This is a genomic window from Kitasatospora sp. NPDC059462, from assembly GCF_042749955.1.
Lineage (GTDB): Bacteria > Actinomycetota > Actinomycetes > Streptomycetales > Streptomycetaceae > Kitasatospora.
The window spans coordinates 10,078-67,748 of record NZ_JBHYUU010000017.1 but is presented as its reverse complement, the minus strand read 5'-3'; the positions used below and the strand labels follow the sequence as shown (position 1 = coordinate 67,748).

The 57,671-nt window shown below is 74.5% G+C and carries 45 protein-coding genes (1 of these 45 running past the window's edge); 10 read left to right on the top strand and 35 right to left on the bottom strand.

Annotated features, from left to right (window positions below):
• From ACFXAM_RS07645 to nrdR, 6 genes are all read right to left on the bottom strand, one after another.
• Positions 1-247: the 5' portion of a roadblock/LC7 domain-containing protein gene (locus ACFXAM_RS07645; RefSeq protein ID WP_380288444.1), read on the bottom strand. The gene continues 200 nt to the left of window position 1, outside the view; the window shows 247 of its 447 coding nt (coding positions 1-247); it begins with the start codon at positions 245-247; its stop codon lies beyond the left edge, outside the window.
• Complete coding sequence (locus ACFXAM_RS07640) at positions 247-1,908, bottom strand: sensor histidine kinase (RefSeq protein WP_380288442.1); 1,662 nt, start codon at positions 1,906-1,908, stop codon at positions 247-249. The genes ACFXAM_RS07645 and ACFXAM_RS07640 overlap by 1 nt, the downstream gene beginning before the upstream one ends.
• Before the next feature lie 188 nt (positions 1,909-2,096).
• Positions 2,097-2,660 (bottom strand): Clp protease N-terminal domain-containing protein, encoded by a 564-nt coding sequence (locus tag ACFXAM_RS07635; protein WP_380288440.1) that lies wholly within the window; start codon positions 2,658-2,660, stop codon positions 2,097-2,099.
• Positions 2,661-2,663: 3 nt separating this feature from the next.
• The gene (locus ACFXAM_RS07630; RefSeq protein ID WP_380288438.1) at positions 2,664-2,903 is read right to left on the bottom strand and encodes a helix-turn-helix domain-containing protein; all 240 of its coding nucleotides are present in this window, start codon (positions 2,901-2,903) and stop codon (positions 2,664-2,666) included.
• A 132-nt stretch (positions 2,904-3,035) separates the two neighbouring features.
• Positions 3,036-5,918 carry a vitamin B12-dependent ribonucleotide reductase gene (locus ACFXAM_RS07625; protein ID WP_380288436.1) on the bottom strand — a complete coding sequence of 961 codons (2,883 nt, stop codon included), beginning with the start codon at positions 5,916-5,918 and terminating at the stop codon, positions 3,036-3,038.
• A 216-nt stretch (positions 5,919-6,134) separates the two neighbouring features.
• A complete protein-coding gene (nrdR, locus tag ACFXAM_RS07620) occupies positions 6,135-6,632 on the bottom strand; it encodes a transcriptional regulator NrdR (protein WP_380288434.1) in 498 nt (165 codons plus the stop codon).
• Between the two features lie 344 nt (positions 6,633-6,976).
• Here nrdR and lexA point away from each other — a divergent pair, with 344 nt between their 5' ends.
• Complete coding sequence (gene lexA / locus ACFXAM_RS07615) at positions 6,977-7,858, top strand: transcriptional repressor LexA (protein ID WP_380288432.1); 882 nt, start codon at positions 6,977-6,979, stop codon at positions 7,856-7,858.
• A gap of 78 nt (positions 7,859-7,936) precedes the next feature.
• On the opposite strand, the gene ACFXAM_RS07610 is transcribed toward lexA, so the two are convergent.
• Genes ACFXAM_RS07610 through ACFXAM_RS07590 form a run of 5 tightly spaced genes read right to left on the bottom strand, consistent with a single transcriptional unit; the run spans position 7,937 to position 15,723 of the window.
• Positions 7,937-10,069: an ATP-dependent DNA helicase gene (locus tag ACFXAM_RS07610; protein WP_380288430.1), complete on the bottom strand. Its 2,133-nt coding sequence runs from the start codon at positions 10,067-10,069 to the stop codon at positions 7,937-7,939.
• Between the two features lie 12 nt (positions 10,070-10,081).
• Positions 10,082-11,905, bottom strand: coding sequence for an IucA/IucC family protein (locus ACFXAM_RS07605; protein WP_380288428.1), 1,824 nt, complete (start codon positions 11,903-11,905; stop codon positions 10,082-10,084).
• Positions 11,883-13,271, bottom strand: a complete 1,389-nt coding sequence (locus ACFXAM_RS07600; RefSeq protein WP_380288426.1) for a lysine N(6)-hydroxylase/L-ornithine N(5)-oxygenase family protein — start codon at positions 13,269-13,271, stop codon at positions 11,883-11,885. Before ACFXAM_RS07600 ends, ACFXAM_RS07605 begins: the two co-directional genes overlap by 23 nt.
• A gap of 14 nt (positions 13,272-13,285) precedes the next feature.
• Positions 13,286-13,987: a GNAT family N-acetyltransferase gene (locus tag ACFXAM_RS07595; protein ID WP_380288464.1), complete on the bottom strand. Its 702-nt coding sequence runs from the start codon at positions 13,985-13,987 to the stop codon at positions 13,286-13,288.
• Positions 13,879-15,723 (bottom strand): IucA/IucC family protein, encoded by a 1,845-nt coding sequence (locus tag ACFXAM_RS07590; protein WP_380288424.1) that lies wholly within the window; start codon positions 15,721-15,723, stop codon positions 13,879-13,881. The genes ACFXAM_RS07595 and ACFXAM_RS07590 overlap by 109 nt, the downstream gene beginning before the upstream one ends.
• 328 nt (positions 15,724-16,051) lie before the next feature.
• Here ACFXAM_RS07590 and ACFXAM_RS07585 point away from each other — a divergent pair, with 328 nt between their 5' ends.
• Positions 16,052-17,242: a trypsin-like serine peptidase gene (locus ACFXAM_RS07585; protein ID WP_380288422.1), complete on the top strand. Its 1,191-nt coding sequence runs from the start codon at positions 16,052-16,054 to the stop codon at positions 17,240-17,242.
• Positions 17,243-17,320: 78 nt separating this feature from the next.
• Here ACFXAM_RS07585 and hflX read toward each other — a convergent pair whose 3' ends face one another.
• From hflX to miaA, 5 genes are all read right to left on the bottom strand, one after another.
• Positions 17,321-18,829 carry a GTPase HflX gene (hflX, locus tag ACFXAM_RS07580; RefSeq protein WP_380288420.1) on the bottom strand — a complete coding sequence of 503 codons (1,509 nt, stop codon included), beginning with the start codon at positions 18,827-18,829 and terminating at the stop codon, positions 17,321-17,323.
• 152 nt (positions 18,830-18,981) lie between these two features.
• Positions 18,982-21,282, bottom strand: a complete 2,301-nt coding sequence (locus ACFXAM_RS07575) for a RelA/SpoT family protein (protein ID WP_380288418.1) — start codon at positions 21,280-21,282, stop codon at positions 18,982-18,984.
• A 253-nt stretch (positions 21,283-21,535) separates the two neighbouring features.
• Positions 21,536-22,447, bottom strand: coding sequence for a diaminopimelate epimerase (gene dapF / locus ACFXAM_RS07570; RefSeq protein ID WP_380288416.1), 912 nt, complete (start codon positions 22,445-22,447; stop codon positions 21,536-21,538).
• 71 nt (positions 22,448-22,518) lie between these two features.
• Positions 22,519-23,004 carry a hypothetical protein gene (locus tag ACFXAM_RS07565; protein ID WP_380288414.1) on the bottom strand — a complete coding sequence of 162 codons (486 nt, stop codon included), beginning with the start codon at positions 23,002-23,004 and terminating at the stop codon, positions 22,519-22,521.
• 230 nt (positions 23,005-23,234) lie between these two features.
• Complete coding sequence (gene miaA, locus ACFXAM_RS07560; protein WP_380288412.1) at positions 23,235-24,194, bottom strand: tRNA (adenosine(37)-N6)-dimethylallyltransferase MiaA; 960 nt, start codon at positions 24,192-24,194, stop codon at positions 23,235-23,237.
• A gap of 136 nt (positions 24,195-24,330) precedes the next feature.
• Between miaA and ACFXAM_RS07555 the strand changes: the two genes are divergently transcribed.
• Positions 24,331-24,588: an antitoxin gene (locus ACFXAM_RS07555; protein ID WP_380288410.1), complete on the top strand. Its 258-nt coding sequence runs from the start codon at positions 24,331-24,333 to the stop codon at positions 24,586-24,588.
• 52 nt (positions 24,589-24,640) lie between these two features.
• Here ACFXAM_RS07555 and ACFXAM_RS07550 read toward each other — a convergent pair whose 3' ends face one another.
• Both ACFXAM_RS07550 and miaB read right to left on the bottom strand, forming a co-directional pair.
• Positions 24,641-25,339 carry a class III extradiol dioxygenase subunit B-like domain-containing protein gene (locus tag ACFXAM_RS07550; RefSeq protein WP_380288408.1) on the bottom strand — a complete coding sequence of 233 codons (699 nt, stop codon included), beginning with the start codon at positions 25,337-25,339 and terminating at the stop codon, positions 24,641-24,643.
• A 95-nt stretch (positions 25,340-25,434) separates the two neighbouring features.
• Positions 25,435-26,937 carry a tRNA (N6-isopentenyl adenosine(37)-C2)-methylthiotransferase MiaB gene (gene miaB, locus ACFXAM_RS07545; RefSeq protein ID WP_380288406.1) on the bottom strand — a complete coding sequence of 501 codons (1,503 nt, stop codon included), beginning with the start codon at positions 26,935-26,937 and terminating at the stop codon, positions 25,435-25,437.
• Between the two features lie 74 nt (positions 26,938-27,011).
• Between miaB and ACFXAM_RS07540 the strand changes: the two genes are divergently transcribed.
• Complete coding sequence (locus ACFXAM_RS07540) at positions 27,012-28,019, top strand: TAXI family TRAP transporter solute-binding subunit (protein ID WP_380288404.1); 1,008 nt, start codon at positions 27,012-27,014, stop codon at positions 28,017-28,019.
• Between the two features lie 58 nt (positions 28,020-28,077).
• On the opposite strand, the gene ACFXAM_RS07535 is transcribed toward ACFXAM_RS07540, so the two are convergent.
• Together ACFXAM_RS07535 and ACFXAM_RS07530 are read right to left on the bottom strand one after the other, a co-directional pair.
• Entirely contained in the window at positions 28,078-29,490 is a 1,413-nt protein-coding gene (locus tag ACFXAM_RS07535; protein ID WP_380288402.1) for a sensor histidine kinase, read from the bottom strand.
• 6 nt (positions 29,491-29,496) lie between these two features.
• Complete coding sequence (locus ACFXAM_RS07530) at positions 29,497-30,252, bottom strand: response regulator transcription factor (RefSeq protein WP_380288400.1); 756 nt, start codon at positions 30,250-30,252, stop codon at positions 29,497-29,499.
• A gap of 440 nt (positions 30,253-30,692) precedes the next feature.
• Between ACFXAM_RS07530 and ACFXAM_RS07525 the strand changes: the two genes are divergently transcribed.
• From ACFXAM_RS07525 to ACFXAM_RS07505, 5 genes are all read left to right on the top strand, one after another.
• Positions 30,693-31,466: an amino acid ABC transporter ATP-binding protein gene (locus ACFXAM_RS07525; RefSeq protein WP_380288398.1), complete on the top strand. Its 774-nt coding sequence runs from the start codon at positions 30,693-30,695 to the stop codon at positions 31,464-31,466.
• Positions 31,467-31,595: 129 nt separating this feature from the next.
• The gene (locus tag ACFXAM_RS07520; protein ID WP_380288396.1) at positions 31,596-32,507 is read left to right on the top strand and encodes a glutamate ABC transporter substrate-binding protein; all 912 of its coding nucleotides are present in this window, start codon (positions 31,596-31,598) and stop codon (positions 32,505-32,507) included.
• Positions 32,508-32,566: 59 nt separating this feature from the next.
• Entirely contained in the window at positions 32,567-33,217 is a 651-nt protein-coding gene (locus tag ACFXAM_RS07515; RefSeq protein ID WP_380288394.1) for an amino acid ABC transporter permease, read from the top strand.
• Positions 33,214-34,065 carry an amino acid ABC transporter permease gene (locus ACFXAM_RS07510; protein WP_380288392.1) on the top strand — a complete coding sequence of 284 codons (852 nt, stop codon included), beginning with the start codon at positions 33,214-33,216 and terminating at the stop codon, positions 34,063-34,065. The genes ACFXAM_RS07515 and ACFXAM_RS07510 overlap by 4 nt, the downstream gene beginning before the upstream one ends.
• A 134-nt stretch (positions 34,066-34,199) precedes the next feature.
• Entirely contained in the window at positions 34,200-35,924 is a 1,725-nt protein-coding gene (locus tag ACFXAM_RS07505; RefSeq protein WP_380288390.1) for an FAD-dependent monooxygenase, read from the top strand.
• Between the two features lie 54 nt (positions 35,925-35,978).
• Here ACFXAM_RS07505 and rny read toward each other — a convergent pair whose 3' ends face one another.
• From rny to ACFXAM_RS07470, 7 genes are all read right to left on the bottom strand, one after another.
• A complete protein-coding gene (rny, locus tag ACFXAM_RS07500; RefSeq protein WP_380288388.1) occupies positions 35,979-37,418 on the bottom strand; it encodes a ribonuclease Y in 1,440 nt (479 codons plus the stop codon).
• Between the two features lie 232 nt (positions 37,419-37,650).
• Positions 37,651-38,721: a regulatory protein RecX gene (locus ACFXAM_RS07495; protein ID WP_380288386.1), complete on the bottom strand. Its 1,071-nt coding sequence runs from the start codon at positions 38,719-38,721 to the stop codon at positions 37,651-37,653.
• Between the two features lie 4 nt (positions 38,722-38,725).
• Positions 38,726-39,838, bottom strand: coding sequence for a recombinase RecA (gene recA / locus ACFXAM_RS07490; protein WP_380288384.1), 1,113 nt, complete (start codon positions 39,836-39,838; stop codon positions 38,726-38,728).
• A 200-nt stretch (positions 39,839-40,038) separates the two neighbouring features.
• A complete protein-coding gene (locus ACFXAM_RS07485; RefSeq protein ID WP_380288382.1) occupies positions 40,039-41,316 on the bottom strand; it encodes an AI-2E family transporter in 1,278 nt (425 codons plus the stop codon).
• Between the two features lie 79 nt (positions 41,317-41,395).
• Positions 41,396-41,590, bottom strand: coding sequence for a DUF3046 domain-containing protein (locus tag ACFXAM_RS07480; protein ID WP_380288380.1), 195 nt, complete (start codon positions 41,588-41,590; stop codon positions 41,396-41,398).
• A gap of 43 nt (positions 41,591-41,633) precedes the next feature.
• A complete protein-coding gene (locus tag ACFXAM_RS07475; protein ID WP_380288378.1) occupies positions 41,634-42,185 on the bottom strand; it encodes a GNAT family N-acetyltransferase in 552 nt (183 codons plus the stop codon).
• A gap of 54 nt (positions 42,186-42,239) precedes the next feature.
• Positions 42,240-43,820: a S8 family serine peptidase gene (locus tag ACFXAM_RS07470; protein WP_380288376.1), complete on the bottom strand. Its 1,581-nt coding sequence runs from the start codon at positions 43,818-43,820 to the stop codon at positions 42,240-42,242.
• A 243-nt stretch (positions 43,821-44,063) separates the two neighbouring features.
• Between ACFXAM_RS07470 and ACFXAM_RS07465 the strand changes: the two genes are divergently transcribed.
• Complete coding sequence (locus tag ACFXAM_RS07465) at positions 44,064-48,749, top strand: ATP-dependent helicase (RefSeq protein WP_380288374.1); 4,686 nt, start codon at positions 44,064-44,066, stop codon at positions 48,747-48,749.
• Positions 48,750-48,812: 63 nt separating this feature from the next.
• On the opposite strand, the gene ACFXAM_RS07460 is transcribed toward ACFXAM_RS07465, so the two are convergent.
• The 8 genes from ACFXAM_RS07460 to ACFXAM_RS07425 form a co-directional block, all read right to left on the bottom strand.
• Positions 48,813-49,049 (bottom strand): hypothetical protein, encoded by a 237-nt coding sequence (locus ACFXAM_RS07460; protein WP_380288372.1) that lies wholly within the window; start codon positions 49,047-49,049, stop codon positions 48,813-48,815.
• Between the two features lie 100 nt (positions 49,050-49,149).
• A complete protein-coding gene (locus tag ACFXAM_RS07455) occupies positions 49,150-49,518 on the bottom strand; it encodes a helix-turn-helix transcriptional regulator (protein ID WP_350551437.1) in 369 nt (122 codons plus the stop codon).
• Positions 49,519-49,900: 382 nt separating this feature from the next.
• Positions 49,901-50,440 carry a CinA family protein gene (locus ACFXAM_RS07450; RefSeq protein WP_380288370.1) on the bottom strand — a complete coding sequence of 180 codons (540 nt, stop codon included), beginning with the start codon at positions 50,438-50,440 and terminating at the stop codon, positions 49,901-49,903.
• A gap of 94 nt (positions 50,441-50,534) precedes the next feature.
• Entirely contained in the window at positions 50,535-51,173 is a 639-nt protein-coding gene (gene pgsA, locus ACFXAM_RS07445; protein ID WP_380288368.1) for a CDP-diacylglycerol--glycerol-3-phosphate 3-phosphatidyltransferase, read from the bottom strand.
• Complete coding sequence (gene rimO / locus ACFXAM_RS07440; protein WP_380288366.1) at positions 51,170-52,642, bottom strand: 30S ribosomal protein S12 methylthiotransferase RimO; 1,473 nt, start codon at positions 52,640-52,642, stop codon at positions 51,170-51,172. Before rimO ends, pgsA begins: the two co-directional genes overlap by 4 nt.
• 96 nt (positions 52,643-52,738) lie before the next feature.
• Positions 52,739-53,611: a helix-turn-helix domain-containing protein gene (locus ACFXAM_RS07435; protein ID WP_380288364.1), complete on the bottom strand. Its 873-nt coding sequence runs from the start codon at positions 53,609-53,611 to the stop codon at positions 52,739-52,741.
• Positions 53,612-53,897: 286 nt separating this feature from the next.
• The gene (locus ACFXAM_RS07430; protein ID WP_380288362.1) at positions 53,898-56,585 is read right to left on the bottom strand and encodes a DNA translocase FtsK; all 2,688 of its coding nucleotides are present in this window, start codon (positions 56,583-56,585) and stop codon (positions 53,898-53,900) included.
• A gap of 122 nt (positions 56,586-56,707) precedes the next feature.
• Positions 56,708-57,346, bottom strand: a complete 639-nt coding sequence (locus ACFXAM_RS07425) for a response regulator (protein WP_380288360.1) — start codon at positions 57,344-57,346, stop codon at positions 56,708-56,710.
• Positions 57,347-57,671 lie beyond the last annotated feature (325 nt).

The window sequence follows — 57,671 nt, the reverse complement described above, 5'->3', positions numbered from 1 at the left end:
GGAACTCGGTCATCGACTGCCGGACCCCGCCGGTGCCGTCGCCGAACTCGATGGACGCGCCGTGCGCCAGGCTCTGCAGGCCGGAGGCGATGGCGGCGAGCTGGTCGGCCCGGTCGTCGCCGAGGCCGGAGGTGTGGCAGAGCTTGAGGCCGTCGGCGGAGAGCACCAGGGCGTGCCGGGTGCCGGGGGTGTTGGTCAGCAGGTTTTCCAACAGCCAGTCGAGGTCGCGGTCGGTGACACTGCTCATCAGGAGTCCTTCTCGGTGACGGGGGGAACGTCGGACGCGGGGTCGGCGGCGGACCGGGTGCCCGGGGTCTCCGCGGCCGGCGCGGCGTCCACGGCCGGTGCGGTGTCCACGGCCGGCCGGGCTGCCCGGCGGAACGCGCCGAACCGGGCGGCGGCATCCGCCGCGCCGGGGCGGGCGGTCCGCTCGGCCGGGGCGGCCGCGGGGGCGGCTGCGAGCGTCTGGCCGCGGCGGCGCTGCGGCAGGCCGCTGTCGGTGACCCTCGGCGCGGGGGCCGGAGCGGGAGCGGGGGGCGCGGCGGGGGTGAGCGCGGGGCGCGCGGCCCGTTCGGCGGACGCGGGTGCGGGTGCGGACGCGGGTGCGGCGAGCGGCGCCGGCGCCGTCGCGGGCTGGGTGACCAGCTGCTGCGGGATCAGCATCACCACGCCGGTGCCGCCGCGCGCGGACGGCCGGAACGAGATCTGCAGCCCGTGCTTGCGGGCCAGCACCCCGACCACCGCGAGGCCGATCCGGGTGCCCGCCGACAGCGTGGTGAGGTCCAGCGGCTCCGCCGAGACGGCCCGCTCGGCACGGCGCAGCCAGCTGTCGCTCAGGCCCAGGCCGCTGTCCTCGACGGTGATCGCCAGACCGGCCGGCACCTCCTCGACGTAGACGTGCACCTCGGCCGGCGGGGCGGAGAAGGTGGTCGCGTTGTCCAGCAGTTCGGCCAGCGCGTGCATCACGCCCTCGGCGGCGAACCCGGCCACCGCGGCCGTGCTCGCGTTGTGCAGCCGCACCCGCCGGTAGGCGCCGATCCGGCCGAGCGCGCCGCGCAGCACCGACTCCACCGGGATCGGCCTGCCCCAGCGCCGGCCGGAGCGGGCGCCGGTGAGCACCGCGATGCTGTCGGCCATCCGGCCCGCCTGGGCGGTCGCGTGGTCCAGGCTCAGCAGGTCCCCGAGGACCTCCTCGTCGTGCCGGTGCTGCATCTCGCGCAGCTCCGCGTGCATGCTCGTGGCGAGCGCCTGGACCCGGCCGGCGGCGGTCGCGCAGACCGCCAGCGCGGCGGCCCGCTGCCGCTCGCCGCGGCCGATCTCCTCGGCGACGGCGCGCAGCAGCGCGCGCTGGGGGTGCTCACGGTGAGCGGCCAGCGCGCCGTCCACGGTCGCGCCGGTGCGCAGCCGCTTCACCACCTCGGGCAGCACCTCGTCGGCCAGCCGGTCCAGGACGGCCCGCTCGGCGCGCTCCGCCGCGGCCTCCGCGCGGGCCCGGGCCGCGTCCGCGCGGGCGGCCGTGACCTCCTCCTCGGCCCGCCCGAGCGCGGTCCGCGCCTCGTCCCGCTCGGCCTCCGCGGCGGCGGCCCGCGTCCGGGCGGAGGCCTCGCCCTGCCGGGCGGCCCCGGCGACGACCAGCGCCGCCATGGCCTCGTCGTCCTTCCCGGCCAGTTCCGCCTCCAGCCGCCGGGCCCGCTCGGTGGCGCTGCCGGCCTGCCGGACGGCGATCAGCCAGAGCACGGCCGCCGCCGCCACGGCGACCGCGGTCAGCGGCTGCCCGGCGTCGACCGCCCGCATCATCCCGACCGGCCCGACCACCGCCGCCAGCAGGGCGGCCGCCGCCGTCAGGGCCTTGGTGCGCGCGTCGGGTCGACGGAGCGGCCCGCCGTCGGGGTGGGAGGGTTCTGTCATCGGTGCGGTGTCCTCGGCAGAAGTCGGGCGAATGCGCGACCGCCCGGCCGACGTCGTGGAACGTCTCCGGGCGGCAATTCGGTTCACGCAGTCGGCCGATCATATCCATTCAGACGATGCACTCAACCGATAAGTTGACGGTCAGTCTCCTCTCGCAACGCTCCGTATACCGCGCCGCCCCTCCCGCCTCACCGCATCGCCGCCTCCACCGCGCGCCGCACGGCGGCGAAGTCCAGGCCGTGCGCGGCGATCACCCGCGCCCCCAGTCCCTCGCCCTCGCGGAGCAGACCGAGCAGCAGGTGACCCACCGCGATGTGACCGGACTTCAGCCGCAGCGACTCGCGCAACGACAGCTCCAGCACCTTGCGCCCCCGCGAGGTGAACGGACTGCGGCCCGCCCGGCCCTCGGACCGGAACCACCCGCGCCGCCTCGGCTCCTGCTCCGGCGGCGCGTCCAGGGCCCCGGCCCCGAAGACGGACTCCACCGCCTCGCGCACGGCGTCCAGGTCCACCCCGATCGTGGCGAGCACCCGCGCGTCGTCGCCCTCCCCCAGCAGCCTCCGGACGGCGTGCCGGGCCGCGGCGCGGTCGAGCCCCGCCTCGATCAGCACCCGCGCCGCCGGGTCCGCCGGCTCGGCCAGGACCGCCAGCAGCAGGTGCTCGGTGCCGACGTGGCCGTGCCGCAGCTCCGCCGACTCCTGGCCGGCCCGGACGACCACCCGCCGGGCCTCCTCGGTGAATCGCTCGAACATCGTTCAGTCCCCGCCCTTCCCGCTTCCGTCGAGCCCGCGCTTCGCGTACTTCTTGTGCACCGCCTGCCGGGTCACCCCCAGGCAGGTCGCGATCTCCTGCCACGACCAGCCCTGCCCCCGCGCGCTCGTGACCTGCAGCGCCTCCAGCCGGTCCGCCAGGTCCCGCAGGGCCCGGACGGCCCGGAGCCCCACCGCCGGATCCCGGCTGCCGGCCGCGGCCGCCAGCTCTCCGCTCTCGCTCATGATGTCAACCTAGGTTGACAGTGGGTCGGCGTCAACCCTGGTTGACACAAACGACTGAAGGCGGGGCGAGGACGTCATGTCCTCGCCCCGCCTTCAGCGGTGGCTCACCTCACCGGGAGGTGCGGGCCGTGCTCAGCTGCAGCCGCTGGTGGAGCCGCAGCCCTCGCAGAGGTAGCAGCTGCCGGCGCGGCGCATCTTGGTGCCGCAGGAGAAGCAGAGCGGCGCGTCGGCGTTTAGGCCCAGCTGGATCTCGATCAGCTCGGTCGAGTTGTGGGCCTGGGCCGGGGTGGCCTTCGGGGCCGGGGCCGGGGCGGCGGCCGGCTTGACGGCGGGGGCGACCGGGGCGGACTGGGCGAGCGTCTCGGTGTCCAGCTCCTCCTCGGCCTCCAGCGGCTCGTAGGACCCGGTCTCCAGGTGACGCTGGCGCTCCTCGACGGAGTGGATGCCGAGCGCCGAGCGGGTCTCGAACGGCAGGAAGTCCAGCGCCAGGCGGCGGAAGATGTAGTCGACGATCGACTGCGCCATCCGCACGTCCGGGTCGTCGGTCAGACCGGCCGGCTCGAAGCGCATGTTGGTGAACTTCGAGACGTAGGTCTCCAGCGGCACGCCGTACTGCAGGCCGACCGAGACGGCGATGGAGAAGGCGTCCATCATGCCCGCGAGGGTCGAACCCTGCTTGGACATCTTCAGGAAGACCTCGCCGAGGCCGTCGTCCGGGTAGGAGTTGGCGGTCATGTAGCCCTCGGCGCCACCGACCGTGAAGGAGGTGGTGATGCCCGGGCGGCCCTTGGGCAGGCGCTTGCGGACCGGGCGGTACTCGACGACCTTCTCGACCGCGGCGGCCGGGGCCTCCTCGGCCTTCTCGTCCTTCTTCTTGGCCGAGAGCGGCTGGCCGACCTTCGAGTTCTCGCGGTAGATGGCGAGCGCCTTGACGCCCATCTTCCAGGCCTCGAAGTAGATCTCCTCGACGTCCTCGACGGTCGCGGAGGCCGGCATGTTCACCGTCTTGGAGATGGCGCCGGAGATCCACGGCTGGATCGCGGCCATCATCCGGACGTGGCCCATCGGGGAGATGGAGCGCTCGCCCATGGCGCAGTCGAAGACCTCGTAGTGCTCGGTCTTCAGGCCCGGCGCGTCGACCACGTTGCCGTGCTCGGCGATGTGCGCGACGACCGCCTCGATCTGCTCGCCCTGGTAGCCGAGGCGCTTCAGGGCGCGCGGGACGGTGCCGTTGACGATCTGCATCGAGCCGCCGCCGACCAGCTTCTTGAACTTGACCAGCGCGAGGTCCGGCTCCACGCCGGTGGTGTCGCAGTCCATCATCAGGCCGATGGTGCCGGTCGGGGCGAGCACCGACGCCTGGGCGTTGCGGAAACCGTTCTGCGCGCCGATCCGGAGCACGTCGTTCCAGGCCTCGGTGGCCGCGGCCCAGACCGGGGCGTCCAGGTCGTCGAAGGAGACGGCGGCCTTCGAGGCGTCCGCGTGCTGCTTCATGACCCGCTGGTGCGGGGCGGCGTTGCGGGCGTAGCCGTCGTACGGGCCGACCACACCGGCGAGTTCGGCACCGCGGCGGTAGGCGGTACCGGTCATCAGCGAAGTGATGGAGCCGGCCAGGGCGCGGCCGCCCGCGCTGTCGTAGGCGTGGCCGGTGGCCATCAGCAGGGCGCCGAGGTTGGCGTAGCCGATGCCCAGCTGGCGGTAGGCGCGGGTGGTCTCGCCGATCTTCTCCGTCGGGAAGTCCGCGAAGCAGATGGAGATGTCCATCGCGGTGATGACCAGCTCGACGACCTTGGCGAAGGTCGCGGCGTCGAACGAGTCGTCGTCGCGGAGGAACTTCATGAGGTTGAGCGAGGCGAGGTTGCAGCTGGAGTTGTCCAGGTGCATGTACTCGGAGCAGGGGTTGGACGCGTTGATCCGGCCCGACTCCGGGCAGGTGTGCCAGTGGTTGATGACGGAGTCGTACTGGATGCCGGGGTCGGCGCAGGCCCAGGCGGCCTCGGCCATCTTGCGGAAGAGCTTCTTCGCGTCGACGGTCTCGATGACCTCGCCGGTCATCCGGGCGCGCAGGCCGAATTCGGTGCCGTTCTCGACGGCGGTCATGAATTCGTCGCTGACGCGGACCGAGTTGTTGGCGTTCTGGTACTGGACGGAGGTGATGTCGTCCCCGCCGAGGTCCATGTCGAAGCCCGCGTCGCGCAGGGCGCGGATCTTCTCCTCCTCCTTCACCTTGGTCTCGATGAAGGCCTCGACGTCCGGGTGGTCGACGTCCAGGACGACCATCTTGGCCGCGCGGCGGGTGGCGCCGCCGGACTTGATGGTGCCGGCGGAGGCGTCGGCGCCGCGCATGAAGGAGACCGGGCCGGAGGCGTTGCCGCCGGAGGAGAGCAGCTCCTTGCTGGAGCGGATCCGGGAGAGGTTCAGACCGGCGCCGGAGCCGCCCTTGAAGATCATGCCCTCTTCCTTGTACCAGTCGAGGATCGACTCCATGGAGTCGTCGACGGACAGGATGAAGCAGGCGGAGACCTGCTGGGGCTGCTTGGTGCCGACGTTGAACCAGACCGGCGAGTTGAAGCTGAACACCTGGTGGAGGAGGGCGTGGGTCAGCTCGTGCTCGAACACCTCGGCGTCGTCCGGGGTGGCGAAGTAGCCGTTCTTCTCCCCGGCGGCGCGGTAGGTGAGCACCACGCGGTCGATGATCTGCTTGAGGCTCCACTCGCGCTGCGGGGTGCCCACGGCGCCGCGGAAGTACTTGGACGTGACGATGTTGACCGCGTTCACCGACCAGAAGTCGGGGAACTCGACGCCGCGCTGCTCGAAGTTGATCGAGCCGTCGCGCCAGTTGGTCATCACGACGTCGCGCCGCTCCCAGCGGACCTCGTCGTACGGGTGCACGCCAGGAGTGGTGTAGATGCGCCCGATCTTCAGCCCGCCCTTGGGGGCCTTGCCGGCGCCGGCCTTGGCCGCCGTCTTGTCGGACTTCGACCCGCGTGCGGAACCGCTCGTGGTGTCTGTCACTTCTGTTCCTCCTCCTGGTTGGGCAAACGCCCGGAGTGCCCCGAAAAGTCCGGGCACGGCTGGTTCGCTCTTCCGGTGTGCGGGCAGGCGGGAGTCCTCGCCGGCCGCGCACGGTTTGTCATGGTCTGTGCGCCGTTTTCGGGCACACGTCGGCCCTTGCGGGGGCCGGGGGGTGCTGCCGACCCCGGGAAGGGGCCGGTGAAGGGGCCGGGCCTGCTAGGGCGCGGCGGCGGCGACGGACACCGGAGTGCCGTCCGCCGCGGGGGCGGGCCGCTCGGCGCGGAGTTCCGCGATGGCGGCCTCGAAGTCTTCCAGTCCGTCGTACGCCTGGTAGACGCTGGCGAAGCGCAGGTAGGCGACGACGTCGAGTTCCTTCAGCGGGCCGAGTATGGCCAGCCCGACGTCATGGGTGGTGAGCTCGGCGTTGCCGGTGGCCCGCACGCACTCCTCGACCCGCTGGCCGAGCTGGGCGAGGGCGTCCTCGGTGACCGGGCGGCCCTGGCAGGCCTTGCGGACGCCGGAGATGACCTTCTCCCGGGAGAACGGCTCGGTGACGCCGCTGCGCTTGATGACCATCAGGGCGGCCGTCTCCACCGTGGTGAAGCGGCGGCCGCAGTCCGGGCACTGCCGACGACGGCGGATGCAGCTGCCGTCCTCGGTGGTCCGGCTGTCGACGACGCGGCTGTCGGAGTGCCGGCAGAAGGGGCAGTGCACCTGAGGATCCCTCCCTGGCAGGACGTGCGGACTGGTCGAGTCTATGCGATCCGGGGGCGCTGGTAGCAACCCGATCTTGAGGCCTCGACCACAAGTACTGGGCCACGGAGAGGACTGTAGCCACTACATCTAGGTCTGTGGCGGAAGTCGGCCCACGGGCGTGTCGGCGCGGACTAAGATTCCGGGGACGCCTTCGGATCGAACATTTAATCGATGTACAACAAAGCCTTGATCGAGTCAGCCAACTCCCGAATAATTCACTCGAACGTGTGTTTGGCGCAACCTTTCGATACGAGGTGCGTTGGGCTGGAAAAAGGAGAGGACAGCCGTCGAGAGGGGCCGCCGTGAACACCGTCGAAAGCAACACCATCCCGGTGCAGGAACACTCCCAGCTCAAGGTGGGGCAGCGCACCACGAATCAGCAGAGTGTGGACATCACCATGGACCGTAGCGAAGACCACCGCCTCCCGGGCCCGGGCCTCGCCGGCGTCGGCCGCGTTCCGGACCAGCCCATCGAACACTCCCCCGCGCTGGACGACGCCCACCCCGCCCCCGCCCGTTCGGCGCCCGGCCGCCCGCCCGGCATCCGCACCGACGAGGCCGGCCTCACCGAGCGCCAGCGCCGGGTGATCGAGGTCATCCGGGATTCCGTCCAGCGGCGCGGCTACCCGCCGTCCATGCGCGAGATCGGCCAGGCCGTCGGCCTGTCCAGCACCTCGTCGGTGGCCCACCAGCTGATGGCGCTGGAGCGCAAGGGCTTCCTCCGCCGGGACCCGCACCGCCCGCGCGCCTACGAGGTCCGCGGCGTCGAGGTGGCCCGGCCGAACACCGCCGAGACCGCCGGGCGCCCCTCCACCTCCTACGTGCCGCTGGTCGGCCGGATCGCCGCCGGCGGGCCGATCCTGGCCGAGCAGACGGTCGAGGACGTCTTCCCGCTGCCGCGCCAGCTGGTCGGCGAGGGCGAGCTGTTCGCGCTCACCGTGCGCGGCGACTCGATGATCGAGGCGGCCATCTGCGACGGCGACTGGGTCACCGTCCGCCGCCAGCCCGTCGCCGAGAACGGCGACATCGTGGCCGCGATGATCGACGGCGAGGCCACCGTCAAGCGCCTCAAGCGCGAGGACGGCCGGATCTGGCTGATGCCGCACAATCCGGCCTACGAGCCGATCAACGGCGACAACGCGACCATCCTGGGCAAGGTCGTGGCGGTGCTCCGCCGGCTCTGACCGCCGCCCCCGGCCCACCAGGCGCCCCCGGACGGGAAGGGGCTCCCCGCAGACCGCGCGGAGCCCCTCCGGCCCGTCTCAGCCCCGCTTCACCACCGGCCGCACCGGGGCCGCCGAGGCGTCGATCGCCGCGAGCGAGCGGCGCACCTGGTTGCGGTCCGTGGTGTACCAGAACTCCGGCATCGAGGAGCGGAAGAAGCCGCCGTACCGCTTGGTCTCCACCCGCGGATCGAGCACCGCCACCACGCCCCGGTCGTCCGCCGCGCGCACCAGCCGGCCCGCGCCCTGCGCCATCAGCAGCGCCGCGTGGGTGGCCGCGACGGCCATGAAGCCGTTCCCGCCGCGCTGTTCCACGTCCTTCTGCCGGGCGCTCATCAGCGGGTCGTCCGGACGCGGGAACGGGATCCGGTCCATCACCACCAGCTGGCACGCCGACCCGGGCACGTCCACGCCCTGCCAGAGCGACAGCGTGCCGAACAGGCAGGTGGTCGCGTCCGAGGCGAACTCACGGATCAGCTCGCCCAGGGTGTCCTCCCCCTGGAGCAGGATCCGGTGGTCCAGCCGCTCCCGCATCGCCTCGGCGGCCGTCTGGGCACCGCGCATCGAGGAGAACAGCCCGAGCGTGCGCCCGCCGGCCGCGCCGATCAGCTCGGCCAACTCGTCCAGCATGTCCGGCCGTTCGGGATCCCGCCCGGGGTCGGCCAGATGCCTGGCGACGTACAGGATGCCCTGCTTGGGGTACTTGAACGGCGAGCCGACGTCGATCCCCCGCCAGTGCGGCACCGGCTCGTCGCCGAAGCCCGCACCCGCCGCCTCCGGGTTGTCGCCCGCGGTGCGGACGTCCGGCAGCCGGGCCTCGGAGGGCAGGCCGACCGAGGCCGCCACGCCGTTGAAGTCCCCGCCGAGCTTGAGGGTGGCCGAGGTGAGCACCACCGAGCGTTCCTTGTACAGGCCCTCGCGCAGCAGCCCGGAGACGCTCAGCGGGGCGACCCGCAGCGAGGCGGTGCCCAGCCCGTAGCGGTCGCTGCGCTCGATCCAGACGACGTCGTACTCGGAGTCCTGGAGCAGCCGGTCGGCGGTCTCGTGCAGCGCCTCGGCGGAGGCCATCGCCTGCTTGCGCACGGCGTCCTCGTCGCTGAGCCCCTTGTCCCTGGTCTCGCCGAGCGAGGTGATCACCTGCCGGGCGGCGTCCCGGATCGCGGTGACGGCGTACCCGAGGTACTCGGGCAGCTCCTCGACCCGGCCGGGCTGGGCGGTCTCCATCAGGCCGTGGTAGTTCTCGGCGGCGGCCTGGAGCGCGTCCACGGCCTTCTCGTTGGCGAGCCGGGCGGCCCGCTTGACCGCGCGGTTCACCGCGCCGACGGTCAGCTCGGCGGTGGCCGCGCCGGTGACCCGGTTGACCAGCTCGTGGGCCTCGTCGATGATCAGCAGCCCGTGCTCGGGCAGCACCGGCGCGCCCTCGATCGCGTCGATCGCGAGCATCGCGTGGTTGGTGACCACCACGTCGGCGAGCTTGGCCCGCTCGCGCGCCTTCTCCGCGAAGCACTCCTGCCCGTACGCGCAGCGGGTGGCGCCCAGGCACTCCTTCGAGGTGACCGAGAGCTGGGCCCAGGCCCGGTCGGAGACGCCGGGGGTCATGTCGTCCCGGTCGCCGGTCTCGGTCTCGTCGGCCCAGTCGCGCAGCCGGAGCACCTCCTGGCCGAGCTTGCCGGCCGGCCCGCCCATCGCCTCGACCGGGTCGAACAGGCCCTCGCCCTCGTCGCTCGGGGTGCCCTCGTTGGCCCGGTGCAGGCACAGGTAGTTGGAGCGGCCCTTGAGCATCGCGAACAGCGGACGGCGCCGCAGCACCGGGTGGAGCGCCTCCACGGTGCGCGGCAAGTCCCGCTCGACGAGCTGGCGCTGGAGCGCCAGTGTGGCGGTCGCGACCACCACGCGGTCCCCGTGGGCGAGCGCCGGCACCAGGTAGGCGAGGGACTTTCCGGTGCCCGTGCCGGCCTGCACCAGCAGGTGCTCGTCGTGGTCGACGGCATCGGCGACGGCCTCGGCCATCCGGAGCTGGCCGGGGCGCTCGACGCCGCCGACGGCCGCGACCGCGGCGTGCAGCAGCTCGGGGACGCGGGCGCGGGGGACGGCCTCGACCGGGGCGTCCTCGGAACTCCCGGCCGGGTCGGCGTCCTCGGCGGGGAGCTGGGATTCGGAGTCGTTCGTCATGACCCTCCCACCCTACGGGGCGGGGGTGACAATCCGGTCCCGTTGTCCGGGCAACGGCGCCGCCCCGTCCTCGGCGAGCGGGTTGGGCACCGTGCCATGCCGGGCGGCGTGCGGGCGGTGCGGGCGGTCCCCGTAGCCGTCCAGCAGCAGCCGGTTGCGGTTCAGGCAGAGCCGGTCGATCCTCGGCCGGAACAGGTCGAACAGCGCGAACCGGTCACCGAGTTCCGGGAATCGCGCCTGGTGGCGCAGCACCTCGGCGCGCAGCAGCGCCCAGAACTCCGCCTCGGCCAGGCCGGTCCGCGCCTCCAGCAGCGGCGCCAGGTAGCGGAACACCCCGATGAAGAGCCCGGAGTGCAGGAACTGGCACAGGCCCTGCGGGTCCTCGCGCAGCAGCACCTCGTCCACCTCGGCGGGCAGGCCGCGCAGCTCCGGGAGGTCCTGGTCGCTGAGGTTGACGTCGTCGACGAAGTCCTTGACCGCCAGCCGGACCGGCACGTCCCGCTCGTCGAAGACGACGATGGCGTTCTCGCCGTGCGGGGAGAAGACCAGGCCGTACCGGTAGAGGAAGTGCAGCAGCGGCGGCAGCAGCGCGGCGAACAGCCGGGCGGTCCACGCGGCGGGGGCGAGCCCGGAGCGGGCGATCAGCTCGGCGGCGAGCGGCCGCCCGTCGCGGCCGGTCTGCAGCAGCGCCGCCAGGGTGCGGGCGCGTTCGCCGGGCGCCAGCGCGGGGCCGAGCGGCTCGCGCCAGATCGCGCCGAGCAGTTCCTTGTACTGGTACGGCGCCTCGGGCAGCTCGCGGTAGAGCGGGTGGTCGACGGTGACGGAGGCGATCTCGCCGAGCAGCACCACCCGGCACTCGTCGCGCAGGAACGGGTCGGCGTCGCGCAGCCCGTGGATCCAGGCGGTGACGGCGGGTGCGGCCCGGGTGCGCTCGGTGGGCAGGCCGCGCCAGACCAGGGTGTTGAGGATGGCGAGCGGCAGCTTGACGGTGCAGCGCTCCGGGCGGCTCTCGTTGAAGAACGAGCGGATCGACTGCTGGGGCAGCCGCAGGTCGCCGTCGGTGCCGAGCGGGACGATCTCGCCGGAGGCGATCCACGGCGCGAACAGCGGCAGCACGGTCTCGTCCCACTGCCAGGGGTGCACCGGCAGCAGCAGGTAGTCGTCGGCGGCGGCGCCGAGCGGGGCGCGCAGCGCGTCCGGGTCGTCGAGCTCGCGGCGGTACAGCGACGCGGGGTCGGCGAGGCCGGCCACGCCCCGGTACTCGGCGAGCCGGCGGTGGACGGCGATCCAGGGCAGTGGGCGCGGGGTGCGGGCCTCGGGGGCCCAGCGGGCGGCGTCCGCGGCGGAGAAGCCGATCCGGCCCTTGTTGGGGACGATCCACGGGTGGCCGCCCTGCCGGCCCTCCAGCTCGGTGTGGCCGAGGTCGGCGAGTTCGGCGGCGGTGAGCCCGGTGGCGAGCAGGTGGGCGTCGGCGGTCAGCGTGGCGGTGAGTTCGCGCAGCAGGTGGCCGGTGGTGTCGCCGCGCAGGCCGAGGGCGTGCCGGGCGTGGATGAGGAAGCGCAGCGGGTCGGGGCCGCCGGGCGCGTCGCAGCCGACGGAGCCGGGGTCGACGTGCCAGCTGTCGTAGGCGCCGCGCCGGGCGGTGAAGCGGTACTCGGCCCCGGGCAGCTTGAGCGCGTAGCCGTCGGGGCCGGTCCCGACGGGGGCGACGAGCTCCTCGTAGGCGAACTCGCCGAGCATCTTGGCCAGCAGTGCGCGGCCGGCCCGCTGCCAGGGCCCGGCGGTGAGCTGCGGCGGCAGGTACAGCGGCGGTTCAGCGGCCGGCGGTTGCGGCACGGGTCGGCTCCTGGGGTCGGGGGCGGGCGGGGACGGGAACGGGTGCGGCCGGCGGCGCGAAGCCGGTCCAGGCGGTGCGCTGCGGCAGCCGGTGGACGGTCCGCCCGGTGACGGCGTTGAGGATCACCGCGGCACGGTGCGCGCCGAGGCCCAGGTCGGGGGTGCCCACCCCGTGGGTGTGCAGCTCGCCGTTCTGGACGTACAGCCCGCCGGTGACCTCCGGCAGGGTGGCCACCCGGTGGTCCAGGCCGACCCGGTAGCGGCCCGCGGCGTCCCAGTCGACGAGGTGGGCGAGCGGTTCCAGGGCGGCCGGGCGGGCGGCCCGGTAGCCGGTGGCGAGCACCACGGCGTCGGTGCGCAGCACGTGACCGGTGCCGGAGTCGGTGTGCCGGCAGTCGAGTTCGAGCCCGCCGCAGGGCCCGGAGCGGGCGTCCGTGACGGCGGTGCCGGGGGTGATCTCGACCGGTGCCTCGCCGACCGCCCGGCCGACGGTGCGCGCGTAGAGGTGGTCGTGGATCTCGGCGAGGGTCTCGGCGGAGGCGGCCTTGTGCAGCTGCCACTGGGCCTCGACCAGGCCGTCGCGCACCGCCGCCGGCAGGCCGTGGAAGTACCGGGTGTAGTCGGGGGTGAAGTGCTCCAGGCCGAGTTTGGAGTACTCCATCGGGGCCAGCGCCCGGGTGCGGGTGAGCCAGCGCAGCCGCACGCCGTCGCCGTCGTGGCGGCGCAGCAGGTCGAGGAAGACCTCGGCGCCGGACTGCCCGCTGCCGACGACGGTGATGTCCCGGGCGCCGGCCAGGGCGGCGCGGCGGTCGAGGTAGTCGGCGGAGTGGAAGACCCGGGGGTGGCCGTCGAGGGCGGCGAAGGCGGCGGGCCGCACCGGCAGGGTGCCGACGCCGAGCACGACGTTGCGCGCCTCGACGGTGCGCACCCGCCCGCCCGCGCTCCCGCGCAGTTCGGCGTGGTACCGGTCGCCGGTCCAGTGCAGGGCGGTGACCTCGGTGCCGAAGCGGCAGTTGGCCAGCCGTTCGGCGGCCCAGCGGCAGTAGTGGTCGTACTCGTGGCGGGTGAGCTGGAACCGTTCGGTGAAGTAGAAGGGGAACAGCCGGTCCTGCTCGCGCAGGTGGTTGAGGAAGGACCACGGGCTTGTCGGGTCGACCAGGGAGACCAGGTCGGCGAGGAACGGCACCTGCATCCGGGCGCCGTCGACGAGCATCCCGGGGTGCCAGCGGAACTCCGGGCGCCGGTCGCAGAAGAGGGTGCGCAGGCCGGGGACGGGCTCGGCGAGCGCGGCGAGCGAGAGGTTGAACGGGCCGATGCCGACGCCGAGCAGGTCGTACGGCCCGGGCGGGGGTGCGGGGGTGTCCATGAGGCGGTGCAGTCCTAGGCGGGGTGCGGGGTGCGGTCGCGGACCATCAGGGCGGCCCGTTTGCCGGGCAGGTCGAGTTCGGCGGCGAGCCGGAAGCCGGCCCGGCGGAAGGCGTGGACGGAGCGCCGGTTGCGGACGTCGGGTTCGGCGACCACCCGGGTGCAGCGCGGCCGGTCCCGCAGCAGGCGGTCGGCGAGGGCGGCGAGCAGGGTGGCGCCGAGGCCCCGGCCGCGGCTGCCGGCGGGGCCGAGCAGCAGGTGGAGGCCGGTGTCGTGGGGCAGGGCCGGGTAGTGCGCGGCGAGCGGGTCGAGGTCGGCCCGGTAGACCTCCCAGTAGCTCATCGGGGTGCCGTCGAGCAGGCCGAGGCAGGGCAGGCTGTGCCCGTCGCCGTCGAGTTGGCCGCGCAGGTGCCGTTCGGTGACGACGGGCGGGCCGGCGAGTTCCCAGAAGGCGGCGACCTCGGGGTCGTTCATCCAGCCGGTGAGCAGGGCGAGGTCGGCGGGGAGCCGGACGCCGCGCAGCCGGAACTCCCCGGCGGGGGTGGGCATCGGGCCCCACCCTGCCGGGTCCCCGGCCGTGCCCGGCCGGGCCGTCGTGCCGGTGGCGCTCATGCGCCGGCCACCGGGTTGGGGATGTCGACGTACACGGACTGGGTGGCGACCGGCCCGACCAGTTCGTCCAGTCCGTGGATCCGGGTGAGCAGGTTGGCCTTGCAGGGCAGGGTCGGCGCGTCCAGCAGCAGGCCGGGCAGCGCGGAGCCGGTGGCGGTGGCGGCGGGCCCGGTGAGGAAGCGCCGGAGCGCGGCCAGTAGGACGGCCTCGTCGGCGAGTTGCTGGGAGCCGAGCGCGCCGACCAGTCCGAGCACGTGGTTGATGCCCAGGTAGTAGGCGAAGTGGTGGTCGATCACCGGGTCGTCGAGGAAGGTGTCGCTGTGCGCGCCGAGGCCGGGCAGCCGGGCGGCGAGCCGGTCGGCGGCGCTCCGCCGGTAGTAGTAGCCCTGGTTGTCGCGGTAGCGGCCGCCCTCCGGCCAGCCGGCGGCGTCCAGCAGCACCAGGCTGTTCTGCTGGTGGGCCTCCAGGGCGATGCCGCCCACGCCGTCCAGCCAGAGGACGGGCAGGACGACGGCGTCGAGGTAGCGCAGGAACCATTCGGCGGTCACCGTGGGCAGTGGGCGTCCGGTGCGGGCGGCGAGCCGGCGCAGCAGGTCGCCCAGCCGGGAGGGGACGGCGGCGTCCGTGCCGGCGCGGGCGGTGTGCGGACGTTCGGCGACCAGCCCGGCCACGCAGTAGGCGCGGTCCCCGGGGGCGAAGGGCTGAGCCCGCAGCACGGTGTCCAGGCCGCCGGGGTCCCCGAGGCCGGGGTGGTCGACGCCGATCCAGGCGGGGTCGCGGACGATGTCGAAGCCGGGGTGGACGGCCCGCCACTCGGCGCCGAGGCCGCTCTCCAGCAGCCGGTGCATCTCCAGGCCGCGGTGCAGTTCCTTGCGGAGGTTCTCCCGGCGGGAGTTGGTGATCCGCAGGCCGAGGGAGAGCTTGAGCATCCAGGGGGTGCCGGGCCGGTAGACGGTGCGCACCGAGGAGGTGGGGTACCAGGGGTCGCCGGCCGGGCCGAGGTCGTGCAGCCGGCCCTCGGCGAGCAGCGCCGCGACGGCGGGGCGGTGGGCGAGTTCACGGGCCTGCCAGGGGTGCAGCGGCAGGGCGGCGGTGCCGGGCGGCAGCAGGCCGGGGTCGTCGAGCAGCCGGGCGGTGATCCGCTCGGCGTCCTCGGCGACGGCGGAGCCGGCTGCGAGCAGCTCGCGGTCGACGGCCCACCAGTGCAGTTGGAAGGAGCCGTGCAGTTCGGGCGAGTAGGCGGCGCTCTGGGCGGGGCCGAGGCCGTCGCGGCTCTTCGGGGTGGGGTGCATCGGGTGGCCGAGCAGCAGGGACTGCTCGGCGGCGAGGAACTCCGAGCGCTCCGGTCCGCCGGGCACCGGGGCGGTGGCGGCGCGGTGGTGGGCGAGGATGTCGGCGGTGCGGACCACCGAGTCGGCGACCCGTGCGGCGAGGTCGGCGATCTGCCCGGGGTCGGGCCGGTCGGCGGCCGCGGCGGCGAGCAGGGCGGCGGCGGTGACGGCGTCCACCGGGGCGTCGTCGCCGAGGTCCCCGGCCCCGGCGGCCTCGCCGGCCGCGAGGGTGGCCGGGCCGAACCGGTGCCAGCCGGCCGGCGACCAGTGCCGGACCGGGGCGGAGAGCCGGGCGGCGCCGCCGAGGACGGCGATCCGCAGGTACCCGTCGGGGCCGGGGGTGGCGCCGGTCTCGCGGGCCCAGCAGCGCAGCAGGGCCTCCAGGGCGGCCTGTTCGGCGGCGACGGCCGGGTCCGGGTGGAGCAGCCGGTCGCAGGGGGCCGGGGCCGCGGTGGCGGCGGGGCGGCGGGCCGGGAGTCGGGGCGGGGCTCCGGTCAGGGCGGTGCTCAATGCTGCTCCTTGAGACGCGTGGAGTGCCGACGCGCAGGGGGTGGAGGGAACTGCCGGGCGCTCGCACCGTCGCGTCAGGTAAGGGTTACCTATCCCTGAGGGGTGATCACAAGGACCGCTCACTCGTCCGGGTGAAGATCGGTGATTGTTCCGCCCGGAAGGGAAGGCGGGCCGTTCGCCGCGCGACGGGCCGCCCCTGCGGATCACGGATCGGTGACCCCCGCGCGGCGGCGGAACCCGGGGGCCGCCCGGGGCCGTCCTGGTGGCCAGTGGCAGACTCCAGGACGGCGGTCCGCCGCCCACACCGAACTACCAGGGGGACAGCACCATGCCAGCGATCCACCGGTCAGCCGCGGCGGCGCTCCTCGCCGCGGGGACCCTGTTCGCCGTCACCGCCTGCGGCCCGGACGGGCCTTCGGGCGGGGGCACCGCCGCGCCACCGCCCTCCGGCGGCTCCGGCACGTCCGCCTCCGCCACCGCCGCGGGGGGCGGCAGTGGCGTGATCGGCGGCATCACCCTGCCCTCGGGCCTTCCGACCGGCCTGCTGGAGGGCCTGCCGAAGAGCTGGGACGACCTGACGAAGTGGAAGTTCGAGGACTGGGACAACTGGGCGTCCAAGCACGTCTTCAACAACCCGATCGTCAAGGACTTCTGGAACCCGGACAAGATGGGCGACTCCAAGCCGGCCGACCCGGCGCCGCCCACCGCCAAGCCCGCCGACGACGCCGGGGTCACCGATCCCGAGCCGCCGGTGGTGAAGGCCGTGACGGTTCCGCGCCCGTACACCAAGCAGCCCTCCGGCAAGGTCTTCTTCTCGGCCGAGGGCGGCCGCGGCAACTGCTCGGCCACCGTGATCCAGGACCCGGCGCACCCCGGGAAGAGCAACCTGGTCTGGACGGCCGGCCACTGCGTCCACCCGGGCAAGGGCGGCAACTACTTCAAGGACCTCGTCTTCGTCCCCGCCTACAACAACTCGGGCGCCTCCAGCGGCGGGAAGAAGGCCCCGCTGGCCGAGCTGGCGCCGCTCGGCACCTGGTGGGCCAAGGACGTGGTGACCTCGCCGCAGTGGCTGGTCGAGGGCGGCGGCACCGGGGACGCGGCGAACCAGTACGACTTCGCGATCATGCGGGTGAGCAACCAGAACGACACCGGCAAGTCGCTGGAGGAGACGGTCGGCGGCGCCGTCCCGGTCTGGTTCGACGCGCCGCGCGACAAGCTCGCCGTCACGGCGGTCGGCTACCCGCTGTACAAGCCGTTCGACGGCCAGGAGCTCTACAAGTGCGAGGGCGGGAAGCCGACCCGGCTCTCCTTCGACCCGAAGCGCCCGTCGATGCTCACCATAGGCTGCAACATGACCCAGGGCTCCAGCGGCGGCGGCTGGTTCGCGCCGATGCCGGACGGGAAGCTCGCGCTGGTCTCCAACACCTCGATCGGCACCCAGGAGCACACCTCCCTGAGCGGGCCCTACCTGGAGACGGTCGCCAAGCAGGCGCTGGACTGGATCGCGAAGAAGAAGTAGCCGGGCCGCCGGCAACGGGACGGGCCCCGGTTCCCCCTCACGGGAGGGAACCGGGGCCTGTTCGCGCGGTGCGGCGGCTCAGCCCTGCGGCGTCAGCGCCACCGCGAAGTGCTCCAGCTCTGCGGCCAGCTCGGCCGGCACCTTGGCGTGCAGCAGGGTGCCCTCGCCGGTGTGCTCGGCGGAGAGCAGCTCGCCCTCGGCGTGCACCCGGGACACCAGCGCGCCCTGGGTGTACGGCACGAGCGCGTGCACCTCGACGGCCGGGCGCGGCAGCTCGTCGTCGATGAGCTTGAGCAGCTCGTCGATGCCCTCGCCGGTGCGGGCCGACACCACGATGGCGTGCGGCTCGCGGCGCAGCAGGCGCTGCAGGACGTGCGGATCGGCCGCGTCGGCCTTGTTGATCACCACGATCTCCGGCACGTTCTGCGCGTCGACCGAGACGACCACCTCGCGTACGGCGGCCAGCTGCGTCTCCGGCTCGGGGTGCGAGCCGTCCACCACGTGCAGGATGAGATCGGCGTCGCCGACCTCCTCCATGGTGGAGCGGAACGCCTCGACCAGGTGGTGCGGCAGGTGCCGGACGAAGCCGACGGTGTCGGCCAGGGTGTAGACCCGGCCGCTCGGGGTCTGCGCCCGGCGCACGGTCGGGTCGAGGGTGGCGAACAGCGCGTTCTCCACCAGCACGCCCGCGCCGGTGAGCCGGTTGAGCAGGGAGGACTTCCCGGCGTTGGTGTAGCCGGCGATGGCCACCGACGGCACCTGGTGGCGCCGGCGCTCCTGGCGCTTGGTGTCGCGGCCCTTCTTCATGTCGGCGATCTCCTTGCGGAGCTTCGCCATCTTCTCGCGGATCCGGCGCCGGTCGGTCTCGATCTTGGTCTCACCGGGACCGCGGGTCGCCATGCCGCCGCCGGACGAGCCGGAGCCACCGCCACCCATCTGCCGGGAGAGCGACTGGCCCCAGCCGCGCAGGCGCGGCAGCATGTACTGCATCTGCGCGAGCGAGACCTGCGCCTTGCCCTCGCGGGACTTGGCGTGCTGGGCGAAGATGTCCAGGATCAGGGCCGTCCGGTCGACGACCTTGACCTTGACCACGTCCTCCAGGTGGATCAGCTGGCCGGGGGTGAGCTCACCGTCGCAGACCACGGTGTCCGCCCCGGTGGAGGCGACGATGTCGCGCAGCTCCTGCGCCTTGCCGGAGCCGATGTAGGTGGCCGCGTCGGGCTTGTCACGGCGCTGGATGACGCCGTCCAGCACCTCGGAGCCGGCCGTCTCGGCCAGTGCGGCGAGCTCGGCCATCGAGTTCTCCGCCTCCTCCAGCGTGCCGTCGGTCCAGACGCCGACGAGCACCACGCGCTCCAGGCGCAGCTGGCGGTACTCGACCTCGGTGACGTCCTGGAGTTCGGTGGAGAGGCCGGCGACACGACGCAGCGCGGCGCGCTCGCTGCGGTCGTACTGGTCGCCGTCGAAGTGGTGGCCGAGGTCCTCGTCGATGGCCGCGAGGTCCTCGTCCATGAGGGCTTCCGCCCGCAGACCGTCGAGGCGGCGCGGGGCGTCGGCGTGGTCGCGGGTGTCGAACGTGGAGGTCATTCTGTCCTTTGGCTGCTGGGAACGGGTGGCCTGTGCGCGACCGTACGGACGGTCGTGCCCGGAGTCTGCCCAGCTGCCGCCCCGTCTACCACTCGGGCGAGGTGTGAGCTACCCCTCGGGGCCGCGGTCCGGGCTGAGACTCCTCCGCCCGGTCAACGCCGCGGTCCGGCCGTGAATTCCCCATGATGGTCGCACGCCGGGCGGGCGCGGGTCATCCGCATTTCCTCCGGCCGTGCCGGGGCGTCCGCCGGGGCGTGCGGGGCACGGCCGGGGCCTCCGCCCGCGGGGGCGTGCGGGCGCTCCACGTCGTACACCCCGGAGACCCGCAGCATGGCCCGCAGCACGGCGGCCAGCGCGGCCGGGTCCGGCAGCTCGACGGTGTAGGTGTGCCGCACCCGCAGCTCCTGCGGCGGCTCCACCTCGGCCGCGACGATCCCGACGCCCTCCGCCGAGATGGCGGCCGTGAGGTCGGCCAGCAGCCGGGGCCGGTTCAGCGCCTCGGCCCGCAGGGTGGCCCGGTAGCCGTCCGCCGGGGCGCCGCCGGGACGCCAGCGGACCTCCAGGGCGCCGCGCCCGTCGGCCCGCATCCGCTCCCCCGCCGGACAGCCGGCCCGGTGCACGGCGACCGCGCCGCCGCGGATCGGGTAGCCGTCGATCTCGTCCGGCGGCACCGGGGTGCAGCAGCGGGCCAGCCGGACGGGCGCCCCGGGGCGGCCGGCCACGGTGACCGGGGCGGCGGGCCGGTCCCCGGCGACCGGGCGGCCGGGGGGCGCGGGCTGCCCGGCGGACGGTCCGGTGCGGACCACCGGACGGCGCGGCGGGTGGTCGCCCGGGTGGTCGGCCAGCCAGCGTTCGATGGCGAGCCGGGCGGCCGGGGTGCGGGCGTGCGCCAGCCACTCCGGTGCCGGACCGGCGGTCTCCTCGGTGAGGACGGCCACCCGGTCGCCGTCGTGGAGGACGGTGGAGAGCGCGGCGAGCCGGCCGTTCACCCGGGCCCCGATGCAGCGGTGGCCGGTCTGCTCGCCGAGCAGGTAGGCGGCGTCCACACAGGTGGCGCCGGCCCGGAGCTGAAGCGTTTCGCCGCGTTCGGTGACCACGGTGATCTCGCGGTCCCCGGCCAGGTCGGCGGTGAGCGCGGACCAGAAGGCGTCCGGGTCCGGGGTCTCCTGCTGCCACTCCAGCAGGCGGGAGAGCCAGCCTGGCCGGGCCGGGTCGGTGCGGTCCAGCTCGTCGCGGGGCTGGTCGCCGCCGGTCCCGGGCTGCCGGGGGTCGCCGAGCGCGACGACCCCGGTCTCGGCGACCTCGTGCATCCGCCGGGTGCGCACCAGCACCTCGACCACCTCGCCGCCGGCCAGCGCCACCGCGGTGTGCAGCGACTGGTAGAGGTTGAACTTCGGCGCGGCCACGAAGTCCTTGAACTCCCCCGGCAGCGGTGTCCAGCAGGTGTGCAGTTCGCCGAGCACCGCGTAGCAGTCGGCGTTCTCCTCCACCACCACCAGCAGCCGCCCGAAGTCGGCCGGCTGCGGCTCCTGCGGCCGGCCGTCCCGCCCGGGGGCGGCGTCCCGCTTGAGCAGCACCCGGTGCAGCGAGACGCAGTGCCGGGGGCGGACGGTGACCTCGGCGGCGATCCCGGCCTCGGCGAGCTGGCGGGCCAGGCTCCGGGCGAACGGCGCCAGCAGGGTGTCCGGGCCGGCCTCGTGCCGCCCGAGCAGGGCGCGGGTGCGGGCGTGCTCCTCGGGGTGCAGGGTGGCGAAGACGATGTCCTCCAGCTCCGCCTTGAGCACCTGGATGCCGAGCCGCTCGGCCAGCGGGATCAGCACGTCCCGGGTGACCTTGGCGATCCGCACCTGGCTGGCCGGCTTCATGTGCCGGATGGTGCGCATGTTGTGCAGCCGGTCGGCGAGCTTGATGACCATCACCCGGACGTCGTCCCCGGTGGCGACCAGCATCTTGCGGAAGGTCTCCGCCTCGGCCGCCGCACCGAAGTCGACCTTCTCCAGCTTCGTCACCCCGTCGACCAGGTAGGCGACTTCGGGACCGAACTCCTCGGCCACCTGCTCCAGCGTCAATTCGGTGTCCTCGACCGTGTCGTGGAGCAGCGAGGCGACCAATGTGGTCGTCCCGGCGCCGAGTTGGGCCAGGATCACGGTGACGGCCAGCGGATGGGTGATGTACGGCTCGCCGCTCTTGCGCTTCTGGCCGCGGTGGCTCGCCTCGGCCAGCCGGTAGGCGCGGCCGAGCAGGCCGAGATCGGCCTGCGGGTGGTGCCGGCGGTGGGCCTGGACCAGCGGTTCGAGGGCGTCCGGCACCGGCGGGCGGCCGGTGGCCAGCAGCGCGGCCCGCCCGGCGCGGCCGAGCGCGGCCCGGCCGAGCCCGCCGAGCGGGCGCCTGGGCCCGGCTTGCCGTGCGGACGTCGGCTGCCCCGCCAGGGGCTGACCGGCTTCGATGGTCATCGGCACCTCCGGCAGCAGTACCGGGGGCGTGGGCCGACCCGGTGGTCCATGCTACCGAGCAGAGCACGTTCCGCGAGGCCCCGCTTCCCGTCCGTCAGAGGTCTCACCCGAACGGGGGGATTCGATCCCGGACGAATTGGGCAAACGCGGTCCGGTTGTTGACCCGGCCCGCACGACCGGCCGCCCTCCCCCGGGTGACGGCGGGTCAGCGGGCCGGACGGCCCCACGGGCCGGACCGGGTCGGGCCTGGAGGTCAGGCCCTCCGGATCAGCGCCGACCAGACCGGGTCCAGCTCGCCGCCGGCCACGATGACCGCCGGGCCGGTCTTCTCCACCCGGCCGTCCGGGTACTCGGTGATCGTCAGCCGGCCGCCCAGCACGTCCACCGTGTACGTCACCGCCTCGCCGGTGACCGCCGGGTCCACGCCGTCGCGGCGGGCGGCGGCCACCGCGACGGCGCACGCGCCGGTGCCGCAGGAGCGGGTCTCGCCGGAGCCGCGCTCGTGCACCCGCATCGCGACGTGCCGCGGGCCCCGGTCCACCACGAACTCGACGTTGACGCCCTCCGGGTAGACGCCCCCGGGGCTCACCGGCGGCGCGGTCCGCAGGTCCCCGGCGTGGTCCAGGCTCTCGACGAACGCGACCGCGTGCGGATTGCCCATGTTGACGTTCAGGGCCGGCCAGCTGCGTCCGCCGACCGACACCTCGATCCCGTCCGGACCGGGCAGCAGTGCCCGCCCCATGTCGACGGTGATCTCGCCGGGCGTGCCGTCCTCGGCGGTCTCGGCGACCCGCACGGTGCGCAGCCCGGCCCGGGTGGCCACCGGCAGCTCGCCCGGCTTCGCCAGCCCGGCGTCCACCAGGTAGCGGGCGAAGACCCGGACGCCGTTGCCGCACATCTCGCCGATCGAGCCGTCGGAGTTGCGGTAGTCCATGAACCACTCGGCGCGGTCGGCCTGGTCGGCCGCCACCGGGTCGGCGGCGGAGCGCACCACGCGCAGCAGCCCGTCGCCGCCGATGCCCGCGCGGCGGTCGCACAGCGCGGCCACGGCCTCGGGGCCGATGGCCAGCCGGCCGTCCGGGTCGGGGACGATCACGAAGTCGTTCTGGGTGCCGTGCCCCTTGAGGAAGGGGAGGCCGGCGGGCTGCGCGGAGGATGCGGTCACCCTCCCGATGGTACCGAGGAGAACCGGATCGGCGCCGTCCGGTTCCGCTCCGCGGACCGGAACCGCCGCGCTCAGCCGCCGGAGAGCCGGACCACCCGGTACAGGGCGAGCGCACAGGCGGCCAGCACGATCAGCGTGTAGATCACGATCGCCTTCCACCCGGCCCGCTCGCCGGTGCCGCGGCGCGGCAGGCCGGGCCACTTGTACCCCGCGTGGCGGGCCGCCATCGCGCCCCAGCCGAGCGAGGCCGCGGTGAGCAGCAGGCCGAGCATCCCGATCATCGCCGACCCGGCCCCGGCCGAACCGAAGGCCAGCGGGAAGGCGAACATCAGCGAGCCGGCGGTGGCCAGCAGGGCGATCGGCAGGGTCTGCCACCAGCGGAGCCGGCGGCGCGGCCGGATCTCCCGCTCGTGCACCGCGCCGGCGGGGGCGCGGGTGTCCAGGGCCGGCAGCGCGACCGCGTAGGAGGTGGGCGCGTCCAGGCCGGGCAGCACCGGCAGGTCGGGCAGCGTCGAGGCGTCGAGGCCGCCGGTTTCGGGGCCGGTACCCGTGGACACGCGGCCTCCCCTGACAGTTCGACACGAGTGCGCGACTCGCGGCCGGACACGGCCGGCCCGCCCGGGCCGACCCTTACTGACATCGATGATGGCATGTCCAGAGTGGCGTTCCGGGCCTGACCGGGGCCGACGGGTGATCCGTGGCCATCACGTGATCCGGCCGTGACCGCCAAGCCGTCCTGCACGCCCGTCTGCGCGCGCAACTGCACCGCCGGATGGCCGGAAAGCGCCTACCGGACGGCGGATTCCTGACGGTCGATCAGCTCCAGCGAGCGGTCCAGCAGCTCCACCGGGTCGGTTCCGGCCGGCCGCGCCAGCCAGTGGATCCGGTCGTCGCGGCGGAACCAGGACTCCTGCCGGCGGGCGAACCGCTTGGTCGCGCGGACCGTCTCGGCGCGCGCCTCGTCCTCCGTGCACCCGCCCGCGAAGTGGTCCAGCACCTGCTGGTAGCCGAGCGCCCGGGAGGCCGTCCGCCCCTCGCGCAGTCCGGCCTCCTCCAGCTCCCGCACCTCCTCCAGCAGCCCGGCCCGCCACATCCGGTCGACCCGCAGGGTGATCCGCTCGTCCAGCTCGGGGCGCGGCACGGCGACGCCGATCTGCACCGCGTCGTACACGGCGGTGTTGCTCGGCAGGTTGGCGGTGAACGGCTGCCCGGTGATCTCGATGACCTCCAGCGCCCGGACGATCCGCCGCCCGTTGCTCGTCAGGATCGCCGCGGCCGCGGCCGGGTCCAGCTCGGCCAGCCGCCGGTGCAGCGCGTACGGGCCGGACTGCTCCAGCTCCGCCTCCAGCCGGGCGCGGACCGCCGGGTCGGTGCCCGGGAACTCCATCTCGTCGATCGCCGCCCGGACGTACAGGCCGGAGCCGCCGACCAGGACGGGGGTGCGGCCGGCCGCGAGCAGCCGGTCCGTCTCGGCCCGGGCCAGCCGCTGGTACTCGGCGACGCTGGCGGCCTCGGTGACGTCCCAGATGTCCAGCAGGTGGTGCGGGACGCCGCCGCGCTCCTCCTCGGTGAGCTTGGCCGTGCCGATGTCCATGCCGCGGTAGAGCTGCATCGAGTCGGTGTTGATCACCTCGCCGCCGAGGGCGCGGGCCAGGGCGACGGCCAGGTCGGACTTCCCGGCGGCGGTCGCGCCGACGACCGAGACGACGCGGGGACGGGCGGACGGGGCGGTGGTGGGGCTGCTCACCGGTCAAGTCTGCCAGGGAACGCCGGCCCGCCGTCGGCCCGGCCGGTTGCACCCGTTTTCGACCGGCCCGTCCCGTTGCGAACGGTTCCGCCCCGGCGGACGTTGTGAGGGGGACAGAGAGGAAGGGTGAGGCGTCATGGGTCTGATGGACAACCTCAAGGGCAAGGCCGAGGAGCTCAAGGACAAGGCCAGCGAGTTCACCGGCAAGCACAGCGAGCAGATCGGGAACGCGGTGGAGAAGGCCGGCGGCGCGATCGACAAGGCCACCAAGGGCAAGTACACCGAGAAGATCGAGCACGGCACCAGCAAGGCCAAGGGCGCCGTGGACGACTTCGCCCACAAGCCCGGCGGTCCCGGCACCCCGGCGGACGGCGCCCCGGGCCCGAGCGCCTGACCCGTTCGGCGGTGCCGCCGGCCGGGCCCCGGGCGACCGGGGTCCGGCGGGCTCAGCCCCAGGAGGCGACCAGGTACCCCACGCCGTACGGCGCGTCCTGGTAGCCCAGCCGCGCGGTGAGGCCGGCGCCCTCGGCGGCGCCGGCCAGCACCTGCCAGGGCGCCCGGCCCTCGGCCTTCAGCTCGGCGGCCAGACCCGCGTCCAGGGCGGCCAGCGCGGCGGTGTCCGCCGAGCCCAGCGCCCGGGCGATCCCGGCGTCGAAGCCCTCGGCGCGCTCGTCCAGGTAGCCGGGCGCCTTCAGCGAGCGGCAGGCGCTGCCGTCCCCCATCACCAGCAGCCCGACCCGGTCGGCCAGCCCGGCCAGGCCCCGGCCCAGCCCGAGCATCCGGTCGGCGGGCGCGTCGGCGGGCACCGCGCAGGCGTGCGTCGGCAGGGTCACCCCGGCCCGCCCGAGCAGCCAGGCGCCGACGGTCAGCGAGGGCGCCAGCTCCGGCCCCTCGGCCCGGCCGCCCGGCAGCGCGGCCACCAGCGGCACGCCGTACCGGTGGAACGAACCGGCGCCGCCCTCGGTCCACACCTCGGCCCCGGCCCCGGTGCCGACCACCACCAGCAGCTCCGGCGCGGCCGCGAGCACCACCCCGAGCGCCTCGTCGCAGGCCGCGCGCAGCGGCTCCAGCTCGGCCGCCGCCCCGGCGGCGACCTCCGGGACGAGCAGCGGCGGACAGGGGCAGACGGCGGCGGCAACCAGCATGTGGATCACTCTAGCCAAGAACGCCGGACGGCCCGGCAGGACCGGAAGGTCCCGCCGGGCCGCACCCGCGCCACGGCGCGGTCGGTCGGTCGGGGTCAGTCCCCGCAGCAGGCGCCGCCGGCCGGGGCGGCGAGCGGGAGGGCCGCCGGGGCGCCGATCGACGGCAGGCCCAGCATCACGCCGGCCGGCTTGGCGGCGGGCACGGCCCGGCGCTTCTCCCAGGCGTCGCCGGCCCGGGTGCGGCGCACCGCGAGCGCCGGGCCCTCGGCCAGCAGGTGGTGCGGGGCGGCGTAGGTGATCTCCACGGTGACCATGTCGCCCGGGCGGACCGGCTCGGCGGGCCGGGTGAAGTGCACCAGCCGGTTGTCGGGGGCGCGCCCGGAGAGCCGGTCGGTCCGGTCGTCCTTCTTGCCCTCGCCCTCGGCGACCAGGATCTCCAGGGTGCGGCCGACCTGCTTCTTGTTCTCCTCCCAGGAGATCTCCTCCTGGAGGGCGATCAGCCGGTCGTAGCGGGCCTGGACGACCGCCTTCGGGACCTGGCCGTCCATCTCGGCGGCCGGGGTGCCCGGGCGCTTGGAGTACTGGAAGGTGAAGGCGTTGGTGAAGCGGGCCTCGCGGACGACCTTCATGGTCTCCTCGAAGTCCTCCTCGGTCTCGCCGGGGAAGCCCACGATGATGTCGGTGGAGATGGCCGCGTCCGGCATCGCCTCGCGCACCTTGCGGATGATGCCGAGGAAACGCTCCTGCCGGTAGGAGCGGCGCATCGCCTTGAGGACGGTGTCGGAGCCGGACTGCAGCGGCATGTGCAGCTGGTGCATCACGTTCGGGGTCTCGGCCATCGCGGCGATCACGTCGTCGGTGAAGTCGCGCGGGTGCGGCGAGGTGAAGCGGATCCGCTCCAGGCCCTCGATCTGCCCGGCGGCGCGCAGCAGCTTGGAGAACGCCTCGCGGTCGCCCAGGTCGGAGCCGTAGGCGTTGACGTTCTGGCCGAGCAGGGTGACCTCGATGACGCCCTCGTCGACCAGCGCCTCGATCTCGGCGAGGACGTCGCCGGGGCGGCGGTCCTCCTCCTTGCCGCGCAGCGCGGGGACGATGCAGAACGTACAGGTGTTGTTGCAGCCGACCGAGATCGCGACCCAGGCGGCGTAGGCGGACTCGCGGCGGGTGGGCAGCGTGGAGGGGAAGGTCTCCAGCGACTCCAGGATCTCGACCTGCGCCTTGCGCTCGACCGCGGCCCGCTCCAGCAGGGCCGGCAGGTGGCCGATGTTGTGGGTGCCGAACACCACGTCGACCCAGGGGGCCTTGCGGACGATGGTGTCGCGGTCCTTCTGCGCCAGGCAGCCGCCGACGGCGATCTGCATGCCCCGGTGCCGGCTCTTGACCGGCGCCAGCTGCCCGAGGTTGCCGTACAGCTTGTTGTCGGCGTTCTCCCGCACCGCGCAGGTGTTGAACACCACCAGGTCGGGGTCGCCGTCCTTCCCCGCCTTGACGTACCCCGCGTCCTCCAGCAGCCCGGAGAGCCGCTCGGAGTCGTGGACGTTCATCTGGCAGCCGTACGTGACGACCTTGTAGCTCTTCGATCCGCTGTCACCGCTCACCCGACCAGGGTACGGGCAGCCGTGGAGCAAGTTTCCCCTCCCGTTCTCCCCGGGCGCCTGGCACTATCCCTTCCATGGCCCCCCGTACCCCCTCCCGTCTCCGCGCCGCGGCCCGCCGGCCGCTGTGGCGGATCGTGCTGGCCCTGGTGCTGGTGCTCACGGGGCTCGGCGGCTGGTGGCTGTCGGAGACCGGCTCGACCGGCCACCCGCGCGGCGAGACCAGGCTGGCCACCGGCGTCAAGCAGGGGGTGTACGACCGGTACGGGCAGCTGCTGGATGCCCACCTCGCCCGGGCGATGCCGGGGGTGCGGCTGGAGCTGGACAACTCCGAGGGCTCGATCGACAACCTGGGCCGGGTCACCTCCGGCCGGGACGACTTCGCGATCGCCACCGCCGACTCGGTGGCCCAGTACACCGGCCCCGGCCGGGAGAAGCTGCGGGCCATCGCCCGGCTCTACGACGACTACCTGCAGCTGATCGTGCCGGCCGACTCTCCCGTGCAACGCGCCGCCGACCTCAAGGGCCTGCGGGTCGGCGTCGGCCAGTCGCTCTCCGGCGTGAACCTGGTGACCCGGCGGCTGCTGGCGGCGGCCGAGCTGGACCCGGACCGCGACATCAAGCCGGCCTTCCTGGGCATCGGCGACGCGGCGAACGGGCTGCGGACCGGGCAGCTGGACGCGTTCTTCTGGTCCGGCGGCCTGCCGACCAGCGCGCTCACCGAGCTGTCCGAACACGTCCGGATCCGGATCGTGCCGCTGGGCGACCTCGCCGAGGCGGTCCACCTGGTGGAGGGCGGCGGGACGGACGCCTACCGGGCGGCCACCATGCCGAAGGGCACCTACCCCAACGCCGAGCCCAAGGACGCGGTCGCCACCGTGGCCGTGCCCAATCTGCTGATCACCCGGGCCGACGTGGACGACGACCTGGTCCAGGGCATGACCCGGGCGGTGATCGACAGCCGTGACCAGATCGGCGCCCAGGTGCACGCCGCCCAGCTGGTCGACCTGCGCACCGCCGTCTACACCGACCCGCTGCCGCTCCACGAGGGCGCGGCCCGCTACTACCGCTCGGTGAAGCCCTAGCCAGGCCCTCCCGTTCGGCCGCGCCCCGCGCTACGTGCGGCCGGGCCGGGGCACCGCGCTACGTGCGGCCGGGCCGGGGCACCGCGAGGGTGACGGCGAGGCCGGAGGGGGTGGCGGTGCCGAAGGTGAGCGAGCCGCCGGCCGCCTGGAGCAGGGTGCGGGCGATCGACAGGCCGAGGCCCGAGCCGTCCACGTTCTGGTGGCGGGCACTGCGCCAGAAGCGGTCGCCGGCCCGGGCCAGCTCCTCCTCGGTGAGGCCGGGCCCCTGGTCGGAGACAGTCACCGCGACCTCCTCGCGCCGAACCGCCACCAGCACCCGCACCCGGCTCCCCGCGGGCCCGAACTTCAGCGCGTTGTCGAGCACCGCGTCCAGCGCGCTGCCGAAGCCGATCGGGTCGGCCAGGCCGAGCGCCAGCACCGGGCCCTCCCGGACCAGCTCGATCCCGCGCTGCCCGGCCAGCGGCCGCCAGGCGTCCACCCGCTCCAGGGTGAGCACGGCCAGGTCGGTGGGCTCGGGTTCGGGCCGGGCATGCTCGGCGGTGGCCAGCCCGAGCAGGTCGTCCAGCACCCGGGCCAGCCGGACGCCCTCCTCGCGGACCCCGCCGAGCTCCTCCTCGTGCCCCTCCGGCAGCTCCAGGCCCAGCACCTCGACCCGCAGCAGCAGCGCCGCCAGCGGGTTGCGCAGCTGGTGCGAGGCGTCGGCGACGAAGGCCTTCTGCTGGTCCAGGGCGAGCACCACGTGGTCGGCCATCTCGTTGAACGAGCGGGCCAGCCGCTGCAGCTCGGGCGGCCCGCCACCGGGCGCCACCCGGGCGTTCATCCGGCCGGTGGCGATGTCGTGGGTGGCCCGGTCCAGGGTGCGCACCGGGCGCAGCACCCATTCGGTGAGCCGGGCGGCGAGCAGCACCGCGACGATCATCGCGGCGGCCTCGCCGGCCCCGATCACCAGCCAGCTGCGCACCACCCGGGCGCGCAGCGCGCCGGTCGGGGACTCGCTGAGCACCACGGCGACCACGTCGCCGTCGCGGACCACCGGGGTGGCGACGGTGAGCGTGCGGTCCGGGGTCCACGGCCAGACCTGCGGCGGGTTGTGGCTGCGCCGGCCGTCCAGCGCCTCCTGGAAGGCCTGCTCGCCCCAGCCCTCGGTGGGCACCCGCCAGTCGGCCGGGGCCACCGCGATCGGCATGCCGTCGCGCTGGAAGATGCCGATCCGCACCCCGTAGAGCTCGTGGTAGCGCGCCACCTCGGCGTCCAGCGCGTGCCGGCGGCTGAGGTCGCCCTTGAGCGCCGACTCCAGGCCGGAGAGGCCGGAGGTCGGCAGGTCCTGGGCGAACCGGGCGGCGTCGTCGAGCCGGTCGACGACCACCCGGCTCTGCTCGGCGGCCGCGAACGCCGCCGCGAGCGGCAGTCCGAGCGCGGCGAGCACGCAGAGCATCAGCGCGAGCAGGATGCCGAGCAGGCGGGTGCGCACGTGCGGTCAGCGCTCCGCGCGGGCCGGGGGCGCGGTGTCGGCGGCGGGGGCCGGGCACTCGGGTATCAGCCGGTAGCCGACGCCCCGGACGGCCTCGACCAGGCCGGGCAGGGCGAGTTTGGTGCGCAGCGAGCCGATGTGCACCTCCAGGGTGCGGCCGTTGCCCTCCCAGCCGCTGCGCCAGACCTCGCTGAAGATCTGCTCGCGACGGTAGACCACGCCGGGGCTCTGGGCGAGCAGCGCCAGCAGGTCGAACTCCTTGCGGGTGAGCGGCACGTCCCGGCCGTCGACGCTGACCCGGCGGCGTTCGCGGTCGATCGTGATGCCGCGCGACTCCAGCGGGCCGCGCTGCTGCGGGACGGCGTCCGGGGCGGGCACGGCGACGGCGGCGGGCGCGGCGCCGCGGCGGGCCACCGCGTGGATCCGGGCGAGCAGTTCGCCCATGTCGTAGGGCTTGGTCACGTAGTCGTCGGCGCCGAGGTTGAGGCCGTGGATCCGGGAGCGTATGTCGGCGCGGGCGGTCACCATGATCACCGGCACGCCGCTGCCGGCCCGGATCCGGCTGCAGACCTCGAAGCCGTCCCGGTCGGGCAGGCCGAGGTCGAGCAGGACCACCCGGTAGGGCTCGTTGCCGTCCGGCACCAGGGCGTCCAGCGCCTCGTGGCCGCTGCGGGCGTGCCGGACCTGGAAACCGTGCCGGCCCAGGACCGCGACCAGCGCGGCGGCCACGCGTTCGTCGTCCTCGACGAGCAGCAGTCGCATGTGTCTCCTCCTCTCCCGGACGGTGCTCCGGGGGTCTCGCCCGCGGCCCCTGCCGCGGCCGTCGTGCGATCGTGACGGCTCCCCCTGCCGGGCAGGTCCCGGTTCTGCGCAGTATGGGCCAGGGACGGCCCGGACGCCAGGCTCGGCCGGCGGCGGCGGTGGGGCCGGCGGGCCCCGCCGGGGCTCCGCGATCACGCCCGCCGCGGCGCCGGACGCTGCCACTGTGCCCGGATCGGGGCCCGGTGAACAGCGGCCGCCGACCGTGTGACGGGATCGTGATCCTCAAGTTCCGCTCAGATCGGCTGACGTGGCACCGTCAGGCCTCCTATGGTCACCCCACCGAGGGCCGTGACTCCGCCGGTTGCGGCCCTCGGATTTCTACCACCATTGCCGCCCAAGGGAGTTCATCCCCTGCGGGCCGACCCGAGGGAGCCGGCGCGATGACCACGAGCCTCGACAAGGACTCCCCTGCCGGCGCCGCCCCGCTGGTGGTCCTGAGCAACGTGAACAAGCACTTCGGCGCGCTGCACGTGCTCCAGGACATCGACCTGGAGATCCGGCAGGGCGAGGTGGTCGTGCTGATCGGCCCGTCCGGCTCCGGCAAGTCCACGCTGTGCCGCACGATCAACCGGCTGGAGACCGTCGACTCCGGAACGATCACCATCGACGGCCGCCCGCTGCCCGCCGAGGGCCGCGAGCTGGCCCGGCTGCGGGCCGAGGTCGGCATGGTCTTCCAGAGCTTCAACCTGTTCGCCCACAAGACCGTGCTGGAGAACGTGGTCCTCGGCCAGGTCAAGGTCCGCGGCATCGCCCGGGACAAGGCCGCGGCGACCGCCCGGCAGCTGCTGGATCGGGTCGGCGTCGGCGCCCAGGCCGACAAGTACCCCGCCCAGCTGTCCGGCGGCCAGCAGCAGCGGGTCGCGATCGCCCGGGCGCTGGCGATGAACCCGAAGGTGATGCTCTTCGACGAGCCCACCTCGGCGCTCGACCCCGAGATGATCAACGAGGTGCTGGAGGTCATGCGCCAGCTGGCCGCCGACGGCATGACGATGGTCGTCGTCACCCACGAGATGGGCTTCGCCCGCTCCGCCGCCAACCGGGTGCTGTTCATGGCCGACGGCCGGATCGTCGAGCAGAACACCCCCGAGGCCTTCTTCACCGCGCCGCGCTCCGAGCGCGCCAAGGACTTCCTCTCCAAGATCCTGCACCACTGATCCCCCCCGGGGCCGGATCCCGGCCGACGGCGGCAAGGGCGCCGCCGCGCGCCCGCCCGCCCGCTCGTCCGCCAGACCTTCCCTTCGCCAGAGCCCGGTTGACCCGCGGCCCAGCCCGAGGAGACCCTCATGAGGACCCGTCGCACCCTTGCCGTCGCGCTCTGTGCCGTCGCGCTCACCGCCACCGCCGCCTGCGGCAAGGACGGCACCCCCGGAGCCGCCTCCGGCACCGGCACCGGCGGCAGCGCCGCCCCGGCCCTGCCCACCTACACCGTGAAGACCGACGTCAAGGTGGACTCGGCGGTGCTGGCCGCCGCCAAGCAGCGCGGCCAGCTGATCATCGGCGCCAAGGCCGACCAGCCCTTCCTCGGCTTCGAGGACCTCGCCAGCGGCGACCGCAGCGGCTTCGACATCGAGATCGCCAAGATGGTCGCCGCCGACCTCGGCTTCACCCCGCAGCAGATCAAGTGGCAGACGCTGGTCTCCTCGCAGCGCGAGCCGGCCATCTCCAAGGGCCAGATCGACTTCTACGTCGGCACCTACAGCATCAACGACGAGCGCAAGAAGACCGTCTCCTTCGCCGGCCCGTACTACATCGCCGGCCAGGACCTGCTGGTCAAGGCCGACAACACCACGATCACCGGCCCGGACTCCCTCAACGGCAAGAACGTCTGCACCGCCACCGGCTCGACCTCGATCAAGAACATCGAGAAGTACTCGCCGAAGATCACCCAGTTCGACACCTACTCGGCCTGCGTCGAGAAGCTGATGTCGGGCGAGGTCGACGCGGTCACCACCGACGACGCCATCCTCAAGGGCTACGCCTCCAAGTACGCGCCCAAGCTCAAGGTGATCGGCCAGCCCTTCACCAAGGAGAACTACGGCGTCGGCCTGAACAAGGACGACAAGGCGCTGCGCGACGCGATCAACGACGCGATCAAGGCCCACCAGGACAACGGCGACTGGAAGAAGGCCTACGACGCCACCCTCGGCCTCTCCGGCTCCACCGCGCCGCAGCCGCCGGCCCTCGACCGCTACTGATCCGCCCGCTCCCGGGTCGACGGACCCCTGGGACCAACCCCTGAGAGGAGGGCCGCCGGATGGGCTTCCTGTTCGAGGACGGCAACTTCGCGCTGTTCCGCGACGGCTTCCTGCAGACGATCGAGCTGAGCGCGCTCAGCGCGCTGCTCGCCCTGCTGCTGGGCACCCTGCTGGCGGCCTTCCGGGTCTCCCCGATCCCGGTCCTGCGGGCCTTCGGCACCGGCTGGGTCACGCTCTTCCGCAACACCCCGCTGACCCTGCTGTTCTTCGCCGTGACCTTCGGCCTCCCGCCGCTCGGCGTGCACTTCAGCCACCTCACCTTCGCGGTGCTGGCGCTCGGCGGCTACACGGCGTCGTTCGTCTGCGAGGTGCTGCGCTCCGGCATCAACACGGTGCCGCTCGGCCAGGCCGAGGCCGCCCGCAGCCTGGGCATGACCTTCGGCCAGACGCTCACCCTGGTCGTCCTGCCGCAGGCCGCCCGCACCGTGCTGGCGCCGATGAGCAGCGTCTTCATCGCCCTGCCCAGGAACTCCGCGATCGCCGGCGCGTTCAGCGTCAGCGAGCTGTACAGCACCCAGCAGACCTTCTCGGAGCGCGGCTACTCGATCTTCGCGATCTTCTTCTGGGTGGCCTGCGCCTATCTGCTGATCAGCGCCGCCGTCTCCCTGCTGTTCCGCTTCCTCGAAGACCGACTGGCGGTGGCCCGATGAGCTCGCTGTTCAACCGCTCCGCCGCACCGGGCGTCCTCTACGACGCCCCCGGCCCGCGGGCCCGCGCCCGCTACCGGGTCTTCGGGGTGCTGTCGCTGATCGGCATCGCCGGGCTGCTCTGGTACGCGTACAGCGCGCTCAACGACAACGGCCAGTTCGACCCCGGGCTGTGGGACGCGTTCCAGTACACGACCATCCAGCAGCGGATCGTCGACGGCCTGCTCTCCACCCTGGAGGCCTTCGGGCTGGCCGCGGTGTTCTCGCTCGCGCTGGGCGCGCTGCTCGCCGCCGGACGGCTCTCCGACCACCGGCCCGTCCGCTGGGCGGCCACCGCCTTCGTCCAGTTCTTCCGGGCGATGCCGCTGCTGATCCTGATCGTCGCCCTCTACTACGCGTTCTTCGCCAAGCAGCCGATGTGGGCGCTGGTGCTCGGCCTCACCCTCTACAACGGCTCGGTGCAGGCGGAGATCATCCGCACCGGTGTGAACGCGGTGCCGCGCGGCCAGGGCGAGGCGGCGTACGCGCTCGGCATGCGCAAGACCCAGGTGATGACGACCATCCTGGTCCCGCAGGCGGTCCGCTCGATGCTGCCCTCGATGATCGGCCAGCTGGTCGTCACGCTCAAGGACACCTCGCTCGGCTTCGTCATCACCTACCACGAGCTGCTCTTCGTCGGTAAGGCCATCGCCAGCCAGCCGATCAACGCCGCGGGCTTCCCCTACATCCCCGTCGTCCTGGTGATCGGGCCGATCTACATCGCGATGTGCCTGCTGCTCACCGCGCTCGCCCGGTGGATCGAGGCACGCGGCCGGGGCGGCGCGAACCGGCGCACTTCATCTGCTGCTTGACGGACACGCAGGCGAACTGTTGCATTGCTGTTCGTGACACCATCCGGGAGCATCCACGCGGCATATGACGGCAGCCCGACGGCCGACCCGTGCTCCGGCCTCCGCGGCACCCGCCCGGGCCCGGAGGGTGCGTCATGGACCCGGTGATCGTGGTCGGGGCCGGGCCGGTCGGCCTGGCCCTGGCGCTCGCGCTCGCCCGGCAGGAAGTGCCGACCGTCGTCCTCGACGAGGGCTCCGGGCTCTGTCCCGAGAGCCCGCGCAGCGTCGTCCTCGGCACCGACACCGCCGCCTTCCTCACCAGGATCGGCTACCCCCGGGCGGTCGCCGACGCCGCCCGCTGGGACGCCTTCACCGTCTGGCGCCGCCGCCAGGAGGTGCTCCGGATCGACCTCGCCGACACCCCCGTGCTGCACCTGCCCCAGCACCGCCTGCAGCGCGGGCTGCAGGACGCCCTCACCGGCACCCCGCTGGTCAGGCTGGTCCCGCTCAGCCGGGTCACCCGGCTCGAACAGGACCGCGACGGCGTCAGCGTGCTCACCCGCAGCCCCAAGGACGGCACCGAGACCTGGTGGCGCGGCAGCCACCTGGTCGGCTGCGACGGCGCCCGCTCGGCCGTCCGCAAACTGCTGAAGATCCGCTTCCCCGGCCGGCCCGCCGTCGACCGCAGCGCCGTCGCGACCGTCCGGGTCGACCTGCCGTTCACCGAACCCCGGCTGCACCGCGAGCCGCCGTGGCGCGGCGACCGCGAGGCCACCGCCCGCCCGCTGCCGCACGGCGTCTGGCGGCTCGACTGGCGGCTGCCCCCGGGCCGGCCCGCGGTCACCGAACCGGTCGACCCGCACGCCACCTGGCCCGGCATCGTCACCGGCGACACCCTGCTCACCCGGGTCACCGCCACCCTCGCCGGCTGGTGCGGCGAACTCCCGACGTTCGACCTGCTCGCCGCCGCCGACCACACCGCCCAGCAGCGGCTGGCCGCCCGGTTCCGGGTCGGCCGCTGCTTCCTGGCCGGCGACGCCGCCCACCTGCACGGCGCGCTCGGCATGCAGAACCTCGCCGACGGCCTGCGCGACGCCGACAACCTGGCCTGGCGGCTCGCCCTCGCCTGGCACCTCCACTCCGGCGGCCCGCAGCCCGGCGGCTCCCTGCTCGACGGCTACGAGGCCGAGCGGCGCGGCGCGGTCGGCGCCCGGCTGCGCGCCGTCGACCAGTCCATGCCGCTGCTGCGCCCGCTGCGCGGCTGGGCGCAGACCCGGCGCTCGCTGTTCACCGGCTCGTTCCGCAAGCACGCGCCGCTGCTCGCCGACGGCCACCTCGGCACCGGACGCTTCGGCGGCGCCCCCGCCTACCCGGCCGCCCCCTCCGGCGTGCCCGGGCGGGTCCCGGTCCAGCGCGGCACCCGCAGCGCCACCTCGCTCAGCGAACTGCTGCCCGCCACCGCGCCCGGCGTGCTCGTCCCGGACCTGCCGGTGCTGGCCACCGACGGCACCCCGGACCAGCTGCACGCCCGGCTCGGCTCCGGCTTCCTGCTGCTGCTGGTCGCCCCCGGCACCGCCGTGTGGTCCGCGGAACACTGGCTGGGCGCCGGGCTGATGCCCCGGCTGGCCGAGGTCGCCGCCGCGCTGCCGGTGCCGGCCGAGGTCCTGGTCACCGAGGCCTACCCGGGCGCCGGCCCGCACACCGTGCTGCTGATCCGGCCCGACGGCCACCTGGTCGGGGTCACCCAGGGCGTGGACGGCGAGGACCTCCAGGAACTGGCCGACCGGGCCCGCGGCGGCCCTGCCTCGCTGACCGGCGGACCCGAGCCGGAGCCGCCGGCCGCCCAGCCGGCCGGGGCCCAGGGCGCCGAGGCGCCGTAGCGCGGCTCCGTCCTGCGTCCGAGCCCCCGTCGGGCGGCTTCCGCCGGGCTCGCCCTACCGGGCCACCTCGGTGACCCGGCTCTCCCGGACCACCGTGACCCGGATCTGGCCCGGGTAGGTCAGCTCCTGGGCGACCTGCTTGGCGACCTCCCGGGCGATCACCTGCGCCCCGAGGTCGTCCACCACCTCGGGGCGGACCATCACCCGCACCTCCCGGCCGGCCTGCATCGCGTAGACGTCCGCCACGCCGTCGTGCGCCCGGGCGATCTCCTCCAGCCGGGCCAGCCGGCGCACGTACGTCTCCAGGGACTCCTTGCGGGCGCCCGGCCGGCCGCCCGAACAGGCGTCGGCGGCCTGCACCAGCACCGCCTCCACGGTCTGCGGCTCCACCTCGCCGTGGTGCGCGGCGATCGCGTGCACCACGTCCGCCGGTTCGTCGTGCCGCCGGGCGAAGTCCGCGCCGACCGCGGCGTGGCTGCCCTCGACCTCGTGGCTCAGCGCCTTGCCGATGTCGTGCAGCAGCGCCGCGCGCCGCACCGGCTCCGGGTCCACCCCGAGTTCGGCGGCCATCATCCCGGCCAGGTGCGCCGACTCCACCAGGTGGCCGAGCACGTTCTGCCCGTACGAGGCCCGGTAGCGCAGGGTGCCCAGGGTGCGGACCAGCTCCGGGTGCATGCCGCCGATCCGGGTCGCGAGCAGCGCGTCCTCACCGGCCCGCACGCAGCGGCGTTCGACCTCCGCGCGGCTGCGCGCATGGACGTGCTCGATCCGCAGCGGGTGGATCCGGCCGTCCTCGACCAGCTGTTCCAGGGTGAGCCGCGCGGTCTCCCGGCGGACCGGGTCGAAGCAGGAGAGCTGCACCACCGCCGGGGTGTCGTCGATGATCAGATTGACGCCGGTGACGGCCTCGAAGGTCTTGATGTTGCGGCCCTCGCGCCCGATCACCCGGCCCTTCATCTCCTCGGTGGGCAGCCGGAACACCGACACCGCGGTCTCCGCGGTCTGCTCGGCCGCCAGCCGCTGGATCGCCCCGGCCACGATGGCCCGGGCCCGTTGCTCGCCCTCCTCCCGGGCGGCGCGCTCGATCTCCCGGACGGCGACCGCCGCCGCGCGGTGGGCCTGCGCCTCGGCCGTGCGCACGAGTTCGGCACGGGCCTGGTCCGCGGAGAGCCCGGCGGTCCGCTCCAGCTCGGCCGCCCGGCGGCGGACCAGTTCCTCCGCCTCGTCCCGGGCGCGCGCCACCTCGGCCGACCGCTCGGCCAGTTCGCCCTCGCGGACCCGCAGCCGGTCGAGCTCGCCCGTCAACCACTCCTCGCGACGGTCGAGTTCGGCGCGCAGGCGGTCCGCCTGCCGCTCGGTCTCCCGCCGGGCCCGCTCGGCCTCGGCGGCGGCCCGGCGCTGCGCGCCGCGCAACCGCCGGGCCAGCAGCCAGGCGGTCACCAGGGCCACCAGCACGGCCGCCGCCAGCAGGGAGGCGGCCGGTCCTGCGCTCACCGCGATCCTCATGCTGCCCACTCCCCGTCCCACCGCGGCACGCCGCCCGGGACCGTCGCGCGCCAGGCCCCGAACCGCCCGGTCGCAGGCATGACCGGGAGCGCGGCCGGGGGTGGCCGAGGGATGATCGAGGTGCTCCCGCACTGAGTGCGAGGCTAAGCGCGGGTTACGAAACGGTCAAGACTGGCCAGGCAGTTGACCAACCCTCGGGTAACCTCCGGTGACCCGGGCGTCAGTCCTCGTACGCCGTGTCCCCGTACGCCGCGTCCTGGTCCGAAGCCCCCGCCTCCTCCTCGTCCAGCGCCTCCCGGACCACCCGGAAGGCCAGCCCTTCGGAGTAGCCGCGACGGGCCAGCACGCCGACCAGCCGACGGGTGCGGGTCTGGCGCTCCAGGCCCCGGGTGGTCCGCAGCCGGCGCTCGACCAGCGCGCGGGCGGCCTCGGTCTCGTCGTCCGGGTCGAGCTGGGCGAGGGCCCGCTCGGCGAGCTCCCCGGCGATCCCCTTGGTCCGCAGCTCCTGCGCCAGCGCGCGCCGGGACAGACCCCGGACGCTGTGCCGGGACTCCACCCAGGCCGCGGCGAAGGCCGCGTCGTCGATCAGCCCGACCTCCTCCAGCCGGGTCAGCACCTCCTCGGCGACCTCGTCCGGGATCTCCCGCTTGCGCAGGGCGTCGGCGAGCTGTTTGCGGGACTTCGCCGCGCCGGTGAGCAGGCGCAGGCAGATGTCCCGGGCCCGGGTCTCCGGGTCGGCCGGTTCCTCGGCCCGGCCGCGCCGGGAGGCCCCGGCGGCCCGCTCCGGGAGACCGCCGCCGTCCGCGTCGTCCGCGGTGTCCGCGCCGTCCGTACCGGCCGCACGGTCCGCGGCGGCCGCGCCGCGCCGGGTGCGTCCGGGTCGCCGCGCCGGTCGCTCCTGCGGGAATGCCGGGGCGGAGGCGGCCGCACCCCCGTGACCGGCCGCTCCCGCCCCGTCGTCCCCGTCGCCCTCACCGGCCGGCCGGCCGGGGGGCTGCTCCGCCGCCAGCGCCGAGCGCCGCCGGCGCCGGCCCGAGGGCAGCTCGGAGGCGGAGACCAGTCCGAGCTCCCCGACGTCCGCCGGGCGTGCCGCGGGCCGTCGCGCGGGCCGGGCGCGCTCCGGCGCGGCCGTCCGCGCGGACCCGCGCGCCCGTCCTGGGCGCGGGCCGCGCTCCGGTACGGACCCGGGTTCCGGTACGGCCTGCGGTGCCGGGTCCGCCACGGCCGCGAACCAGTCGGGCGGCCCGTGGTCGTCGTCCTCCGGGCCGGCCGGCCCACTGTGCTGCGTCAACGGTTCAGGCCTTGGCGGCCGCCGCGGTCTTCTTCGCCGCGGCCGTCTTGGCGGCGGTCGCGGTGATCGGCTTGGCGGCCGCGCCCTCGGCGGCACCCGCCGCCTCGGCCGGCTCCTCCACCTTCGGGCCGATGCCGAGCTTGCCCTTGATCTTCCGCTCGATCTCGTCGGCGAGCTGCGGGTTGTCCCGCAGGAAGTTGCGGGCGTTCTCCTTGCCCTGGCCGAGCTGGTCGCCCTCGTAGGTGTACCAGGCGCCCGACTTGCGGATGAAACCGTGTTCGACGCCCATGTCGATCAGGCCGCCCTCGCGGCTGATGCCCACGCCGTAGAGGATGTCGAACTCGGCCTGCTTGAACGGCGCGGCGACCTTGTTCTTCACGACCTTGACGCGGGTGCGGTTGCCGACCGCCTCGGTGCCGTCCTTCAGGGTCTCGATCCGGCGGATGTCCAGGCGGACCGAGGCGTAGAACTTCAGCGCCCGGCCACCGGTCGTGGTCTCCGGCGAGCCGAACATCACGCCGATCTTCTCGCGCAGCTGGTTGATGAAGATCGCAGTGGTGTTCGACTGGTTCAGCGCACCGGCGATCTTCCGCAGCGCCTGGCTCATCAGCCGGGCCTGCAGACCGACGTGCGAGTCGCCCATCTCGCCCTCGATCTCCGCGCGCGGGACGAGCGCCGCGACGGAGTCGATGATCACCAGGTCGATCGCGCCGGAGCGGATCAGCATGTCGGTGATCTCCAGCGCCTGCTCACCGGTGTCCGGCTGGCTGACCAGCAGGGCGTCGGTGTCCACGCCGAGCTTCTTGGCGTACTCCGGGTCGAGGGCGTGCTCCGCGTCGACGAAGGCGACCGTGCCGCCGGCCTTCTGGGCGTTGGCCGCCAGGTGCAGGGTCAGCGTCGTCTTGCCGGAGGACTCGGGGCCGTAGATCTCGATCACCCGGCCGCGCGGGATGCCGCCGACCCCGAGGGCGACGTCCAGGGCGGTGGACCCGGTGGAGATCACCTCGACCGGCTCGTTGGCCTTCTCACCGAGGCGCATCACCGAGCCCTTGCCGAACTGCCGCTCGATCTGGGCGAGCGCCGTCTCAAGGGCCTTCTCGCGGTCCGTACCTGCCATGGCTTCCACCCTCGGGTTCTGTGCTGTGCGCTTCATCGTCCTCGACGCTAGCGCGTCCCACCGACAATCGGCTCCGACCCGGCTCTGCCTGGGGAGAACTCTGCGCCGGAGAGTACAAAGAACAAGTGTTCGAATCAAGCCCGGCCCGTTCGAGCCGTGATCGCCCCGGGCCGGACCGCCGCCCGCGGAGGCCGTTCCGGCTACCGCCGGTCCGAGTCCCCGCCGACCATCCGCCGCAGCCGGCGCGCCGCCTCCCGGCGCAGCTCCCGCCGCTGCCGGCGCTGCTCGCCGCGGTCGACCCGCGGGTCGGTCACCTCGTAGCGCCGGACGTACGTGCCGACGAAGCCCTGCAGGGTGGCCGCCGCCGGGATGGCGATCAGCGCGCCGACCCCGCCGAGCAGCGCCGCGCCGGCGATCACCGCGCCGAACGCCACCGCCGGGTGCACGTCCACCGTCTTCGCGGTGATCCGCGGATGCAGCAGGTAGTTCTCGATCTGCTGGTAGACGGTCACGAACACCAGCACCCAGAGCGCGTCCACCGGCTCGTCGGTGGTGAGCGCCACCAGCACCGGAAGCGCCCCCGCCAGATAGGTGCCGATGGTCGGCACGAACTGCGACATGACGCCGACCCAGACCGCCTGCGCGGCCGCGTACGGAAGGTCCAGCAGGGCGAACATCACCCAGTGCGCGAGCGCCGAGGCGACCGCGAGCAGGGCCCGGGAGTAGAGGTAGCCGCCGGTCTTGGCCAGCGCGATCTCCCAGGCCCGCAGCACCTCGGCCTGCTTGGCGGGCGGCAGCATCGAGCAGACGGTCCGCCGCACCCGGGGGCCGTCGGCGGTGAAGTAGAAGGTGAAGAGGCCGACCGTGAACGCCTGGAACAGCCCGCCGATCAGGGTCGAGGAGACGCCCCAGACGTTGTCCGCGGCCTGCTGGGCGTAGGTCTCGATCGCCCCGGAGTCCTTGAGCAGCTTCTTCTGCAGCTCGTCCAGCGAGAGTTCCTGGTGGAAGGTGCTGTTGATCCAGGTGATCAGGTTGTCGAGCAGGTGCGGGAGGTCGCTCGCGATCTTCGCCACCTGGTCGACCAGCAGGGTGCCGAGCGCGGTCAGGAAGCCGCCGACGGCGATCGCCACCGCCACGAAGACCAGGAAGGTGCCGACCCCGCGGCGCACCCCGCGGGCGGCCATCCGGTCCACCGCCGGCTCCAGCGCCAGTGACAGGAAGAAGGAGACCAGCAGCATCACGAAGAGGTCGATCAGCTCGTGGAAGGCCCAGTCGGCGAGCTGGAACAGCCCGACCATGACCAGCGCCAGCACCATCGCCCGGGGCAGCCAGCGCGGCATCCCGGAACCCCAGAGGCCGTCCCCCGCGGTGCGGGCCGGCGGCGGTCCGGGCGGCGGGGAGGCGGGCGTAGGGCCCGCGGCCTCGTCGGCGACCTGCGCCGACCTGTCCGAATTCTGCTGTTCTGCACTGCTTGCCACCCGCACAGTCTGACCCATGCCCGACGCGCGTTCGAGTATCGGGCGGGGGTCGCCGTACGGCGGCCGGGGCCGGACCGGGTCAGCGGAGCACGGAGGAGACGCCCTGGGTGTCGCAGACCACCCGCCAGACGTCCTTGGCCTCCCAGCCCGCCTCCAGCGCCTGGCGGACCGTCCGTCCGCCGAGCTCGCTCATCACGTGGTCGCTCGCGAAGGACTCCGCGTACCCCTCGCCGAAGTGCGCGTACATCCGCCGCCAGAACTCCGTCAGCCTCATGCCCCCCAGTATCCCGGACCGCCCGGCACGGCCGCCCCGCCCGCTACGGGTGCCAGTCGCCCGCCGTCACGGCGTACTCGACCTCGCCGTGCTCGGTGCCCGGGATCGGATCCGGGTGGTCCTCGTGGAAGGTCCGCACGTACGAGAGCCCGGACTTCTCCATCACCCGCCGCGAGCCGCGGTTGACCGCCATGGTGTACGCCACCACCCGCTCGACGCCGAGCCCGGTGAAGCCCCGGCGGATCAGCGCCCGGGAGCCCTCGGTCGCGTAGCCCCGCCCCCAGGCCGGGCGGCGCAGCCGGTAGCCCAGCTCGACCTCGGTGCGGTCGCCGGCCGGCGGCCGGAACTCGAACCAGCCGAGGAAGGCCCCGCCGGCCCGCTCCTCGGCGGCCCACCAGCCGAGGTCGCCGTAGCGCCGGTAGTGGTCGAGGTAGAGCGGCAGCAGGGCGGACTCCACCACCTCGCGCGGGGTGGGCCGCCCGCCGGTGAGGTAGCGGGTGACCTCCGGGTCGGCGTCCAGTTCGACGAGGGCGTCCACGTCGTCGGCGGTGAAGCGGCGCAGCACCAGCCGCTCGGTGGTGAGGAAGACGTCCATCCGCCGATCCTCGCCCGTCCGCCCCGGTCCGTCACCCGGTTTTCCCGGCCCCGCTCAGCGCGGCAGGACGAGCGCCCCGGCGCCCGCGTACTCGTGGTCGGCGCAGGCGTGCGGGCCCGGCGGGCAGGCGGCGTCCGCGGTGGTGGCCAGCAGGGCGGCGAGCCGGTCGGAGTCCCAGTCCGGGTGCAGCGCGGCGGCCACCGCGACCGCGCCGGTGACGTGCGCGGCGGCCATCGAGGTGCCGGCCAGCGCGGCGTACCGGCCACCGGGCCAGTCGGAGACCACCGCCCCCTGCGAGCCGCCGTCCGGGTCCCCGCCGGGGGCGGCCAGCGAGACCCGGCCGCGCCCGTGGTTGGTGTAGGCGGACGGGCGGCCGTCGCGGTCGACGGCGGTCACCGTGACCACGCCGGGCAGTTCCCCGGGCAGCCGGACGCACTCGGGGCCCAGGGAGCGGGACTGCGGCGCTCCGGTGGTGCGGTCGTTGGGGCTGCGCTCGTCGGTGCGGACGGCGCCGAGGTCCTGCGCGTCGTTGCCGGCCGAGGCGACCACCACCGCGCCCCGCCGGCGGGCGTAGTCGACGGCCCGGCCGACGGCGGCGGTCAGCGCGGCCTGGTCGGGGTCGTCGGGGCAGTTGTACTTCCAGGGGTCGGCGAAGTAGCTGTTGTTGATCGCCCGGGCGCCGTGGTCGGCGGCCCAGAGCAGGCCGCAGACGATGTTCTCGGCGTAGTACTGGCCGAGCGGGCCGAGCAGCCGGACGGCGGCGATCCGCACCCCGGGGGCGACCCCGCTGACGCCGCGGCCGTCCCGGGCGGCGCCGACGATCCCGGCGACGTGCGTGCCGTGACCGCTCTCGCCGACCCCGCTGTCGGGGCGCCAGGAGCCGGTGCGGCCGTCGGGGCGGCCGTCGGCGCAGGAGGCGGAGCTCCTCGGGTCGACGGCGGCCCGCAGGTCGGGGTGGGTGTCGTCGACGCCCGAGTCGAGGACGGCGACCAGCACCTTGCGCAGGGCCGCGGCGCCGGGGGCGTCCGGGGCGCGCGGCGGACCGGGGGCGGTGTCGGCGACGCCGAGCAGCGCGAGGTTCCAGGCGTCGCGCTCGCGCGGGTCGGGGACCGTGGCGGTGCTGTCGTCCCCGCCGTCCCCGCCGTCCCCGCCGTCCCCGCCGCCGGGTCCGCGGGGGCCGCCCGCGCGGTCGCCGCCGTCCGTCCCGGTCCGGAAGTCCCCGGCGCCGTCCACCGACCGGGGCGGTCCCGGCACCGGCGAGGTGCGGGTGGCGCCGACCGCCGCCACGCCCGGCCGCCCGCGCACCCGCTCCGCGAATCCCCCGGCGGCGTACGCGAGCACCGCCCCGATCTGCGGGTACTCCTGGACGACCTGCCCGCCGGCCGCGCGGGCCTCCTGCGCGGCGCGCCCGGCCCCGTCGGGATCCGCCCGCTCGGCGAGGACCAGGTAGCTGAGGTAGGCCCGCCCCGGCCCGGCGACGTACGGCACGGCGCCTCCGGCGACCAGCGCGGTGAGCAGCATCGCGAGCACGACGCGCAGCGGCCCCCGGCCGCGGCGCCGGGCGCCCCCGGCCGGACCGGCCACCCGCAGGGGGACCGGGACGGGACCGCGGCCGGACGGGTCCGCCTGTGCCATGGCACGGTCTCCGCTCGTCGGGCCCGGCGGCCGCACCGGGGCGGCCGGCCGCGGGAGGGCTGGTCTTCACAGGGGCATCACAATGACTGAATCATCACCATATGATCCGCTTGTCCGTTCTGCCTTCCCGATTGCCCCGAACGGCCAACGCCCCGGCCGACCTGCCCCGGCCGACCGCGCCCGGACGGCCGCCGCCCCCGCCGGACCCGCCCCCTTGTCGGTGCCACCCGGCACCATGGGGGCATGGCGACCGCGCACCCGACCCCCTCCCCGGCCGACCCGACGGCCGGCTTCGCCCCCGCCACCCGGGCCTGGTTCGGCGGCGCCTTCTCCGCGCCCACCTCCGCCCAGGCCGAGGCCTGGCGCGCCATCGCCCGGGACAACGACGTCCTGGTGGTCGCCCCCACCGGCTCCGGCAAGACCCTCGCCGCCTTCCTGTCCGCCCTGGACCGGCTCAGCAGCACCCCGCCCCCCGCCGAACCCGGGCGCCGTTGCCGGGTCCTCTACATCTCCCCGCTCAAGGCCCTCGCGGTGGACGTCGAGCGCAACCTCCGCGCCCCGCTGACCGGCCTGCGCCAGGCCGCCGTCCGGCTCGGCCTGCCCGAACCCGACGTCCGGGTCGCCATCCGCTCCGGCGACACGCCCGCCGCCGACCGCCGCCGCTTCGCCACCCATCCGCCGGACATCCTCATCACCACCCCCGAGTCGCTCTTCCTGCTGCTCACCTCCGCCTCCCGGGACGCCCTGCGCGGCATCGACACGGTGATCCTGGACGAGGTGCACGCCGTCGCCGGCACCAAGCGCGGCGCCCACCTCGCGCTCTCCCTGGAACGGCTGGACGAACTGCTCGACCGCCCGGCCCGCCGGATCGGCCTGTCCGCCACCGTCCGCCCGGTCGAGGAGGTGGCCCGCTTCCTCAGCCCCGGACGCGGCGCCGAGGTGGTCCAGCCGCCCGCCGCCAAGGAGTTCGACCTCTCGGTCGTCGTCCCCGTCCCGGACCTCGACGACCTGCCCGCCGCCCCCGCCGCGGCCGGCGCCGCCGACGACGACCCGCAGCGCCAGTCGTCCATCTGGCCGCACGTCGAGGAGCGGATCGTCGACCTCGTCCAGGCCCACCGCTCGACCATCGTCTTCGCCAACTCCCGGCGCCTCGCCGAACGGCTCTGCAACCGGCTCAACGAGATCGCCCACGAACGCGCCACCGGCGCCGCGCTGCCCGAGGCGCACGCCCCCGCCCTGCTGATGGGCGGCTCCGGCGCCGCCAGGGGCGCCCCGGCGGTGATCGCCCGCGCCCACCACGGCTCGGTCTCCAAGGAACAGCGCGCCCTGGTCGAGGAGGAGCTCAAGGCCGGCCGGCTGCCCGCCGTGGTCGCCACCTCCAGCCTGGAGCTGGGCATCGACATGGGCGCCGTCGACCTGGTGGTCCAGGTGGAGTCCCCGCCCTCGGTCGCCTCCGGCCTCCAGCGGGTCGGCCGGGCCGGCCACCAGGTCGGCGCCGTCTCCACCGGCGTCGTGTTCCCCAAGTACCGGGGCGACCTGGTGCAGTCCGCCGTGGTCACCGAACGGATGCGGGCCGGGCGGATCGAGGCGCTGCGCATCCCCCGCAACCCGCTCGACGTGCTCGCCCAGCAGCTGGTCGCGATGACCGCGATGGACACCTGGCAGGTCGACGAACTGCTCACCACCGTCCGCCGGGCCGCGCCGTTCGCCACCCTCCCGCAGTCCGCGTTCGACGCCGTGCTCGACATGCTGGCCGGCCGCTACCCCTCGGACGCCTTCGCCGAGCTGCGCCCCCGGCTGGTCTGGGACCGCGTGGCCGGCACCGTCAGCGGCCGCCCCGGCGCCCAGCGGCTCGCCGTCACCTCCGGCGGCACCATCCCCGACCGCGGCCTGTTCGGCGTCTTCATCGCCGGCGCCGATCCCAAGAAGGGCGGCGGCCGGGTCGGGGAGCTGGACGAGGAGATGGTCTACGAGTCCCGGGTCGGCGACGTCTTCACCCTCGGCACCACCTCCTGGCGGATCGAGGACATCACCCACGACAAGGTGCTGGTCACCCCCGCCCCCGGCGTCCCCGGGCGGCTGCCGTTCTGGAAGGGCGACAGCCTCGGCCGCCCGCTCGAACTCGGCCGTGCCCTCGGCGCCTTCACCCGCGAACTCGGCGCGCTCGACCCGCAGACCGCCACCGCCCGGCTGAAGCAGGCCGGCCTGGACGACTGGGCCGCCGGCAACCTGCTCGACTACCTCGCCGAGCAGCGCGCCGCCTGCGGCCACCTCCCCGACGACCGCACCATCGTGGTCGAACGCTTCCGCGACGAGCTCGGCGACTGGCGGATCGTCGTGCACTCCCCCTTCGGCGCCCAGGTGCACGCCCCCTGGGCACTCGCCCTCGCCGCCCGGCTGCGCGAGAAGCACGGCCTCGACCCCCAGGTGATGCACGCCGACGACGGCATCGTGCTCCGGCTCCCGGACGCCGACCTGCTGGCCCCCGACTTCGACTTCGCGAGCCCCACCGACCGGCCGGTCACCGACGACGCCCCGGTCGGCGCCGACGCCGCCCTGTTCGACCCGCAGGAGATCGAACAGCTGGTCACCGACCAGGTCGGCGGCTCCGCGCTGTTCGCCTCCCGCTTCCGCGAGTGCGCCGGGCGCGCCCTGCTGCTCCCCCGCCGCAACCCCGGCAAGCGCACCCCGCTCTGGCAGCAGCGCCGGCGCGCCGCCCAACTGCTGGAGGTCGCCGCCGAGTACGGCTCCTTCCCGATCGTGCTGGAGGCCGTCCGCGAGTGCCTCCAGGACGTCTTCGACGTCCCCGGCCTGGTCGAGCTGATGGGGGACCTCGAATCCCGCGCCGTGCGGCTGGTCGAGGTCACCACCCCCGAGCCCTCCCCGTTCGCCCGCTCCCTGCTCTTCGGGTACGTCGCCCAGTTCCTCTACGAGGGCGACTCCCCGCTCGCCGAACGCCGCGCCGCCGCGCTCTCGCTCGACTCCCGGCTGCTGTCCGAACTCCTCGGCCAGGCCGAACTGCGCGAACTGCTCGACCCGCAGGTCCTCGCCGACCTGGAGGCCGAGCTCCAGCGGCTCACCCCCGAACGCCGGATCAAGGACGCCGAGGGCGTCGCCGACGCGCTGCGCCTGCTCGGCCCGCTCGGCGAGGCCGAGCTGACCGCCCGCGGCGCCGAACCCCTCTGGGCCCTGGAGCTGGAGGCCGCCCGCCGGGTGATCCAGGTCCGGATCGCCGGCGACCAGCGCTGGGCCGCCGTCGAGGACGCCGGCCGGCTGCGCGACGCCCTCGGCACCCCCCTGCCGGTCGGCGTGCCGGAGGCCTTCACCGAACCCGTGAAGGACCCGCTGGGCGACCTGCTCGCCCGGCACGCCCGCACCCACGGCCCGTTCACCGCCGCCGAGGCCGCCGCCCGCTTCGGCCTGGGCTCCGCCGTGGTCACCGGCACCCTGCACCGCCTCACCGCCACCGGCCGCCTGGTCCAGGGGGAGTTCCGGCCGGTCGAGGGCCACACCGCCACCGTCGAGTGGTGCGACGCGGACGTCCTGCGCCGCCTGCGCCGCCGCTCACTGGCCGCACTGCGCCAGGAGGTCGAACCCGTCCCGCCGCGCGCCCTGGCCGCCTTCCTCCCCCAGTGGCAGCACCTGGCCGGCCACCGGCTGCGCGGCCCGGACGGCCTGCTCCGGGTCGTCGAACAGCTCCAGGGCACCGCCCTGCCCGCCTCCGCCCTGGAGAAGCTGGTCCTCCCGGCCCGGCTCGCCGACTACTCCCCCGGCCTGCTGGACGAACTGACGGCGGCCGGCGAGATCGGCTGGGCCGGCGCCGGGGCCCTGCCCGGCAAGGACGGCTGGATCAGCCTGCACCTGGCCGAGAACGCCCACCTGCTGCGCCCCGAACCGGTGCCGCCCACCGTCACCCCGGTGCACACCGCGCTGCTGGAGGCACTGAGCGGCGGCTACGGGCTGTTCTTCCGCCAGTTGGTCGCCCAACTGCCGCAGACGCCCGAGGCGGAGGTCGTCGAGGCCCTGTGGGACCTCGTCTGGGCCGGGTACGTCAGCAACGACACGCTGGCCCCGCTGCGCGCCCTGCTCGGCTCCGGCCGGACCGCCGGCGCCACCGCCCACCGGGCACCCCGGGCCACCCCGCGCGGCCGCTTCGGCGGCGCCGGACGCCCCTTCGGCCGGCCCGGCGGCACGCTGCGCGGCGGCCCGCCGACGGTCGGCGGCCGCTGGTCGCTGCTGCCCCCGTTCGCCGCCGACCCGACCGTGCGGGCCACCGCCCAGGCGCAGAACCTGCTGGACCGGCACGGGCTGCTCACCCGGGGCGCGGTCGCCGCCGAGCGGATCCCGGGCGGCTTCGCCGGGGTCTACCGGGTGCTCGCCGCCATGGAGGAACGCGGTCGCACCCGCCGGGGCTACTTCGTCGAGGGGCTGGGCGGCGCCCAGTTCGCCATGGAGGGCGCGGCCGACCGGCTGCGCTCGGTCAGCGGACGGCTGGAGCGGGCCCGGGGCGCCGAGTGGCCGGCCGCGCCGTCCGCCGAGCCTCCGCAGGCCCTGGTGCTGGCCGCCGCCGACCCGGCCAACGCCTACGGCGCCGCCCTGCCCTGGCCCGAGCCGCCCGCAGGCTCCGCCGAGGCGGCGGGCAAGGCGCACCGGCCCGGCCGGAAGGCCGGCGCCCTGGTGGTGCTGGTCGACGGCGAGCTGTGCCTGTACGTCGAGCGCGGCGGCAAGTCGCTGCTGGCCTGGGTGCAGGACGAGGCCACCCTCGCCGCGGCGGCCGAGGCGCTGGCCGGGGCGGCCCGGGCGGGGGCGCTGGGCAGCGTCACCGTCGAGCGGGCCAACGGAGCGCCGGCCCTCGGCTCGGCGCTCGGCACCGCGCTGGAGCAGGCGGGCTTCCACGCCACCCCGCGCGGTCTGCGGCTGCGCCCCTGAGCCGTCGGGAGGACGACGAGGGCCGTGGGACCGATCGGTCCCACGGCCCTCGTCCGCGTCGTGTCACCCGGCCGGAGGTTCGGCCTCCCACCGCGGCTCCGCCCGGGCCGGCTCACCCGCCCGGCGTCGCACCGGCCCGGTGGACCGCCAGTCGGCGTGGACCGGGATCAGCCCGAGCCCCCAGCCGCCGGCCGCCAGCAGGCCCAGCACGGCCCCGCCGGGCAGGCTCCCGGGTCCGGCCGTCAGCCACCAGCCGAGCCCGCACGCCAGGAGCACCAGGAACCCCAGGGCCCGCCGCACCCGCCGGGACCGTATTCGGGCCCCGGCACACGTCGCCGCCGCACTGCGCACGACCGCCTCCTTCGCTCAACCGGGCCGCAGGGCCCGTACCGAGGCCAGGTCAGGCGGCGACCACGTCCATCGCGGCGGCCTTGGGCGACATGTTCGCCCGGTCGGTGCCGGGGGCCGGCAGCGGAACCGGTTCGAGCACCGGCCTCAGCAGTTCACCTTCGGAGAGGGTGGCCATCGCCGCAAGTTCGGCGAGCGACAGTTCGTCGCTGACCTCGCGCATGACCTCGGACATCCGGACGTCGAGCGCGTCGCAGATGGCGGAGAGCAGCTCCGAGGAGGCCTCCTTCTGTCCCCGCTCGACCTCGGAGAGGTATCCGAGCGAAACCCTGGCGGCCGCCGACACCTCGCGGAGTGTGCGGCCCTGGCGCTGGCGCTGCCGACGCAGTACATCGCCCAGTAGGCGACGGAGCAGGATCATCGGTGCCTCCCTCCTCGGACTGCGGATCGAGATGTCACGCCCCCACCGTACCGCCTTGCCCGCTTCGCGTGCGGGGACCATGGTCGTGTTCACTCTGGGCTGCAAGGCTGTCCCCTCCCCAACTTCGGTGTCGCACCCGGGTCCGCGGGCACCTCGTCGTACCCTCCGGGCGGCACTCGGCCACCGCCACGCCACTCGTTCGCCACCTGGTTTCTGCCCAACCAGGCCCTCCGATGTAACACGATCCTCCAGGTGTGCGATGCCCGCACGCCAGTTCGGCAGATCTCGGTTCGGTGGAGATCTCGGCGGGCGGCCCCGGCGGAGGCCGGGGAGCGGGTGACGGGTGGCTGGCGGGGCGGACGGCGACGGGGCGGACGACGGCTCAGTGCGCGGGCGTACCGGACGGGAGCCGCCCGACGAGCAGCTCCAGAGCGGCGGTCACCGCCCTGTGACGGATTGTGGCACGCTCTCCCGACAACCGTGGCGAACTGACCAGAGTTCCCCCCGGACCGGCGACGGCGAGGTGTACCGTGCCGACCGGCTGCCCGTCCTGGGGTTCCGGGCCGGCCACCCCGGTCGTCGCGACCCCGTAGGTCGCCCCGAGCAACTGGCGCACGCCCTCGGCCATCTGCCGCGCCACCACCGGGTGGACCGGGCCGTGGACGTCCAGCAGCCCCTCGTCGACGCCGAGCACCGAGGCCTTCAGCTCGGTCGCGTAGGCGGTCACCGAGCCCCGGAAGGTCGCGGACGCCCCGGGGACGTCCACCAGCGCGGCCGCCAGCAGCCCGCCGGTCAGCGACTCCGCGACCGCCACCGTGCCGCCCCGGGCCCGCAGCGCGGCGTGCGCCCGCTCGGCCAGCCCGTAGTCGCCCCGCCCTTCGCCCCGCCCCTGCTCCGGGCCGGCCTCGGATCCAGCACCCATCCGGTGTCCCTCCCTCGCGCTGCCCGGGCCCGCCCCGGGGTCCCCGCCATTGTGCGCGGCCCGGGGACCGCCCGGGGCCGGCATCCGCGCGGTTTCACCCCTGCGGGCGTTGCGCGGCCAGCCCCTCCCGGCGCAGGCGCAGCGCCTGGCCCACGTAGTCCAGCGCGGTGCCGATGGTCAGCACCACCGCGACGCCCATCAGCACGGCCCGGGCGGTGGCCAGCCAGCCGGTCAGCTCCAGGACGTACATGCCGACGGCGATGCCCTGGGTGAGCGTCTTGAGCTTGCCGCCCCGGCTCGCCGGGATCACCCCGAAGCGGATCACCCAGAACCGCATCAGCGTGATGCCGAGCTCCCGGGCCAGGATCACCACGGTGATCCACCACGGCAGGTCGCCCAGCACCGACAGCCCGATCAGCGCCGCGCCCATGATCGCCTTGTCGGCGATCGGGTCGGCGATCTTGCCGAAGTCGGTGACCAGGCCCTTGCGCCGGGCCAGCTCGCCGTCGAACAGGTCGGTGATCATCGCGATCGCGAAGGAGGCCCAGGCCACCGAGCGCCACTTGGGGTCGTGGCCGCCCTCGGCGAAGAGCAGGCCGACGAAGACCGGGACCAGCAGCAGCCGGACCATGGTCAGCATGTTCGCGATGTTCCAGATCCCCGGCGCCGGGGGCACCGCGGCCGCCGGTCTGCCCGGGTGGGCCGCGGTCGGGGCGCCGGGCCCCTGGGTCATGCCCCGGCTCCCGGTGCCCGGCGGACCCGCACCTGCTCCAGCGCCTCGGCGACGAGGTCGACGCCCTCGCTGGCGACGACCTTGGCCCGGTAGAACCGCCCGACCTCGGCGTCCTCGACGCCGGTGAGCGTGGTGAGGCCGTCCGTCTCGGGCGCCTGGTGGGCGGCGCGGCCCTCGACCAGGTCGCCGTCGACCGACTCGACCAGCACCTCGACCTCGGTGCCGATCCGCTGCTCGGCCCGCTGGGCGGTCATCTCCTCGGCGAGCCTGCTGAGCCGGGTCAGCCGGTCGGCGACCACGTCCTCGGGCAGCTTGTCGCCGTACGTCGCGGCCTCGGTGCCCTCCTCGTCGGAGTAGCCGAAGACGCCGATCGCGTCCAGCCCGGCGTGCGTGACGAAGCGCTCCAGCTCGGCGAAGTCCTCCTCGCTCTCGCCGGGGAAGCCGACGATGAAGTTGGACCGGGCGCCGGCCTGCGGGGCCTTGTCGCGGATGGTCTTCAGCAGCTCCAGGAACTGGTCGGTGGAGCCGAAGCGGCGCATCCGGCGCAGCACGGCCGGCGCGGAGTGCTGGAACGACAGGTCGAAGTAGGGCAGCACGCCCTCGGTGCCGGTCATCGCGTCGATCAGCCCGGGGCGCATCTCGGCGGGCTGCAGGTAGGAGACCCGGACCCGCTCGACGCCGTCGATCCCGGCGATCTCGCCGAGCAGGGTCTCCAGCAGCCGGATGTCGCCGAGGTCCTTGCCGTACGAGGTGTTGTTCTCGCTGACCAGGACGACCTCGCGGACGCCCTGCCCGGCCAGCCACTGGGCCTCGTGCAGCACGTCGGAGGGGCGGCGGGAGATGAACGAGCCGCGGAAGGCCGGGATGGCGCAGAACGAGCAGCGCCGGTCGCAGCCGGAGGCGAGCTTGACCGAGGCGACCGGGCTGTCGTCCAGGCGCTTGCGCAGGGTGCGCGGCCCGGAGGCGGGCGCGAGGCCCTCCGGAAGGTCCTCGGGGGCGCCGTGGCCGGGCAGCGCGACCTCGGTGGCGGCGGCCTGGCGCTCGACGGGGCTCAGCGGCAGCAGCTTGCGGCGGTCGCGCGGGATGTGCGGGGCGTGGTGGCCGCCGGACAGGATGGTCTGCAGGCGGTCGGAGATGTCGGCGTAGTCGTCGAATCCGAGCACGCCGTCGGCCTCGGGCAGCGCGTCGGCGAGCTCCTTGCCGTAGCGCTCGGCCATGCAGCCGACCGCGACCACGGCCTGGGTGCGGCCGTGGTCCTTGAGGTCGTTGGCCTCCAGCAGGGCGTCGACGGAGTCCTTCTTGGCGGCCTCGACGAAGCCACAGGTGTTGACGACGGCGACGTCGGCGTCGGCGGCGTCGTCCACGAGCAACCAGCCGTCGGCTTCCAGTCGCCCGGCGAGTTCCTCGGAGTCCACCTCGTTGCGGGCGCATCCGAGCGTGACAAGGGCGACAGTACGGCGTTCAGGCATAGGGCCAAGATTAACGCGCGACCGCCGGAGCCGTTCGCCCCGGAGGGCGTGCTCGCCCTCCGGCCGGTTCCGCCCGGGGGCGGCCGGCCCCGCCGATCAGCCCGCCTGCGGGTCGCCGGGGGTGTACGTGACGTGCACCACCTGGCCGCTCTTGCCCGCCGGGCCGAGGTCCTTGCCGTTGACGTACACGTGCACGGCGCCCGCGTTGCCGATCACCAGCTTGATCTGCTTGGGGTCGGTGAAGGTCTGGTCCTGGCCTTCCTCGATGTTGTTCTGGAACAGCGACTTCCCGGCGCCGTCCACCGCCGAGACCCAGCTGGTGTCCTTCTCGGCGACCAGCTTCACGGTGACCTTGTCGGCCGGGGCGGCGGCGATCGCCGGGGCGCTGGGCGCCGGGGCGGGCGGCTGCACGGCCGGGGTGGCGGCGGGGGCCGCCGGGGCGACCGAGCCGGTGCCGGAGCCGGAGGGCAGCGGGGCGCTGGCCGAGCCGGTGGTGCCGGTCCCGGTCTTGCCGTTCACCAGGTTGAAGCCGATGATCCCGACCACCGCGACGATCGCGGCGACCATCGCCACCGTCCAGTTCGGCCGGCCCCGGCCGGGGACCTTGATCGGGCCGCTCTCGATCAGCTCGGTGGGCCGCTTGGAGGCCGGCGAGCCGCCGTGCGCGGCGTCGTAGCGGGCCACCAGCGCCTCGCCGTCGACGCCGACCAGCCGGGCGATCGCGCGGATGTGGCCGCGGGCGTAGAAGTCGCCCCCGCACCGGCCGAAGTCGTCCTCCTCGATGGAGTGCACGATCGGCACCCGGACCCGGGTGGCACTGCTCACCTGATCCACCGTGAGTCCGGCCGCGATCCGGGCGGCGGACAGCACCCGGCCGATGCTCGGGGCATCGGCCGCCGGTTCCGCGGCGCCGGTGGGCGGGGCGGGGGTCGGGGCGTTCTCGCGGTCGGGGGACTTGCCGATGGTCACGGTGCACGCCTTTCGAGCGGTGGGCCACCTGCTGGGGAACAGTCTAGGGGCGCGGGCGGATCGTTTCTCAAGCGGAACAGGCCCGAATGCGCTCGGCCGCCCCGGCCCGGGGCCGGGCGTGCACTGACCGCCCGTCAGTGCGGGGGGCCGCCGTCCCCGGAGCCCCCGCACCGCCGCCCGCGCGTCCGGTGTCGCTCATGGGACGCGGTGCGCACCCGATCGGTTCCGTACCCGGCCGCCTACCCCCCTCCGGCCGGGTGAACACCCGTCAACGGTCACGGCCGCCTCAGCCGCGGATGGAGACGATCACCCCGTCCAGCTCCTCCGGCTTCACCAGGACGTCGCGGGCCTTGGAGCCCTCGCTCGGACCGACGATGCCGCGCGACTCCATGAGGTCCATCAGCCGCCCGGCCTTGGCGAAGCCCACCCGCAGCTTGCGCTGGAGCATCGAGGTGGAGCCGAACTGGGTGGAGACGACCAGCTCGGCCGCCTGGATCAGCAGCTCCAGGTCGTCGCCGATCTCCTCGTCGATCTCCTTCTTCGGCCCGCCGCCGACCATCACGTCGTCCCGGTAGACGGCGGACAGCTGGTCCTTGCAGTGCTTGGCCACGGCGGCGATCTCGGCCTCGGTGACGAACGCGCCCTGCATGCGGATCGGCTTGCTGGCGCCCATCGGCAGGAACAGCGCGTCACCCTTGCCGATCAGCTTCTCGGCGCCGGGCTGGTCCAGGATGACCCGGGAGTCGGCCATCGCCGAGGTGGCGAAGGCGAGCCGGGAGGGCACGTTGGCCTTGATCAGACCGGTGACCACGTCGACCGAGGGCCGCTGGGTGGCCAGCACCAGGTGGATGCCGGCCGCGCGGGCGAGCTGGGTGATCCGGACCACCGAGTCCTCGACGTCGCGCGGGGCGACCATCATGAGGTCGGCCAGCTCGTCGACGATCACCAGCAGGTACGGGTACGGCGTCAGCTCGCGCTCGCTGCCGAGCGGCGGGGTGACGGTGCCGGCCCGGACCGCCGCGTTGAAGTCGTCCACGTGCCGGAAGCCGAACGCGGCGAGGTCGTCGTAGCGCATGTCCATCTCGCGGACCACCCACTGGAGGGCCTCGGCGGCCTTCTTCGGGTTGGTGATGATCGGCGTGATGAGGTGCGGGATGCCCTCGTAGGCGGTCAGCTCGACCCGCTTGGGGTCGACCAGCACCATCCGCACCTCGTCCGGGGTGGCCCGGGCGAGGATCGAGGTGATCAGGCAGTTGATGCAGGACGACTTGCCGGCGCCGGTCGCGCCGGCCACCAGGATGTGCGGCATCTTGGCGAGGTTGGCCATCACGGTGTGGCCCTCGACGTCCTTGCCCATGCCGACGACCATCGGGTGGGTGTCCTCGGCGGCGGTGCGCGAGCGCAGCAGGTCGCCGAGGTTGACCATCTCGCGGTCCCGGTTGGGGATCTCGATGCCGACCGCGGACTTCCCCGGGATCGGGCTGATGATCCGCACGTCCGGGCTGGCCACCGCGTAGGCGATGTTCTTGGCGAGCGCGGTGATCCGCTCGACCTTGACCGCGGGGCCGAGCTCGACCTCGTAGCGGGTGACCGTCGGGCCGCGGGTGAAGCCGGTCACCCGGGCGTCCACCTTGAACTCGGAGAAGGTCCCGGTGAGCTGGGCCACCACCTCGTCGTTGAGGGCGCTGCGGGCCTTGGCGGGGCCGCCGCGCTCCAGCAGGTCGAGCGAGGGCAGGGCGTAGGTGAGGCCCTCCGCGAGCTGGAGCTGCTCCATCCGGACCGGCGCGGGGCCGTGCTCCTCGGGCGCGCCGGCGCCGGCGCCGCCGGTGCGGGCGGCCGGGACGGCGGCCTCCTCCGGCGGGGCGGTGCGGTCCTGCACCTGGTGCATCATGTCCGCCACCGCCGAGGAGGCGGGCACGCCGTAGACCAGCGCGCCGTCCAGGTCGGCGGCGGCGCCGGCGGCGAGGTTGCGGGTGGTGTACGGGTCCAGGGGCTCCTTGGCGAACATGTCCGGCTCGTCCGCGGGCGCCTCGTCGGGCTTGCGCCTGCGGCGGCGCCGACGGGCGGCCACCTCGTCGGAGGGGTCGTCACCGTCCGTGTCCACGGTGAACGGCAGCGCGGCGGGGTCGGCGTCCTCGGGGGGTTCGTTGGAGAGTTCGCGCTCCGGCGCACGCCCCTCGGCGAGGTCCTGCGGTCCGGGTTCGACCACGCCCAGCCGGACACCGACCGCGCGCATCCGCTCGGGGATCCGGTTGACCGGGGTGGCGGTGGTGACGAGCAGGCCGAAGAAGGCCAGGAGCAGGAGCAGCGGCACCGCGAGGGCCGGCCCGGCGGCGGCCATCATCGGGGTGGACGCGGCCCAGCCGATGATCCCCCCGGCCGTCCTTATCCGGGTCGCGCCGCTGCCCATCACGGGCGCGCCGCAGCCGATGTGGACCAGGCCGAGCACGCCGACCAGCAGGGTGGTCAGGCCGATCATGATCCGGCCGTTGGCCTCCGGCAGCTCCGGGTGGCGCATCAGCCGGATCGCGACGGCCGCCAGCAGGAACGGCACCAGCACGTCGAGCCGGCCGAACAGGCCGGAGACCACGTTGGTGGCCGCCTCGCCCAGCCAGCCCTGCGGGCTGAACCAGGTGCCGGCGGCGGTGACCAGCGCCAGCGCGAGCAGCAGCAGGCCGAGGCCGTCCTTGCGGTGCGCCGGGTCCAGGTTCTTCGCGCCGTCGCCGAAGCCCCGGAAGACCGCGCCGATCGCGTGCGCCGCGCCGAGCCAGACGGCGCGCACGGCGCGCAGGAGTACCGGCCGGGGGGCGGGGGGCGGTGCGGCGGCCTTCCTGGCCGCGGTCTTCTTCGCCGGGGCGGCCTTCTTCGCGGCCGCCTTCTTGGCGGGCGGCTTGGCCGGAGCCTTCGCCGCGGCCTTCTTGGACGGTCCCGGACTCGAATTGCGTGCCGCGCTTCCGGGCGTACGTGTGGCCATGGGTCAGCAGCCTACCGGGGCGCACGAGCTGTGCCCACGTCGTGCGACCGGGGTCCGGAACGTGTCGCCGACACACCGTCACCCCGTCCGGGTTCACCCGGACGGGCGAACCGGGACCGCGCTCAGTCCGTGCCGGGGCGCAGCGCGTCCAGCGCGCGCCGCAGACCGGCCAGCTTGCGCTCCAGGTGCGCCGCGGTGGCCGCCGCACCGCCGTCCTCGGTGCCGTCCAGCTGCTTGGTCAGCGACTCGGCCTGCTCCTCGACCGCCGCCAGCCGGGCCGACAGCTCGCCGAGCAGCGCGCCGCCGATGGCCGGCTCGTTGCCGCTCGCCTCCAGTTGCAGCCGCAGCAGCGCGGCCTGCTCCTTCAGCTGGCAGTTCTTCATGTAGAGGTCGACGAAGACGGAGACCTTGGCGCGCAGCACCCAGGGGTCGAACGGCTTGGAGATGTAGTCCACCGCGCCGGCCGCGTAGCCGCGGAAAGTGTGGTGCGGACCGTGGTTGATCGCGGTCAGGAAGATGATCGGGATGTCCCGGGTGCGCTCGCGGCGCTTGATGTGGGCGGCGGTCTCGAAGCCGTCCATCCCGGGCATCTGGACGTCCAGCAGGATCACCGCGAAGTCGTCGGTGAGCAGCGCCTTGAGCGCCTCCTCGCCGGACGCCGCCCGGACCAGGGTCTGGTCCAGCGCCGAGAGGATCGCCTCCAGCGCCAGCAGGTTCTCCGGCCGGTCGTCGACCAGGAGGATCTTCGCCTTCTGCATCACGACGCGCCCTCCTGTCGCCTGCCTACCTGGGGAAGGCACCCGCGTACTGCCCACCACTACCCCGGTCATGCTAGCCGCACCCCCTCGCCCGGCACATCGCTCCGTCGCGTCCGGATCCGGAGCGGCGCGCAGTCAGTGCACCGGCGTACGCTCACCAGCGAGTCGCCACTCGGTCACTGTTCGCAACGATCGGTGACCCTACCGGGTTCCCGGCCCTCCCCGCCAGCAAACCGCCCGCCCCACCGGCGTGGGGGGGCGGGAGGGAGGGGCGGCAAGCAGACACCCAGCACAGGACAGGCAAAAAAATGGACTGGGGGGGGGAGCA

Bases quoted from the DNA above. Each gene is read 5' to 3' on its own strand.
- hflX (WP_380288420.1), bottom strand. From the start codon at position 18,829: ATGACCTCCACGTTCGACACCCGCGACCACGCCGACGCCCCGCGCCGC.
- ACFXAM_RS07530 (WP_380288400.1), bottom strand. From the start codon at position 30,252: ATGCGACTGCTGCTCGTCGAGGACGACGAACGCGTGGCCGCCGCGCTG.
- ACFXAM_RS07610 (WP_380288430.1), bottom strand. From the start codon at position 10,069: ATGACGAACGACTCCGAATCCCAGCTCCCCGCCGAGGACGCCGACCCG.
- ACFXAM_RS07525 (WP_380288398.1), top strand. From the start codon at position 30,693: ATGACCACGAGCCTCGACAAGGACTCCCCTGCCGGCGCCGCCCCGCTG.
- ACFXAM_RS07540 (WP_380288404.1), top strand. From the start codon at position 27,012: ATGGCCCCCCGTACCCCCTCCCGTCTCCGCGCCGCGGCCCGCCGGCCG.
- ACFXAM_RS07635 (WP_380288440.1), bottom strand. From the start codon at position 2,660: ATGTTCGAGCGATTCACCGAGGAGGCCCGGCGGGTGGTCGTCCGGGCC.
- ACFXAM_RS07455 (WP_350551437.1), bottom strand. From the start codon at position 49,518: ATGATCCTGCTCCGTCGCCTACTGGGCGATGTACTGCGTCGGCAGCGC.
- ACFXAM_RS07510 (WP_380288392.1), top strand. From the start codon at position 33,214: ATGAGCTCGCTGTTCAACCGCTCCGCCGCACCGGGCGTCCTCTACGAC.
- ACFXAM_RS07465 (WP_380288374.1), top strand. From the start codon at position 44,064: ATGGCGACCGCGCACCCGACCCCCTCCCCGGCCGACCCGACGGCCGGC.
- pgsA (WP_380288368.1), bottom strand. From the start codon at position 51,173: ATGACCCAGGGGCCCGGCGCCCCGACCGCGGCCCACCCGGGCAGACCG.
- ACFXAM_RS07475 (WP_380288378.1), bottom strand. From the start codon at position 42,185: ATGGACGTCTTCCTCACCACCGAGCGGCTGGTGCTGCGCCGCTTCACC.
- recA (WP_380288384.1), bottom strand. From the start codon at position 39,838: ATGGCAGGTACGGACCGCGAGAAGGCCCTTGAGACGGCGCTCGCCCAG.
- rimO (WP_380288366.1), bottom strand. From the start codon at position 52,642: ATGCCTGAACGCCGTACTGTCGCCCTTGTCACGCTCGGATGCGCCCGC.
- ACFXAM_RS07600 (WP_380288426.1), bottom strand. From the start codon at position 13,271: ATGGACACCCCCGCACCCCCGCCCGGGCCGTACGACCTGCTCGGCGTC.
- ACFXAM_RS07450 (WP_380288370.1), bottom strand. From the start codon at position 50,440: ATGGGTGCTGGATCCGAGGCCGGCCCGGAGCAGGGGCGGGGCGAAGGG.
- ACFXAM_RS07480 (WP_380288380.1), bottom strand. From the start codon at position 41,590: ATGAGGCTGACGGAGTTCTGGCGGCGGATGTACGCGCACTTCGGCGAG.
- ACFXAM_RS07555 (WP_380288410.1), top strand. From the start codon at position 24,331: ATGGGTCTGATGGACAACCTCAAGGGCAAGGCCGAGGAGCTCAAGGAC.
- ACFXAM_RS07520 (WP_380288396.1), top strand. From the start codon at position 31,596: ATGAGGACCCGTCGCACCCTTGCCGTCGCGCTCTGTGCCGTCGCGCTC.
- ACFXAM_RS07575 (WP_380288418.1), bottom strand. From the start codon at position 21,282: ATGACCATCGAAGCCGGTCAGCCCCTGGCGGGGCAGCCGACGTCCGCA.
- ACFXAM_RS07585 (WP_380288422.1), top strand. From the start codon at position 16,052: ATGCCAGCGATCCACCGGTCAGCCGCGGCGGCGCTCCTCGCCGCGGGG.
- ACFXAM_RS07640 (WP_380288442.1), bottom strand. From the start codon at position 1,908: ATGACAGAACCCTCCCACCCCGACGGCGGGCCGCTCCGTCGACCCGAC.
- ACFXAM_RS07630 (WP_380288438.1), bottom strand. From the start codon at position 2,903: ATGAGCGAGAGCGGAGAGCTGGCGGCCGCGGCCGGCAGCCGGGATCCG.
- ACFXAM_RS07550 (WP_380288408.1), bottom strand. From the start codon at position 25,339: ATGCTGGTTGCCGCCGCCGTCTGCCCCTGTCCGCCGCTGCTCGTCCCG.
- ACFXAM_RS07430 (WP_380288362.1), bottom strand. From the start codon at position 56,585: ATGGCCACACGTACGCCCGGAAGCGCGGCACGCAATTCGAGTCCGGGA.
- ACFXAM_RS07470 (WP_380288376.1), bottom strand. From the start codon at position 43,820: ATGGCACAGGCGGACCCGTCCGGCCGCGGTCCCGTCCCGGTCCCCCTG.
- ACFXAM_RS07505 (WP_380288390.1), top strand. From the start codon at position 34,200: ATGGACCCGGTGATCGTGGTCGGGGCCGGGCCGGTCGGCCTGGCCCTG.
- ACFXAM_RS07515 (WP_380288394.1), top strand. From the start codon at position 32,567: ATGGGCTTCCTGTTCGAGGACGGCAACTTCGCGCTGTTCCGCGACGGC.